This window comes from Planctopirus limnophila DSM 3776, from assembly GCF_000092105.1.
In the GTDB taxonomy this organism is placed as follows: Bacteria; Planctomycetota; Planctomycetia; order Planctomycetales; family Planctomycetaceae; genus Planctopirus; species Planctopirus limnophila.
In genome coordinates this window covers 2,017,672-2,075,342 of record NC_014148.1, presented here as the reverse complement: position 1 = coordinate 2,075,342, position 57,671 = coordinate 2,017,672, and the positions used below count along the sequence as shown (strand labels likewise).

Genomic DNA, 57,671 nt, shown 5'->3' with positions numbered 1-57,671 from the left:
CCAGCACTACTACACCTACGATGCCGACCGCCGCCTCTCCAGCCATGAAACTCTGGATGGTACCTCAGCTTACGACTACGACGCCATTGCCCAACTCACCGCCGCCGATCACCCCACGACCCCCGATGAAGCCTACAGCTACGACCTCACCGGCAACCGCACGAACACCGGCTACATCACCGGCACCAACAACCAGCTTCTGGAAGACGGCACCTACGAATACCTCTACGACGACGAAGGCAACCGCATCCGTAAAACGGAAGTCGCCACCGGCGACTATACGGTCTATTCATGGGATCACCGCAACCGGCTGACCCAAGTCGAACACCGCGACTCACTCGATACGCCCCAGAAACGAGTGGCCTACACCTACGACATCCATAACCAGCGCATTACCCGCAAGCTGGACTCGACTGCCAACAACTCGTGGAACGACATCCGCCACTACACGTTCGACCCCACCACGAAAGGCACCACCAGTGACTGCGTGTTCATCCACGATGACAGCGGCGACCTGCTCACCCGATTCCTCCACGGCCCCGGCATCGACATGCCATTAGCCGAAGAAGACGACATTGGCAACATCAAGTGGCTCCTCGCCGACCACCTGGGCACCATCCGCGACGTGGCCGAACACAACGCGGGTACCACCACCGTCACCAACCACCTCACCTACAGCACCTTCGGCCAAATCACGGGCAGCACAGCAGGCCAACCCCTCCCGCATTATACCTTCACGGCGAGAGAATACGACGAAGACACGGGCCTCCACTGGTACCGCGCCAGATGGTACGACGCCGAAGTGGGAAGATTCGTAAGCGAAGATCCGATTGAGTTTAGCGGAGGCGACACCTCACTCCTGCGATATACACGAAATACCTCTACCTCGAGAAAAGACCCTAGCGGATTGAAAGAACCATATTTTGACTGGACTATGTACGGAATATGGTGCACAGGGTACGCTGATCATTACACATTAAAGACCGAACCTATTAAACCGCGTGTAAAAGTTCACACACCAACGACACCCCAGTGTGACCTCAACAGAATAATCCGCGTTGACCCAAATGCTCCCGGAAGGCAAACCTGCTTTCAGCTCCATGAATTTATTCGCCTAAACGTAGATCACGGCATGCTTACAAAAGGCATTCCCAACAAACAATACACTGAACTACATTTTCAAGCCCCACTGTTTGGCAATAACACTTGGGGCATTCAAAGCGGAGAAGGAAGACCCCCCCTACATCAACTTTGGTGAGTATGCTTCTGATGAATTGGATGATATGCTTCTCATTAAAGCATGGATGGAAAATCAAAACGCTGTGGAGAATTTCGAATTCCCATACCCATACTACACGGGTATTAACAACTGTATTACAGCCACATCATGGTACGAGCGATATGGACGCAACGGACATTGTGGACAGACTGGATTAGGCGTCCCGACGATGGAAACAGGAAACATGAGCTGGAATATATTTAATTTCTCTAGTTTTGGTCTTAAGAAACATCGACCACCCTGCCCCGAGCTATGGTTTCAATTATACGGTGGCGTTAACATCACTGAATAGACATATTCGCAACCATGCATTAATGAAAGAAGTGAATCTATGCTGCTTATATGGACGATTTGCCAGACGTTTCTCATTGATGCTGCGACAGTAATTACAGCAAATCGTCCATCTCCGTCAACACAATCAGTGCTATACGCACTGCAACTCAAGTTGATCCTCTTACTTCCTCAAGTAGCATATATAATAACATGTTTGTATTACGCACAAACAACCAGCAAATGGTTTCTTAAAACATCAAGTACGCAGATTGTTTTTTGGATTCTGTGGAATATATCAACAACGGTTTGGTTTTGCATGTAATCACTTTGTTGTCTTACTATTTGAGATTGCGTCAATATCCACACAAACATCCACATAGTGGCACAGGTTGTAGTCTACGAGCGACCTGTGTGCCAACAACACATGTGGTTTTAGCTACTCTATCTTGATCGTTCTGCTCTTTGACAATCGACATGAAGTTTACTCCCCCTGCCGGGGATCACTCTCCGGCAGGGGTTTTCGATGCCGCCACCTCAGGAAATGCTGTTAATCAGGTGCAGTTCACGTACAATGATTTTGGGCAGTCGATCCAGACGTTCCAGGAGCATGACGGCACCGTGAATACCGGCACCACACCCAGCGTGCAGCGAGGTTATGCCAACGGCAGCACCAACACAGTGCGCCCATTGAGCCTCACTTACCCCAACGGTCGGGAACTCACCTACGGCTACGGCACCACCAACGAAATCAACGATGCCCTCAGCCGCATCGGCTCCATCATCGACGACGATTTCTCCCTGACCCACCTGGTCGATTACGAATTCCTCGGCCTGGCAGGCGTCATCCAGCAAACCAGCCCCCAACCGAACCTGCGGTACACGCTGGCAGGCGTTTCCAACGATCCCGACACGGGCGACATCTACACCGGCCTGGATCGCTTTGGCCGGGTGAAGGACTCCCGCTGGTACAACACCTCGACCAACGCTGACCTCTCCCGCATCCAGTACGGCTACGACCGAGCCTCGAACCGCATCTGGCGGAAGAACCCCGTCGCCACGGCCAACAGTGCCGAATACGACTGGCTCTACACCTACGACGGCCTCCAACGCCTCAAGACCGCCAACCGTGGCACCCTCAACAACACCCAAACCGCTCTCACCAGCACGGCCTTCAAACAGGACTGGAACCTCGACCCCACCGGCAACTGGGAAGGATTTAAGCAGAGTGACAACGGCTCCACCTGGAGCATGGAACAAGAACGCACGGCTAACCCGGTGAACGAAATCACCGACATCACCAACACGGTGGGCAGTGCCTGGGCCGACCCGGCCTACAACGCCGTCGGCAACATGACCACCATCCCCAAACCCAAGCAGATGGACGAAGCCTACACCGCCACCTACGACGCCTGGAACCGGTTGGTCAAACTGGAGGAAGAAGTCTCCAGCACGCTGGAAACGGTCGCCGAGTACCAGTACGACGCCAGAAACTTCCGAGTGGTTGTCAAAAACTACGACTCCGGAGTGCTGGATGAAACGACTCACGCCTACTTCACGGACGGTTGGCAGAACATCGAAGAACGCACAGATTCCAGTTCCACCCTCAGCCAGCACCACATCTGGGGCCTGAGATACATCGACGACTGCCTCCTCAGAGACCGGACGACCACCACGACACTCGACGAACGTCTCTACGCACTCCAGGACGCCAATTGGAATGTTACCACCATTGTGGATGAAGCGGGCGAGGTACAAGAACGGTTTGAGTATGATCCGTATGGGGAAGTTCAACAACTAGATCTAATTTTCTCATCTTCAGCTAACACAAACAAATGGATCGTCGCATACGGAGGCTCACATTACGATCTGCACACAAAGATTTATGATTCCCGCTACCGATGTTTGCATTTCAAGTTAGGGAAATGGACACGAAGAGATCCATTGAGATACGTCGACGGACTCTCCCTCTATGAGCGTGTCAATCAATTGAACACTATTGACCCTTATGGTCTTGATGTTTTGACAGTTGATCAATGGTGGGACGAATGGTCAGAAAATCTGCTCCCATGGGATACCCTATCTCAATGGCAGAATAAAAACTTTCAACTTGTGAAAACATCAATCCCAAAGGGCCACTTTATAAATACTGCACAAGCCGGCTGCATTGGCGTAACTTTCTGCATGCTCGGCTTCCCCGGATACACACTCAACCCAAGCGGATTCGAGCTCCGAGACGGGTTTTTGCCAGATTTACAACATTGCTACCGTGATCCTGAACAGGCGCGACTGCGAATGAAGGACATGAACGAAACCAAAGAATGTTGCAAAGGATTTGGAACAAACATTTACGGAACAAGAACTGAAGCGAGATTGATAGCCATTGTCTGGAACAACGGCACTCCAGGAGGGGCTCGTGAAATTGCAATTAATGAAAAAAATGGAAAATTCTCGCTGAATGGCAAGAAAACCTGGAACGCTATTCTCTCAAGGCCCCCTGCATCAGCTGGAGACTACTTCAATTTTGACTTTTTCTACTTCAACCCTGATGATGCACTTTGGTATCACGCAAACAATGGATTTGGAAACGTTAACCCAATGGTAGTTCTCAGGAAGAATGACAAAGAGTTTAAGGAGAAGATCAAATCTTACGAAGATAACAAGCGATTCAATGAGATTGCCTACTGTGCAGTTTGCCAAGCCGAATGGGGAGATGCGAATGCAAACAAGAGTAAATAGTTTTTGTAAATATGGCCGATGTCTTTCAATGGCGTTTGCGCTGACAGCGTTCATACAGACAGGATGCGACACGTCAAGCGGCAGACAGACACGAGGAGAAGACCGAGAAATCATTTTCTCCTATCCGCAAGATTTAACAGCTCCCTCAGACATCCCTCCAACTAGTATCGTATCAAATAGCGACAAAGATGGACAGAAGCCACCAATTCTTCGTCTTGGAAAATCTGACTGGTATGAAGGCCACTTCTATGGATGGCAAGCGTCGCTTGAAAACAAGATTGCAGGAAATACCGAACGACTTTTGTTTCATTCGGGTCAATCCAACGGCGTGATGTTTGAGTTTTATGAAAGAGGCTTCAATGATGCTTCCGCGGAAATAGAAAACAGATGGAATTCTGCCAGTCGATCGGGAGTATCGCATGAAACTCTTGTTTCATACGCTCAGCGTGCGATAGCCGAAATTACAACCGAAAGAGAAAGCAGATTCGTTTTGGAAGTTAACAAACACGGCAAAATTGGTGAGAGAGATTAACCGTAGTGCAGGCTACATCCTGCCTTTGTTTCTCAGTTGCCTACCACCACATTTTCCACCCGCTCGGTGGCACAGGTTGTTCGTTATCGAGCGACCTGTGTGCCAGCGGCACGAGAAGTTTTGCCTCCTCCATCCTGATCTCTCTGCTCTTTGACAATTGACGTGAAGTTTTTTCCCACTGCTGGGGCTAATCCTCCAGCAGTGGCTTTTTCCGCCTCGATCGCTTTGGCCGCGTGAAGGACAACCGCTGGCACAAAGCGGGGACCGATCTCGACCGCATCAAGTACGGCTACGACCGCGCCTCGAACCGCATCTGGCGGAAGAACCCTATCGCCACCGCCCACAGTGCCCAATACGACTGGCTCTACACCTACGACGGCCTCCAGCGGTTAAAGACCGCCCACCGCGGCACACTCAACGGCACCCAAACCGCTCTGGCATCCACCGCGTTCAAGCAGGATTGGAACCTCGACCCCACTGGCAACTGGGAAGGGTTTAAGCAAAGCGATAACGGCTCCACCTGGAGTATCGAACAGGAACGCACTGCCAACCCAGTGAATGAAATCACAGACATCACCAACACGGTGGGCAGCGCCTGGGCCGACCCGGCCTACAACGCCGTCGGCAACATGACCACGATTCCCAAACCCAAACAGATGGACGAAGCCTACACGGCCACCTACGACGCCTGGAACCGGTTGGTCAAACTGGAGGAAGAAGTCTCCAGCACGTTAGAAACCGTCGCCGAATACCAATACGACGCGAGAAACTTCCGAGTCGTCGTCAAAAACTACAACTCCGGCGCCCTCGATGAAACCACCCACGCCTACTTCACCGATGCCTGGCAGTGTGTTGAAGAACTAAAAGGTGTACTGGAAGGTACGAATAGTCACTTCGTGTGGGGAGCCAGGTATCTGGACGACCTCATCCTACGCGATCGAAGCATCATTAGTGACGAACCTCCTGCTGTTCGACACTACTCACTTCAAGAAGACAACTGGAATACGAGTGTAGTCGTCGCAGCAGATGGCGTTGTTCATGCAAGATACGAATACGACGCTTACGGAATGGCCACATTCCTAGACGACGCCTTTAGCTTGACGGGAAATATTCTAGAATGGGAGACACTGTATGCAGGCTACCGTTTTGACACAAACACCTCTTTGTATTGTGTGCGATACCGACAGCTTCACGTACTAATCGGCTGGCTGGTTCGTGACCCACATATCCTCGATGAAGGCAACAATCTTTATTCTTACGTTAGCGGGCGCCCACTGGCTTTGATCGATCCTCTTGGATTGGCCGGGTGTAATATGGGAGCAGCCTTCGGGGAGGCGCTTTTCCAAGTGTTGTCAGTAAAAATTGCAGCACTAGTTGGAAAACGTGCGTTAAAAGCTGGAGCGCGATCAGCCATCTTGCTTGCAGCAGATGGCCCACTACCTATTGGGGACATAATCGCCGCTGCCTGGCTGGCATGGGATGTCTATTCAGGGCTCCGAGAAATCCAGGCGTTGAAGAAGATGTGGGAATTCTTGGAATCTCAACTAAAGCCCGAATTGTCAGAGCTCTGGAGTAGCAATAATTTTTCGGATTGCTTGGAGCGAAACGGCCAGTGCTGCAAGATGGCCAAGGATCTGGTCAGGGATTCTGTCAATGACGTCGGTGGTTTCAGCGCGATAGGAAAAAGCGTCTACAAACGCGCTGGGGAAGTTGTTCGAAACATTCGAAGCACGCTACCGAAGATTGCAGCCTGCTGCATTCCCAAAACCCCAAAATCGTTGACTTGTTATCGATCAGGGACGACAGGCTTTAACAAGCCAGATGGCAGCTATTGGACATACAATCGCCCAGATACCATTCCAAATTTTAATGAACGATATGGAATTCCAGCTGGAAACTCGACGCCGGACTGGACTGTTTCTGCGGAAATTCCTCGTAAGAAATTTAGAATCCAGCCCGCTGAGAAAGCGGAAGATAATCCGATTGGACGACCGGGAGGCTGGCCCGAAATATACGTTGAAGACCCATCAGGTCTTGAAATACACCGAGTTGACTGACTGTCAAATCATGGAGATAACAGTTGAAACGATCACGCAAAAAGCCGGATATTCACCAGTATGTTATGGAACTATACGGGGTGAAGCTTGAGTATTACCTATTGCTCAAACGTCGCATTCAATCAGAGCCAAGCATGTCCTCTCTAGCCCAGTCGCTAAGCGAGGTGCAAGGCGTTACCGGTAGTGAAGTTGCCCACAATATCCGTGACTTGCTTCAAGAGTTCCTGGATAGCCAACCCCAAGAGAAGCCAGAGGCGATCATGTGGGAGATTCGAAACTGGGTTAGACTTCATGATGTGGCATTTGCATTTGGTGGTTTTGTGTGGAATTGATCAGACCGACTGGCCCAATCTTGGCTTTGCATGCTGTGTGGCACAGCTTGCTCGTCTTCGAGCGACCTGTATGCCAACTGCACAAGAGGTATTGGTTGGCCAGCGAGTGTCTCTTCTGCGACCTGCTGAAACCCACTGACTCCACCTGAACCCAGTTCAAAACGACTCAGACTTCCTTCCTGACCCATTTCCATCCCCACCCCCTCAACCCCGGCCGTCATCCCTGGCGGCCGGTTTCTTTTCCTCTCCCATTTCCCTTCCGCTCTTCACAACTCCCTCCCCCATCCACCTCGAACCAAACCCATCCCCAACCCCTTCTCTCCCGCTCCTTTCCCCACCCCATTCCCGAAAAGCCTCTCCCATGACCACACGAACTGTCGAAACCCCCAACCCCGCCACACCCTCCGCCAGCTTCCCCCTGGTCCCCCTCCTGAAACCCGCCACCGGCAACCTCACCCTCACCGCCACCGTTTACCGTGATTCCAGCGACGACACCCCCACTCTCGTCATGGTGAAGGATCAATCCGGCGCTACGCTGGGATCAACAACCCTGACCACACCGCCAGGAAACCTGTCCGCGAACATCAGCATCCCCGCAACAGCAATACAAACCTGCCAAGTCAAACCCACGATCGAATGCACGCCTGAGCCACCAATCCTAACTTCGCAGGGTGGTACAGATTGCTCGTGGTCGTCGAGCGACCCGCCTGCCAGCGGCACAAGAGGGTGCGTTGGTGAGTGAACATGGAGAGAGGGGCCCAGAGGCTGTTTAGTCTCACGACAGCCCATGCCGTTGCGTGTCAATCCTCACCGAGGTGCACCATCAGCCGGAGAGCCGGATGACCTGCATCAAACACGGTTCATCGTCGATGGACAATTTTCCCTGATGCCCAAAGGTTACCAGCAAAACATTGCTCTGCTTAATTCGAAGTGTTCGAACATGGCACGCGCAGGGTGTGGCATCTTGTCGCCGGGTGACCCAACCGCGAGACGGTCGGGGTCACCCGCCATCTGGCGAATTATTCGGCACTCATCGTGGCAGGTTTTGTTTCTGCTTTTCCGGCATAGAACGTCACCTGGGCACTCATTTCGGGCTTCAGGTACATGCCCTCTTCATCGGCTGGGACACTGATCGCCACACGAACAGGAATGGCCCCTTTGGCTCTGTCTGCAATGGGCATCAATCGTGAGACCACACCGTCGTAAGCGCGATCGGGAAAAGCTTCCGAACGGACTTTGCATTTCTGGCCCGGGAAAACCTTCGAAATATCCCGTTCCTGAATGGTCAGATCGACTTCGAGCTTCGAAAGATCGGCCAGGTCGCACAAACTGAAAGAGCCATTGAAAGCTACGGGGTTCACAATGTTCCCCTCTTCGGCATTTTTCTTCAGAATCGTGCCGGAGATTGGTGCCGCGATCGTGCAGTTATCCAGGCGCCACTTGGCTCTTTCCAGTTCTGCCATCGCTTTATGCAGGTTCGCTTCACCTTCCAGTTTCCGCTCTTTACGGAAGCCATCTTCGGCCAGCTTGACCATCGCTTCCAGCTTGAGCACGCGCTGGGCCTGGGCCATGAGCAGTGACTCCGAATCTTCAAACTCCTGCTTGTTGAGAATCTTTTGTCCGTAGAGCTCGGCATTGCGGCGGAAGGTTTGTTCCAGCTGTTTTAATGTCGCTTTGGCTTCGCCCAGTTCGGCCTGAGCTTGAGCGATTTCCTCGGGCCGGTTTCCTTCACGCAACTCAGCCAGCCTGGCTTCAGCAGCAGCCACGTTGGCTCTGGCTCCTTCATAATCAGCCCGATATTCCGTGGGTTCCAGTTTCGCGAGGACGAATCCTTTTTCCACGCGAGTTCCTTCCTTGACGTTCAATTCAATAATCCGGCCACTCACCTGCGGGCTGACCAGAATCTGCTGTTCCGGGATGATATAACCCTGTGACAAGAGCACCATCGCTTCCGGATCGACAGCAGCAGCGTCGACGGGACGGGCATCACTGTTTGCAGGAGCTGAGGGATCCTTTTTGGACCCCGCAGTTGTGGTCTTCCCATCACCAGCGACGGTCGTCGAGGCTGGGGCATTGCTGCCGCGAGGGCCACCCACCTGGTAGACAAAGGCGAACAGGAAGATAAACACGAAACCAGAAATCGATAGTGTGGCAATCAGCCAGGCAATCGAGGTGGAAGCGTTGATTCCCGCATTGGCAGGGGGTGGCGGTAGACGCAATCCCTGTACGCGTTCAACCATCGCAGCGGATAACGCATCACGGGCAGTACCTGCAGAGTCCATACCAGCGATAACCTTCCAGGGTCACAAAATGTTGTTGCGACTTTGTCTCAAAGAATCTTCGGAGACTCTCTGCGGGAACTTATTGTTTCCATAGTACCCGGATTCGATAACGAAAAACTTTTATCAATCATCAGTTATAGACATCCCCGCAGCCGTTGGGGAGTCCTCATTCCGTCAAATTTCGGTATTCAATTGTGGAATCATTTGTCATTTCCGAATTGGAGAAGAAGTTTTTGTGTCTTGAAGGAAATCCATCACCCAAGGGAAGAAGAGTTTCCAGTCAGCATTCAAAGCCGGTGCCGGGAGCTACCGACGGGTACCAGTCACCGGAATCAAACACTGATCGTGTGCCATTGTCATGCGGGCGGGTTACACACATTGTCGGTTTTCATCGGCATTTGAGGTGATGAATGGCTGATGATACGACCGTTTGATGCTCAAACGAGGCAGATGTTCGACGGCATACGTTTATTCTCCAATCGCTTTTCTTACGGTTGGGATGGGTGATGTGTGAAATCTTTGCCCCTTGGCGGCGAATTTTCTGGGCAGTCGCGCTAAACTTCACTTGTTCTGGGGATCGATCGGCTTCCGCATCCTGCACTCTTTTGGCCGAGGGATCCTCAAAATCATTTCGCTTCTCGAAATTCTGAACCTGGCAATGCCAGCCATGCCGATTCAGTTGACGCCAGCTAACCCTCTGAGCCATTCATGACCAGATCTGAAATCACGATTCGTGGTGCCCGAGAACATAATCTGCGTGACGTCAGCCTGGTTTTGCCCAAGAACAAACTGATTGTTATGACGGGCGTCAGTGGCTCGGGCAAGAGCTCTCTCGCCTTTGATACGCTCTACGCCGAAGGTCAACGGCGGTACATCGAATCCCTCTCGACGTACGCGAGGCAATTCCTGGGATCGATGCCCAAGCCGGATGTCGATTCGATCACCGGGCTGGCTCCTTCGATCTCGATTCAACAGAAAACGGCTGGTCGAAATCCGCGCAGTACCGTGGGTACGATCACCGAGATATACGATTACCTGCGAGTGCTGTTTGCCCGGGTTGGCCAAGCCGAATGCCACCAATGCCATCGCCCGATCACTTCCCAGTCTCCTGAGAACATCGTCGAGCAGATTCTCATTTTACCTGCCGGAACAAAGTTTCAGATCCTGGCACCACTCATTCAGCGTCAGAAGGGTGAGTTTAAGGATCTTTTCGTTGATCTTCTCAAGCAGGGTTATCTCCGCGCCAGGGTTGATGGCAAATTCATTTCGCTGAGCGAAAGTCTGCAGCTTGATAAGCAGATGAAGCACACGATTGATGTGGTGATTGACCGCCTGGTGGCCGGGAAATCGACTCGCCAGCGTGTGGCCGAAGCTGTAGAAAATGCGCTCAAACTGGCGAATGGGCAACTCATTGTTTTGCAGGATTCTCCCGAAGAATTCCTCTCTGCCGCTATTCAGAGTGAAGACGATTCGCCGTCTCAGGAGAATCCGAGCGAACAGTTTTTTGCCACGGCTTATGCCTGCACCCATTGCGGTATCAGTTACGATCCTCCCTCGCCGCAACTTTTCAGTTTCAACAGCCCTCAAGGGATGTGTGCCGACTGCAACGGTCTCGGGATGCGGCACGATTTTTTACTTGATCGGCTCATTCCCGATGAATCCCTTTCTATCCAGAAGGGAGCACTCGCACTTTCAGGTAAACTTTCCAAGCTGGGCCGTTGGCGCAGGCATCTCATTGATGGCGTGGCTGCGGCGATTGAAAAAACACTGAGCCTCAAGCCCGGTGAGTTCCTGAAAACCCCGTGGAATGAACTGCCCCAGGGGGCGCGCGATCTCTTCCTGGATGGGCTGGGCAATCAGCATGTGACGTACAGTTTCAAGCACTCGGGCGGAGTGTGGAAGCATGGTGGGAAGTACACAGGCTATGTCCGCGAACTGCTCGAAGAGTACCGTAAAGCCAAAAACCCGATGCGCCGCAGGCAGCTTGAAAAGTATATGGAAGTCGTGGGGTGCAGCACTTGCCACGGTTCGCGACTCAACGCTCAGGCCTGCAACTATTTTATCTCCAGCCAAGCATTGGAGATGACTACGCCGGCGATAGCACGCAGCGGTTCCTCATCGGCGGCTTCCCAGGCGAAAAAACAGCGTCTGTCACTTCCTGGGGTTTGCCATCTCAGTGTGGGTGAAGCTTTCGAGTTTTTTGAACAGCTCGATCTGGATCCGACTTCGCAATATATCGCTGAAGAAGTTCTTAAAGAGATTCGTGGCCGCCTGGGTTTTCTTTTGCGCTGCGGTCTCGATTACCTCGCGCTGGATCGGACGGCACCGACGCTCAGTGGTGGAGAAAGTCAGCGGATTCGTCTGGCTGGGCAGATTGGCTGTGGCCTTGTGGGTGTGGTTTATATTCTCGATGAACCATCGATTGGCCTGCACCCTCGCGATAACGAAATGCTGCTGGGGAGCCTGCAGGATCTTCGCGATCAGGGTAATACCGTGATCGTGGTGGAGCATGACGATGAAACGATGAAGGCTGCCGATCACATTATCGACTTTGGCCCCGGCCCCGGTGTTCGTGGTGGAAAAGTTGTTCATGAAGGGAGTCTTGAGGCACTTCTGGCGAATGAAGAAAGTGAAACGGGAGCTTATCTCTCCGGCCGCAAGCAGATCGAAATCCGCGAAACACGTCGCTCAGGAATAGGAACATCCATCTCGATACAAGGTTGCACGCATCACAACCTGCAAAATGTCGATGTCGAGTTTCCACTGGGGAAGTTCATCTGCGTGACCGGTGTTTCCGGTTCAGGGAAGAGCTCGCTGATTAACGATATTCTGTGGCCGCTGCTCAATCGCGAAGTCAATCTTGGTGAAGGTGCTCCCGGTGCTCATCAGAGTTTTGACAATCTCGCATTGGTCGATAAGGCCATCGATATTGATCAGTCACCGATTGGTCGTACACCCCGGTCGAACCCTACCACCTATGTCAAACTCTTCGACCTGATTCGTGATCTTTACACACAACTTCCCGATTCTAAAACCCGCGGGTTTAAGCCGGGACGCTTCAGTTTTAACGTCCCTGGCGGTCGTTGCGAGGCCTGCGAAGGGCATGGTTCGAACAAGCTTGAAATGGACTTTCTTGCCGATATCTGGGTGACCTGCCCGGTCTGCCAGGGACGCCGATTTAATAAAGAGACGCTGGAGGTGCGTTTCAAGGGTAAGAACATTGCTGAAGTCCTCGATATGGATGTTCAGACGGCACTTGAACATTTTGAAAACCTCCCCAAGATCAAAAATCTGCTGCAGACTTTGCACGATGTGGGCCTCGACTACATCAAGCTGGGGCAGCCCTCTCCTACCCTCTCTGGTGGTGAAGCTCAGCGGATTAAACTCGCGAAAGAACTTGGCAAACGCAGCACTGGCAAAACCGTCTACATTCTCGACGAACCGACAACTGGCCTGCACTTCGTTGATATCGCCCACCTGCTGCGGGTGTTGCATGGCTTTGTGGATGCCGGGAATACCGTCATTGTCGTGGAGCATAATCTTGATGTCATCAAGACGGCCGACTGGGTGATCGATCTGGGGCCCGAAGGTGGCAAAGGTGGTGGCAGGATTATCGCACAGGGGACACCAGAAATGGTGGCCCAATGTGAGGCCTCATACACGGGTCGCTTTCTGGCCAGAGTCCTTGAGGCGAGCGGTCGATCAATATCTCAGCCCGTTTCACTGGGGTCCGCAGCCACCTCCACTGGCAAGGGGCAGGGAACGAAGAAAAGACGCAAAAGCACGGCAGATCACGTGGTTGAGATGCCACAAAAAAGTGTGGCTCGAACTTTTCCTCCTGAGACAAAAGTCGCTTCACCTTCCCGCTGGCAAGCAGCTTTGCCACTCAAGCAGCAAGACCGTGAAGCACAGACCAACATCGTCATTCGCGGGGCCTCCCAGCACAACCTGCAGAAAATCAGTCTCGATATCCCTCGCGATCAGATGAGTGTCTTCTGTGGCCCCAGTGGTTCCGGCAAAACGTCACTCGCCATGGATACGCTCTACGCGGAAGGCCAGCGGCGATACGTCGAGTCCCTTTCGTCGTATGCCCGGCAGTTTCTTGGTCAGATGCCCAAGCCCAAAGTCGAGCATATTCACGGTCTTCAGCCTTCGATTGCGATTGAGCAGAAGACGGTCGGCCACACGCCGCGCTCGACGGTCGGCACCACGACGGAAATTTACGATTATCTGCGTGTCCTCTATGCCCGCCTGGGAACGCAACATTGCCCCGACTGTCGCATCGCGGTGGAATCGCAAACCACCGACGATGTGATCGATCTCCTCATGGCCAAGCCGGAAGGCACCAGACTGCTGGTTCTGGCACCGCAGGAAGTTCCCGTTGGCCAGCAGTACGCCAAAGTGTGGGAACGGCTGAAAGAACAGGGCTTCAGCCGGGTACGTGTGGACGGCACCACCTATCGACTGGAAGAAGTTCCCGAAATCGACCGCCGGCGAAAGCATGTCGTCGAAATTGTCATTGATCGCGTCACGATTGCCTCGGGCAGCCGCCGCCGTCTGGCTGATTCTGTCGAGGCAGCCTTTGATCAGGGCAAAGGCGTGATTCGTGTCGCCTTCGTCGATGACGACAAGCCGGAGAACTCGTGGAAAGTTCAGCCCTTCAGTCTGTTTCGTGCCTGCTCGCAATGCGGCAGAAGTTTTGAGACATTGGCACCACACAACTTCTCGTTCAACAGTCCCTTGGGATGGTGCGAAAGCTGTGAAGGTCTGGGCACTCAGCAGGGCACGAACCTTGCGGCTCTCATTGGTGATCCCACACGAACTTTACGCGAAGGAGCCATTTCGGCCTGGCCAGACCCTCGGCAATCTCCCGCAATGTTCGAACTGTTGGACGCCCTGAGCCGGGGAGTCGGCCTTTCGCTCGACACGCCATTTAATCAGCTCGAACCGGCTGAGCAGCGACTGGTTCTCTTCGGGGCTGGCGAGCAGTGGTTCACGGTTTACCAGGTGGCTCAGCCCGCAGCGGCCAAAAAGTCGAGCACCAAAGCAGCAGCGAAATCGAAGAAATCATCCACGGCCGATCAAGCCGTCAAATACCGCTTCCAGTTCAAAGGGCTGTACCCGGCTCTCGAAGAAGCCTCACGCGTTTCGTACTCATTCCGCCAATCGCTGTTCGATTTGATTGGTGAAGTTCCCTGCTCTTCATGCAGTGGCAGCCGCTTGAGAGAAGATGCCTCTGCCGTGCGCCTGCAAGGGAAGACTTTGCAGCAGTTGTGCGAATTGCCACTCAATAAAGCTCAAGAGTTTCTGCATGGACTTACACTCAACAAAACCCAACAGAAGATCGCGGGAGACCTGCTGGAAGAAGGGGCTGGTCGCCTTGATTTTCTGGTTGATGTCGGTCTGCATTACCTCACCTTGAGCCGCACACTTCCGACGCTATCCGGCGGAGAAAGCCAGCGGATTCGATTAGCGGGTCAGTTGGGCCGGGCGTTGACAGGTGTGCTGTATGTTCTCGATGAACCGACCATCGGGCTGCATCCCAGCGATAACGGGCGTCTGCTGCAGGCACTGAAGAAGCTGCGCGATCTTGGCAACACTGTGGTGCTCGTCGAGCATGATCGCGAAGTTCTCGCAGCCGCCGATCGATTGTACGATTTCGGCCCCGGTTCTGGCAGGTTGGGTGGCCTTGTCACAGCGGAAGGAACACCACACGAGATCGAACACTGCGACGACTCGCTCACGGGCAGATTTCTCTCTCTTAAGGAAGATATTCTCGTTCCGACCGAACGCCGTGTCCCTGCGAGGTTTGGCAGAAGCCAGGCACCAGTTGATCGGGCGAAATCAGGTGCTGCGACGAAAGGGAAGGCCAAGGCTCAGGTGGCAGCCACAACCAAGGCTTCTGCAAGCAAGCCTCTCTTCTGGCTGGAGTTGATTGGGGCCCGCCAGAACAATCTTCGCAATGTTGATTTGCGGATTCCTCTGGGGGCACTGACAGCCATCACGGGTGTGTCCGGAAGTGGCAAAAGCTCCTTGATCGCCGACACTCTCGGCAAAGCCATTGCCCGCAAACTGCATCGTTCGAGCGAACAGCCCGGGCCATACGATGAACTTCTCGGGCTGGATTACCTCAGCAAGTTGATTGTTGTCGATCAGCAGCCACTCGGAAACACCCCTGCCTCCAACCCCGCGACTTATACAGGCGTCTTCGAACACATTCGTGAGCTGTTTGCTCATCTTCCTGAATCAAAGGTGCGCGGATATCGACCCGCCCGCTTCAGCTTCAACCGGGCTGGTGGTCGCTGCGAGACCTGCGAAGGGAATGGCCAGAAACTCATTGAAATGCACTTCCTCCCCGATCTCTGGGTCGAGTGCGATACCTGCCACGGACGCCGCTACAATCCTGAAACTCTGGCGGTCAAGTTCCAGGGGAAGAACATTGCCGATGTGCTTGAGATGCCCATTTCCGAAGCCGTCAAGTTGTTTGAGAGCTTCCCCAAAATTCGCGGGCCGCTGGCAGTTCTTGATGCGATTGGTCTCGGTTATCTGACCCTCGGCCAGCCTGCGCCGACCCTTTCCGGCGGCGAGGCCCAGCGCGTCAAGCTCGCGGCTGAACTCGCCCGTCCCAGTACTGGCAGCACCCTTTACCTGCTGGATGAGCCAACGACAGGCCTCCATTTTGATGATATCCGCAAGCTGCTCAAGATCCTGCAAAGCCTGGTCGATGCGGGGAATACCGTCGTCGTCATTGAACACAACCTCGATGTGATCAAAACCTGCGACTGGATTGTTGATCTCGGCCCCGCTGCCGGCAGCGAAGGGGGCTACATCGTGGCGACGGGAACTCCTGAAGATCTCGTCCGCATCGCTCAAGGGGAAGTTCCAGATGATGACCCATCGAAGAAAAATCCTCAGCAGCATGTCTCGTTGACTGCTCAATGTCTCGCCCCGGTTCTGGAAGCGAGCCGCAAGGGAGCCCGCGAAGTCTTTGATGCGAAGGCCGCCCTCGCGCGCCGACGGGATGATCTTGATCTCAAGTCGCTCGGCAAGAGTGCCAAAATGCCCTGGGAGGTCGATGGCCGCAAGTGGCATCTGGTCGATCACCTGGCCAATTCGGGTCGTCCTGCGAAATGGCCTGTCTCGCTTCTGGAAACGATCTTTGAACCGTTAGAGGAGGATTCAGGCGTCACTGTTGTCTGGAATGATCGCAGTGTGATTGAAGCTAAATCGAAAGGGATTCCCAGCTGGTTTATTCATGCACTGACGGGCGATGAATGGCTGCTGCAGGCCAAGTTCCGCGTGGCGAAGGGGACGTTCGACCAGACGGAACTCGCTGAATCTCTCGATCTTCTCGATATCGACGATCTCGATGAACTCCCCATTTACAACCGGGCCGAGCGAGTCCGGGTGAAGGCTATGGCGGGGGGCTTGCAGGAGGTCACGATCTCTCTGGCGAAGGCTGATGATGTCGCCACACCTGCCTTCGCCAGCTTCTTCAAAGAGGCACTGGCCAGCTATCTTTCGCTGGGCGAAAAAGCCGAGGCGTCGAATCCCGAAGACCTGATGCCCTGGAAGAAACTGGGTCGCAAATGGCACGTCATGCGGAAAGGTTTTTTGAAGGGGAAAGTGCTCTGGGAACCGGCCGTTGCCGAGGCTCTGTTTGAATTGATGGAGACCACCTTCCCGGCGGCGGAAGTTGACTGGACGCAGAAGATGCTGGTGAAGTACCGCGTGGTTCCTGCCAAGGCAGACGCCAAAGCCGGTGCGAAGCCCCGCGTCCTGGCGAACATCATTACGAAACGCACTGGCAGCCTCGATCTTGAACTCTTCGCCCCTGCAGGAACCGCCGGCAGCAAACCCATCACCCTGGGAGAAATCCGCGACCTGGGTGAAGACCCCGCGATTGAAACCAACTCGGATGGCGAACAAGTCATCAAACTCAGCTTCGTGACAGCCGATCAGGTGAAGAAACCGACGCTATTGAAGCTGTTGAAGAAGCTGGGTGGAATTTAATTGTTGGGTGGCAACGTCACAAGAGGTTAGCGAGATTGAATTGGGCTTGATGGAGATCTCAACACCTTTTCCACAAGTCGAGCTACGACGCAAGGTGGCCTCGGTTGAAATTCCGATTTCTACCGGGATGGCAAAGCCACAAGAGGTTTCATTCCCTGTCAACGACCATTCAGGCCACTCTGATTTCATACCGGGAGCGAGACTGGCTCGCTGCCTGGTGCCGTCAGCCTCTTCTGCCTGCGGCACACAGGTAGGTCGCCGCCGACCAACCTGTGCCACCCTTCTGAATTGCCAGCGAGGTGAAAGATTGCTTTCGACTTCTAATTGCATGGTTCCCATCGGCCCAATTGGAAGCCTTCAAACTCATAAATACTCTCTCTTGTCGATTCGAGTCGTCGCGTGGCAGGATCTCGCCGAATAGAGCTAGGTAGTTTTTCTGAAACAGAGAAACGGAATAATCGGTGTGATCCGCAGAAGTTGCCATATGTGCGAATTCAAGGATATGGCCGGAAATTGTCGTCTTGTAAGTGATGGAGAATGCTGTATAGCGTGAAATGATGTCCATCAAGTAGAGCTGGACTTGTCAGCTTGAACTCATTTCATGCAGGTGTGCTATGGCGACTACTCATGCCCCGGTTTCAGTCGTTCGGCCTGAACTGTTTCGGAAATTCAACCACGTCCCAGCATACGAAATCGTGCCTGTCTCGCGGAGCTGGCTGGAGCGGATCGGAGATTGGCTGCATCGCCGCGTGGTACGTCGTTTTGTGCGGTGGAACTCAGAAAGTATGGCATTTCTGGTCTCCCAACTGCCGATCATGTTTGGAGCAGTTGCCGCCATGGTGCGACTAGGAGGGTTTGAAGCTCTGCTCAAACGCCCGCAATCACTGGAGGAACTCGCAGAGACTCTGCAGGTTGATGCGCACTCCTTAGTACATATCTTGCGACCACTCCTGGCCATGCATTTCATTGATCGTGACGTTCACGACATCTATTCCATTGGCCCACTAGGCCGTGAATATACAAGCCAGGGGAGGCAACCTTTTGCTGCCTGGGTCGAACTGGTCGACCGTATTCAGGTTCCCGTCATGTCTCAATTACCAGATGCTATCCGGGCTGGAGAACCACTGACGCGGTTCGTCTATCATAAGACCTGCTGGGAAGTGATGGCCGAACATCCCGGGACTTGTGAACTCCATGATGTCGCCTGCGGACGCTGGACGGAACTTTGTGTCGATGAAGTGGCGAAATGCTGCGACTTCTCGAATGTAAAGACACTCATCGACATTGGTGGCGGGCGCGGTGCCTTTTTAGCGGCCATGTTGCGTGCAGCCCCGCATGTTTCTGGAGCGGTTTATGATCGCCAGGAAACTCATGCGGCTGCTGGCGAGATGTTTTGCGGAAAAGGTGTGGCAGATCGAGCCGAACATCTCGTGGGGAACTTTTTTGAGGAAGTACCCGCAGGCAGAGATCTCTATACGATCAAGCATGTCCTGCACGACTGGGATGACGAGAGTGTCCGCAAGATTCTATCGAATATCCGACGGGCGATGTCGGCACACTCGAAACTGCTGATTGTCGAAGGTTCGGTGGATCATAACGTCGCACCGGGTGAGATTGTCCGCAGTCTTTTCGATCTGCATCAGTATGCCGCCACCTGGGGTTGTTCGCGCACTTTTGATGAGTTCGCACGGCTGTGTGCGGATTCCGGTCTCCACCTGCAGCGCGTGATCCCGACACGCCTCATCGACCCCCAGATTATGGAATGCGTCCCTGCATAGCCTGAGGTGAATTTGCCGGTTCGTTTGAAAGTGGTACCGCTCACGATCTGGCGGAATGGAATGTCACCTTCTCGAATCCCATGAGCCTGATCAATCAGGCACTGGCTCCGTACAATTATTACAACCTGCCGTTCATCCCTCAAGCTTTCACCAACGCGATGGGAGGCTATGAACCCTCGTATCTGGGTGACTGGCACCTGTCGAGTGAAGGCTGGGCCAGTGATACACAGTATTACAAATACTACGAGAACGACCGCACGGGGGATTGGCGGATCGATTACTGGGATCACAAGCCTGCCGAAAACGAAACACCGCAGCGCAGCGAATACGGCGGCCCCAGCTATGATTCGATCCAGCAGCAAGCCTACGCCGCCCAGCAACAGGCCCAAAGCCAGGCCAACCAGACACCTCCCGATGAAGCCCCCGCTGCCAAGAGTGCCGATCAGAACCGACTGGAAGAAGAGCAGTCCGCCAGTGGTTCAGAAGGTGGCTCCTACACACCCTCGAATCCAGTGGCTCCCGGCAATGAAGTGGGTCAAGCCAGCCGGAATGCCATGGATCGGGCGTACGAGAGATTGGCCGAACAGCAAAGCAATCCCCACATCCGCGATCTCCTCAATCGCAACGAACACGACCTGGGCACACTGATTGACCGCGCCCCGTACAGACCGTCTGTCGATGTCCCCGTGCTGCAAGAAGTCGGTGAAGTCAAAAAGCCGACATCCGTGGGCGAAAAAACTGCCAATGGGGTCGATATCGAGACGTTGCCGTCGGATCTGAAGAACGGATTACGAGGGATTGCCAAATTCTTCCAGGTGACTCAAACGGGTGGAAGTATCTATCAGATTTATGACAAGAAAGGGGAGTACATTGCCACATATGTCGAAGGGCGTGGGTTGTCACGGACGGTGGGTGGCAAAGTTTACCGGATGAACGCTCTGCAGTTGCCGCAGATTCTTCAAGAGCGAAATGACTGGTATGGATTCTCACTGCTCACGGCATATGACTATATTTTCAGCCAGAATGGCACACCACCGCTTAACAATAATCCTAACGAGCCTCCCAGTGCATTGGAGGTTTCTGGAGCGTATTTTGATGGATTTATGCAAGGGTTCTGGGTCGATAGCGTAGGAGGAGCGCTGAATGGCCTTGCCGAAGCAGCACCCGATGCTCTCTATTACGGCTCGCTATTTGTTATTCATCCGGCAATCGGCTACACGGTTCTGGCCCATGACACTGTCTCTTCGACAACAGCCACTGTTCAGCATTATGGCAGCCTGTATTACGAATATACGGGTCTTGATGAAGACACCCAGAAGAAACTTTGGGATGGAAAGTTCGACGAGCTAACTGGGATTTTAAGCCAAGAACTGATTGACGTCGCCAGGGAAGCTAAAAAAATTGCCGACTCGATCATGCAGGGGTTTGAGCAGTACAACAATGACCCTGTCACCCGAGCATATGTGCACGGGCGGGTTCTGGGGATCGTGTTCTTCTCGCTGCTCACTGCCGGAGCAGACAAAGTTGCAGCCGGGTTGAAAGCCGAAGCAACTCTGGCAAAAATCAAGACAGTTGTTCCTTCAGGGCCCAAGACTAAGGCAGCAGGTGAGAAGCTGAAAAGCTTCTTTCAGCGTGCGGAAAATCAACGAAGAACACCTGATCCTGAGAAAACCATAGACTTCCAGCTTATTGGAGACGGGCGTCTTGAATGGAAGTCGTCTGATGGACTGTATACTTTTAGTTCACGAGAAGAATATAAAACATATGAACTAAATAAGCGTCGGAAGAAGTTGACACAAATACCGGAAAATAGCACCTCAAATAGGCCAGTGTTTATTGGAACTGAGTATCCAAAGCTGACAGGCGCTCACCCGAACTCTATTCATATAAGACTGTCAAGGGACGGTCGGGCTGTACAAACTACAATTTTCAATGAAAGAGGAGAGGCGATTGCCCATATTGACTGGAAGGATAGGGAGGGCCGTTTGTTTACAATTCCTGGAAGTCCTAGATCAGGTCATGGACCAGGCGCACCTCACCTAAAGCTGACTGACCCTCTGATACCGCCTGACTGGCAGATGTTGCCACAGGGTGTAATTCCAGTTCCACAGAGAAACTGATCGGGTTGATTAATATGTGTATCGAATTATTAAAGTCGAATATTGATGATGTCATGGATACATACCATGGGTTTCATGACGCGGAGATCATATCTGTGTCAATTGTAAGCAAGGACTATTCACTGCCCGGTCAGCTTGTGGAGATTTTCATGTTATGTGAAAATCATCGTAACAAGAATTTCGAGAGAATTAAGCTTTCTCTGCACGAGACGACAGAGATTAAGTATAAATATAATGCAGATTATGATTATGCGAATATTCGCGACGAAGTCTTTTTTTTGTTTCACGATGAAAAAGTATTTATTGATTTTGGATCTGCATGTGATGCTCGAAATGTACCCGCCGATTTCAGGTCTCTTGATAATTATTTCGTTTGTAAGTCAGTTGATATGTCCATAGGATGATTATTATAGAGAGTGTAGACATTCGATCTTGAGGTGGTACCGCAGGGTGGCCCCGGTTGAAATTCTGATTTCTACCGGGGTGGCTTCACCACAGGGGGTTTTTGGGTACCACCCATCAAGTGGCGTCCAACGTGGGCTCAGGGACATCCCAGGCTGACGATCTCCATACCGAGATGACGTTTGGTCTGGCGTCCTCTGGTTTTGGTCTGCACTACGAGATCACCCAGAGTCAGGGCGATCCCGGACCAAAGCCGGTTCTCTCACGGAAGAAGTGGTCATCGGTGACCGCAGCCGGTCACAGGATTCCACCACCAATCTGTGGGGCGACCTCGCAGGCTACGGCAACTGGATAGAAACCAACACTTCCGGCCGGAGTGAATCAGTCTCGCAGGGTGTCGAAGATGGCGATTCTGAGTGCGACCATAGAAATCAAAGGTGGCAGGATTTGTTATATGTATGGCTGCTGGTTGTATGCCAGCGGCAATGCCAAGTTCACCACGCGCGGAGGAAGCGGGTAAGGTGAATCAAATACTCAACCCGATCATGCTATGTGTTGATGTGAATTTCTTGTGACAAATGTCACCCAGACGTTCAAAGCCACGTCTGGGCCACCCTGCCATAGTTTCCGGCGCAACATCTCTGGTTAGGGTAGAAGGACATCGCTGGCGCGCCTTGCGGGTGGAATGTGTGATTCCAGTTGCAATCCGGATGATGTCTTTCGATCTGCGGCTGATTTGGAGCCGGAACGCTGGAGGGGGTTGAACGACGCCCTCCGGTTTGAGAGCCATCTTGCGCTCTCAACTCGAATTCGAGAGACCGACACTGTTCTCTGGTTTGTTTTCTCTGGTTCGTTTTTTCTGGCCTGCTGAATGACACAAAGTTCACTTTGGATCATGCGGCTCACTTGAGAGACAGACGCGCCTGAATGTGTTAACTGGGTGTAATCTCAGAATCCCCAGTGACAGTTCAGGTTCTCAGAGGTTGGTGAGCGATTGTCATTCAAGACCACAGATGGATCCCTCGAAGGTGACTTCGATGGATGACCCTCAAGTTGCGCTCTGATGATGCCGTAGATCTGTTTATTGTAAATATACTTTAATGAGCCCGGCGGTGACTGGTGACAGTGGCTGCCGGGTTTTTGTATTGATAGTAGAAAGTTGGTGCAATCCGTCGGAACTTCTTGCACCCTACAAAGAGATGACGGATATCAGTCGATAGTTTTTGGCGTGCGGCGGTAGTCGCCGCGCATGAAGGGGACCCATTCTCCGCTTTCCAGCTTCATTTGTGACCTGAGAACGAAGTAATCCTGGTCAATGAACTGAATAATATCCTGATAGTCGACAATCCTGGAAGGATCACCAAAACCCGGGCCTGGGGCATCGAGAGTCATCGTGTTGCTATCAAAATCGATCTTGCCATTATAGGTCCAGAAGTAGGTCATCACGGAGCAGACGAAAGAGCCGACAACTCGCTCTTTCTGGGGATCAAAGCCCAATGTCCACACACTGTGAACTGTCTCGCCGCTCTGTGGGGCCTTGGACTCTGATTCCATCACGACCCAGACATCACCCAGCATGCGGGCAGACATCGGACCGGATGATTTCTCGGGTGTGAGATCCGGCCCCATGGAGCATTCCAACTCATAAGTCCAGTTCCCAGCGATGTTCTGCAACCACTTGTGCTCTGCCCGGGGAATGACTTTTTCCATGCTGCTACCCTCATTCGAGAAAGGATTCTCAGTTCTGCCCGCATCGTCGCACAGAGCTTATCATAAGGGTTGCGTCTGTACACTATAAAGCGGACTGCTGCCTCATCGATTATGGAAAAATGTGTCGATTCGATGGCCAGATCCTGGCGGGCTGGGCTGGCATACTTCCCGAGGAAATCACCCCAGAGAAAGTGCCTCTCGAGAGCCGTCATGCTGTGGGAGTGCTGATACGGTCCCCGGGAAACAACAGCGCGTTGTTGGCTGGGAAAACATGCTTGCCCAGAGCTGCAAGCATGGCACACAGCACATGGCACGCAGAGCGATCTCAATTCATGGAAGGCGTAACATTTCCGGACTTGCAGAAGTGAACCTTAATCGACGCTGCGATCTCATCAGGTGCCGTCAGGTCATCTGACAAACCATTTCCGGTTTGGTAGAACTCTGTGATCGGGTCTACTGGAAACGCTGCGTTCAACTTCCGCCGAAAGATTGATTTCATGACGACACCATTGCCTGCCGGATTTCAGACTGCTGCTGTGGAAGCTGGTGTGAAGCCGGGAACCAGCCGGCTGGACTTGGCGCTCTTTATTTCCGAGGCACCGTGTGCGGCTGCTGGCGTATTCACGACAAATCTGGTGTGCGGAGCCCCAGTCAAGGTTTCCCGTGAGCGTTTGCCTCGGGGAACGGCGAGGGGTGTGGTGATCAATGCGGGGAATGCCAACGCCTGCACCGGCGAGCAGGGGATTCGTGATGCCGAGGCAATGGCGACAGCGGTGGGCCAGGCCATTGGTTGCCCGGGCGAGGATATCCTCGTTTGTTCCACCGGCGTGATTGGGCGGCTGCTGCCTATTGAGAAAATTGTCACGGCTATTGGAGTCGCGGGCCAGCAGCTTTCCCCAACGACCGAATCATTCGACAAAGCTGCCCGCTCGATCATGACGACAGACACCTTTCCCAAACAGGTCACGCGCGAGCTGCACCTGGCGGGAGGAAGCGTCCGCATTACGGGCGTGTGCAAAGGGGCCGCAATGATCGCCCCCAACATGGCCACCATGCTCGGCGTTATTATGACCGATGCCAAGTCTTCGCCGGAAGTTCTGCAGGAAGCACTTTCTGCGGCAGTGGCCGACAGCTTTAACTGCATCAGCGTCGATGGTCACGAAAGCACCAGCGATTCGGTCATTCTGCTGGCAAATGGGCTTTCTCAAGTTGACTGCACCGGCGGCGAGGCGAAAGTTCTGTTCTCCAAGGCGGTCGCTGATGTGGCCATGGAACTGGCTCAACTGATCATCAAGGACGCCGAAGGGGCCTCTCATTTTGTGACCATCGATGTGACGGGCTGCCGATCACGAGAAGAAGCGTTCAGAATCGCCAAGACCGTGGCAGACAGTGCCTTGGTGAAGACGGCGATCTGCGGGGCCGATCCGAACTGGGGCCGCATTGTATCCGCTGCCGGTTATGCGGGCGTGCCCCTCAAGGAAGAAGATGTTTCGTTGTGGGTCAATGGCATTGCCTTGTACGAAGCTGGTGTCCCGCTGGCTTTTGACGCCGCTTTTGCTTCGAAATCGATGCGAGAAAATCGCGACATCCACATCGATCTGCGACTGACTCACGGGAACGGAAGCATTCGCTTCTGGACCAGCGACCTCACTAAAGAATACGTCGCCCTCAACGCCGACTACACAACGTAAGCTCTCTCGGTGCCCTTTCGGGCTTTGTGGCGGCGTATGAAGCCAATTGTATTGCGATGAATGGGGCTTACGCCGCCAGGATGCGTTTTACTTGCCGTAATTGAACCCAGAGGGGCACAGAAAGGGCGAGGCGGTTGATTTCGTTCCGTCACGACTGCCCGACACAGGCAAATACGCTAAGTCCAGCATTCGGAAAGGGTTAGGACAAATGCCCCCGGCGCGATTCGAACGCGCGACCTACGGTTTAGGAAACCGTCGCTCTATCCAGCTGAGCTACGGGGACATGGAACGCTTCGGAGAACAATGATGTTATGCGGCAGATCGCCTGTTTCGCAAATGAGGGGCGAGTTTAATGGTGTGCTGAATCGGGATTCGGGAATCTGATGCCTGAATCTTGATACCATCAGCGACGTTCACGATAAGCCCGGGAAGCTTTTGTGAGTATCTCACGCTCTTTGGGTGTGAGAGAAGCTTCTCCCTGCTCGTGAATTTTCGCGAGAATTCGATCCACATCTTCTTCCAGAGGTGAACTGGGTTCGGGGGAAAAGACTTTGAGTCGCTTGCGGGCACGGTAGATTTTCCAGCGTTCCTGCAGGCTTTCGAAGATGTTCAGCAGGCCGGAAATCTTCCAGTTGAAGTGAAAATAGGCCCAACCAAACGCCACACCCAACAGGTGAGCGGGATGGGCCACTCCTGTCCCTCCCATGCGTCCGCCCCATTGAGCCAGTGCATAGAAGCCGTCGAGGAATACGAGAAAGGCCATGAGGACACGCATTTCCACTGTCAGCAGACCAAAAAAGAGGCCAATCGGCTGCTTGGGAAAGTGCATCGTATAGAGCATGGTCGTGGCGAGAACGGCTCCGGAAGCTCCCACAATCTTGCTGGAATCCTGCATGCTGAGATCCCACGCTACTCCACCCAGTGCGGCTGCCACAGCAGCCGAGAGATAGAAAGCAATGAATTCCCGCGTGCCGTACATGCGTTCGAGTGTGGGGCCGAACCACCACAGGAAGAGCATGTTGAAAATGAAGTGCCAGGGGCTCAGGCCGTGCAGGAAAGCATACGTGACGAGTCGCCAGATCTGACCGGAAAGTACAGCCGACGTATCCATCTCGAGCCAGCGGTCGAGCAAAGATTCCCGATCGAGCCCGCCGGGTACCGGAACTGTCCAGACGAGTTGAAGAATCAGCGCGACCAGCGTGGTGATGATAATGCCGCGTACCCCAGGGGCATCGGAATTCCATTCCAGATCGTTATCGCCATCGCGAAAGTAATCGCGTGAACCCAGGCCCATATTGTCTTCCGTCCTGCTTCCCGGCACGCCGATTCAAGATGCATTCCACATGCAGAAATCAATGTGCCTCATCGAACTTGGATCACTCAAACCAATTTGAATTCTACAGGAAGTTATAGTGCCTTGGTGAAAAATGCGCAAGAGGATTCCTCCGAGAGCTTCTTTGAATCGCGGACCAGCGGAGAAGACGCTGCTGAATTTGGGTTGGATCAACAGAGGATGTTCGAGACCAAAGGACCGTGAAATAGAAAAAGCCCACTACCAGTTGGGTTGGTAGCGGGCTTTTGAAGATCATCAAGGATCCCGCAAAGGATCAGATTCATTCAGAGAGATGTCGTGAATGAGATTGTTTGCAGAAAAGATCAGGTTTGAAACTGCCGAGTGAAACATGGCGTTTTCAAAGTTGATTTGATGAAGCGATTGGGTGTCCAAGTGCGGGTTTAGTAGCGACCGCCACCACCACCGCCGTAGCCACCGCCGCCACCACCATAACCACCACCTCCACCACCGCCGCCGTAGCCGCCGCCACCGCCGCCATAACCACCACCGCCGCCACTACGGGGACGACCGCCGCCGCCGCCACCGTAACCACCTCCACCACCGCCGCCATAACCACCACCGCCACCACCACCCCGCTCTTCGCGTGGACGGGCTTCATTCACAGTCAGGGTGCGGCCCTGGAATTCTGCACCATTCATGGCTTCTACGGCGCGCTCAGCACCATCGCTCATTTCCACAAAACCAAATCCACGTGAACGACCAGTTTCGCGATCCGATACCACCTGCGCTCGCGTTACCGTGCCATGCTCGGAAAATGCTTCTCGCAGATCGTCTGCAGTCGTGCCGTAAGGCAGGTTTCCAACATACAAATTCTTGGCCATAGTCTTCCTTTGCGAACCCCTGGGGGGTTCCCGAACAGATACTCAAAACTCAACAGACAGTTCATTGACCTCACCGCGAAGTTGCGGGGAGATGTGGAAGATTCAGATTGACTGCAAACCAGATCGCCGACTCGTTCGCTTGGAAACTGTCTTTTCTCGACCCAACCGAGCAAAAACTGAGGCCTCGCATCGATACGCGTTCAAAGCTTGCGGAGAGAGCACTTGTTGATTATTGCTGGCCTTTCAGCCCATCAAACCAACTCATGAACCAGCCGCTTCGTTCATCGTCTTCCCGTTGCAGAAGACCGTACTTCCACAACCTCAGGTTTTATCGCACTTTCTCCAGAAATATTAAAGCCCTTTCGGCGAAATTTTGGTGTACCTCTGTTTTCTCACTTCAAAAGTGTTTTTTGCGAACAGTGTTGACTCGGGGAAGCCACCTGATCGAGCCTCGATTGGCCAGTACTTCTGAGCCATCTGATTTCTGAATTCGCAGTTCGCCACATGATGTTATCCCCTGGCAAATGCCAGTAAGAACTACAGGGTCGCTCTCCTGCTCAAAAGTCTGCCATTCCACCAGTTGGCCCGTGAGCAAACAGTATTCGCCCCAACGATCGGCAATCGTTTTCTCTGCGGAAAAGGTGGTCAGTTCCTGAAGGACTCGTTTGGAAAGCTCGGTGGTAAACGTGATTAACGCGACGGCTTCAAACGGAAAGAGTTGTTGTAAACTGACAGCGTCTCGATCCAGCGACTTTCGGGCGACATCTGAGATGTCGTTATTCACATTCACGCCGATCCCGATCACCACGCGCTGAGCATGTTGATTTGCCAGAAGTTGCGTCTGGCTGGGAGTTTCGACAAGGACCCCTGCAATTTTCTGATCACCCACGAAAACATCGTTGGGCCATTTCACTCCAATCGCACCTGTCGGGCAAAAAGAGCGAATGGTATCGCAAACGGCCATGCCGCTCTTGAGTGCCAGATAGAACCAGTCACGACGTGCCAATAAGCGTGTGTCAATTTCCACAATCAGCGATAAGGTCAGCGAACCTGTGCTGCTGAGCCAGGTTTTCCCCGCCCTGCCCCGCCCGGCTGTCTGCTCCAGGGCCCACACCAGTGCCGGTGTTTTCAAGTCAGGATCGCGAGCAATTTCGAGTGATCTGGTATTTGTCGAAGACAAAGATTCCCAGATCTCCACTTCTTTCAGCGGGGTCTCACTCAAAAGTTTTTCTCGCCACTCTGGGGCCTCCGTTCGAAAATCCAACATGACTCCTTAGCTCACTGAATCTCAAGATTCCTTCCCGTTGCCCATCGAAACAGTCTGTTATTCGAGATGTTCGAAATGCATGACCAGGCTGCAGGATAGGCGTTGGTACGACATCGCAGATAACTGACTGTAACAAATTTTATCATGGAATCAGTTTCTCAGGTGGGAAGACAATCTCTTCAGGATCAAGCCAGGCAATCTTGGGTTAATGGCGTGAGTGGCTGATTCCGCCGAATAGATGCAGAGAGCCGCAAAGGCAATCCTTGCAACATCGATAGCAGAAGAAATCGCTCTCAGGAGGCATACTCAAGGCGTGTCGCGAGTTCGACAAAGATCACTTCTTTGCGGTGATATGGTTGTTTGAAGCCACCGAAAATCGATTTGGCTGACATTCCATCAGAATTTCAATTGGAGATTGACGGCATGGGTATTCGATTTCTACAGTAAAAGAAGTGTTGAACTTCCGGGAGTTTATCTGGTCGTGAGAGCCATCTGCCATCACCGATCATCAGCAGTGACCTTGCTGAAGGTTTACCTGGTCCTCGGGGCACTTTTGTCCCAGGCGGGATGGGGGCATTCTCACGATCATGGAGTGGCTGGAGCCGCTGAGCATATCGCCCGGTATCACAGTGGCGATGCTCATGCGGGACAGCTCGGTTTTCATTGGCACTTCGGTTTCCCTCTGGAAGCTGAGGGTGAGACTCCGGTGCCTCATCCATCAATCCAACAACTCCTGCCCTGCGTTGTGACGGAACGAATCTCAGACTCGGCAGGATTAATCCTCGCCCTGCCCATCTGGCCAAGTCATTTACAGAAGCATGACCTGAACGGTGATCTGGCCTCATTTTCGCCGAATTGGTGCTATCAAGAATTGACCGCCCTTCGGGATGTCGGCCATTCTTCGGTACAAGTCGCCATCGTCGCACGCTTGAACTGCTGATGATCTCGACATCCCCTGATGTCCACAGCGACTCTCCATTTTTTAATGGTTCATCAGTTCGCGACTTGGCAGGTTGAACAGCGTGCTGCCCTTCAGCATGTCTTTCTCGTTCAGCCGGACAGCCCAGGTAGTGCGTGCAATCACGCATTGGCTTGGCAACTGTTGACCGCGATTCTTTTCGACCGCTTCAAAGATCTGGCCTTGAGTGCCCGATGGAGTGCTTCGCACAGCACCTCGTGAGCTTCGCCTTGAATGATCTGTCAGACGGATCTGATTCGACATTCCAGGCGAACGGCCCGTCCGGATTTGATGGATCGACGAACACATGACTTCGTCTGGTGAATTTTTATTGGGGAATGTTTTCCATGACTACGCCTGTCTGGCTCAAACAAAAAACAGCGGCGATAACGGCAGTCCTCATCGTTGCTCTGGGAATTGCTGCGTTCGTTCTATCTCCTGAGTTACGAAACCGGGTCTTACAAAAGCCTGAGACTCATGCGAAAACCGATCTGCCTGCCCACAAATCGAACACTGAGCCTGCTGGAGAAGCTCCAGAAATCTCACAGGTCGATTTCCCCCAGGAGATGTGGAAGGCGGCTGGCATTGCGATTGGATCTGTGCAGAAAGGCCCGCTTGATGAAGCCATCACTCTCACGGGGAAAATCTCACTGAACGAAGACAAACTGGCCCATGTCTTTCCACTCGTCGAAGGGCGAGTCGATGATGTGCGAGTGCGATTTGGCCAGAAAGTTCGTCAGGGAGATCTTCTCGTAGTGGTCCAAAGTAAAGAAGTCGGCCAAGGAAAACTGCAGCTCTTTCAAGATCGCCTAAAACTCGAATTTGCCATGGCTCGGGATCGCTGGGCCCAGGAAATCAGCCAGAATACCTTGTCGCTCATTGAAATGATTCGTTCCGAAGCCGCCATTGAAAATATTGAAACGGCTCTCAAAGAACGAACCATGGGAGAGCATCGGCAAACCCTCATGAATGCTTATCTGGCAGCGATCAGGGCTCAATCTCAAACCCAAAGGCTGGCGCCACTTTCCGGTACAGGTGCTGTCCCCGCCAAGCAACTTCTCGATGCCGAAACCGACGTGAAAGCCACAAAGGCCATCCTACAGGCACTGCTCGAACAGACGTCGCAGGATGTCATCCAGGCATCCCGGCTGTCGACACAATCCGTCAAAGAGTTGCAGACGACGATCGCTGTGGCCGAGACGAATTTAAAAATCCTGGGCTTTACCGACCATGATCTGAAAGAGATTGATCCCTCCGAAATGGGTGAGAATCTGGCTCACTACCCGGTCGTGGCCCCCTTTGATGGAACGGTGATTTCCAAAGATGTCGTGCTCATGGAGCGCGTGGGGCCCGAACGGCAAATTCTCACGATCGCCGATCTTTCGACGGTGTGGGTCTCGGCAGATATCTACGAATCACACCTCCCGATGCTCTCCCAACTGAAGGATCAAAAGATTCGGCTTCGCAGTGAAGCGTGGCCAGGCCGATTGTTCGAAGCCACCATCTTCTACACGGGTGATGTCGTGCAGGAAAGCACCAGGACTCTTTCAATGCGGGCCATGGCCGATAACGCTGAAGGACTTCTCAAGCCCGGCATGTTCGTGAGTATCGAACTGCCCAATCTCAGCTCTTCTGAAGTCCTGCAAGTCCCTTTAGCTGCTCTGCAGGATTACGAAGGCAAGACTTTCGTTTTCGTTCATGCTGATGCTGATCAGTTTGATCGTCGCGTTGTGGTAACGGGCCGTCGAAATACTACTTCGGTTGAAATTCTCTCCGGCCTGGGTGAAGGCGACAAAGTGGTGACTGATGGTGGCTTTGCTCTGAAGTCACGGATGCTGGCTGATCTATTGGGCGAATAGTTTTTTCGACGAATCTGAAAGTATGCGCAACAAGCCAAAAGTCGGGCTTCAGTCTTCGGGGATCTTTCGATGGTCAACCATGTCATTTCCTGGGCGATGGAAAATCGCTTCATCGTCATGCTCCTGGCAATTATTTTGTTCGGAGCAGGTGTTGTCTCCGCATCAAGACTACCACTTGATGCCGTCCCTGATCTGACCAATGTCCAGGTACAGATTCTGACAGTCTCACCGGCTTTAGGGCCCGTCGAGGTCGAGCAGTTCATTACGTTTCCTGTGGAAAACGCCATGAGCGGCCTGCCCCGCATTCAGGAAATTCGCTCGATCAGCCGCATTGGTCTTTCGGCAGTCACCGTTGCATTTCAGGATGGCACGGATATCTACTGGGCTCGCAATCTGGTCAATGAAAGGTTGCTCCAGGCCCGGCAGAACATACCACCAGGAATGGGTGACCCGCAGATGGGGCCCATTGCCACCGGCATGAGTGAAATCTATCAGTTCGAAGTTCGCTCCAAACCGGGCTTCAATCACAGCCTGATGGATCTTCGCACCATTCTGGACTGGCAAATTGCCTTTCAGCTTCGAAGCATTCCCGGCGTGATCGAAGTCAATACTTTTGGCGGTGAACTGAAAACTTACGAGATTCAGGTCGATCCCCACAAACTTCTGAATTATGGCATCAGTCTGAGTCGCGTTTTCCAGGCTCTGGAAGAAAACAACGCCAATGCTGGTGGTGGCTACATTGCTCATGGCAGCGAACAGCGCCTGATCCGCGGCGAAGGACTTGTCACCTCACTGGATGATATTCGCCGGATTGTCTTAGAAGCCCGCAGCGATGGAACGGCAATTCGCATTTCCGATATTGCCAATGTTCAATTCGCCCCCATGCTCAGACAAGGCGCAGTCACTCGTGATGGAAACCGTGAGGCGGTGACGGGCATGGTCATGATGATCATGGGGGGCAACTCCAGGCAGGTTGTCGAAGATGTCAAAGAAAAGATTCATGCTATCGAAAAAACATTGCCGGAAGGTGTCTACATCGACACGTTCTACGACCGGACGGAGCTGGTCGAAAAGACGATCCATACGATTGCTGAGAACATCGGCGTGGGCGTGCTGCTGGTGGTGATCATGCTCTTTCTGCTCCTGGGCGATGTCCGCGCCGGCCTGATTGTGGCCTCGGCAATTCCCCTCTCCGCCATGTTTGCACTGATCGCTATGTCGCTCGCCGGTGTCTCGGCCAACCTGATGAGCCTGGGTGCCGTTGACTTCGGTGTGATTGTCGATGGTGCCGTGGTGATGATCGAGAATGCTGTCCGCACAGCAAGCCGATACCAGCAGACCACGGGGAGCAAACGCGTTCCCAAAGAAGTCTTCGTCGCATCGGCAAAGGAGGTGGGAACTCCGATTCTGTTTGCGGGAATTATTGTGATCATTGTCTTCCTGCCCATCCTGAGTCTGGAAGGTGTCGAGGGGAAGATGTTCCGACCCATGGCGTTTACCTTCATGTCAGCACTCACCGGCGCATTGATCCTGGCTGTGACTGTGATGCCTGTGATGGCTTCACTATTTCTGGCTCGAAACATCAGTTCGAAAGAAACATTTCTTGTCCGGTGGTTAAAAGCTGCTTATGAGCCGATGCTCCATTTTTCGATGGCCCGGCCCGTGCTCATGCTCAGTGGAGCAGTTCTCTTGTTTGTGGCCAGCGTGCTGGTTTCGCTGGGCTTTGGCGTCGAATTTGTCCCCAAGCTGGATGAAGGCGATATCGCCATTCAAGCCACACGGCTTCCGAGCGTCTCTTTAGAAGCTTCAATCGAAATGACCAAAGCCATGGAGCGCACGTTGCTCCAGTTCCCGCAGGTGGAATCGGTTATCTCGAAAACCGGCCGTCCGGAAATTGCCAACGACCCCATGGGTGTGCATCAGACCGATGTTTTCGTGCGCATGAAACCCGTTCATGAGTGGCCTGAAGCGATTGAGAAAAACACGTTGATTGAACAGATGCAGGAGGCTCTGGAAAAATCGGTCCCCAGCAACTCGTTCAGCTTTACTCAACCGATTGAACTGCGAGTTCAGGAACTGGTGGCTGGTGTGCGATCCGATATCGGTCTCAGTCTGTTTGGAGACGATCTGAACACACTTAAACTCGAAGGAGACAAAATTGTCCGGGTTCTCAGTCAGGTTCCCGGCGCGGCCGATGTTCAGGCTCAACAGGTTGCTGGATTGCCGTATCTGCGAGTCATCATTCGGCGTGATGCCATTTCCCGTTACGGCATTAACTCCAGCGATGTGCTGGCTGCAATCAGTTCCGTGGGGGGCGTCCCTGTCGGAGAAGTGTTTGAGGGCCAGAAGCGATTCCCGATGCAGGTGCGACTGGCCCCTCAATGGCGGGTGGATATTGATCAACTGAAAGAACTCAAAATTTCTGATCCTCAGGGTCGGCAGATTCCTGTCTCACAACTGGCTGATATCCGGTTGGAAGACGGGCCCTCAGAGATCAGTCGAGATTCGATTCGTCGCCGATTACTCATTCAATGCAATGTACGCGGCCGAGATCTGGGTGGCTTTGTGGCCGAAGCTCAGAAGATTGTCGATCAGCAGATCAAACTGCCACCCGGATATGCACTCGAATGGGGTGGGCAGTTCGAGAATCTGCAGCAGGCTTCTGCGCGTCTGGCAGTTGCCGTACCGGTGGCGCTCTTTCTGATTTTCTCGCTGCTCTATGTGACCTTTGGATCTGTGCGACTGACTCTGCTGATCTACCTGAATGTGCCTATCGCTGCGACTGGAGGGATCTTTGCCCTCTGGTTGCGGGGGATGCCATTTTCGATCTCGGCAGGCGTGGGCTTCATCGCCTTGTTTGGCATTGCCGTGATGAACGGTGTCGTGCTGATCGAACATATCCGGCATCTGTATCTGCATGGCCTGGATTCCAGAACCGCAGTGGTGACCGGGGCGATGGATCGATTGAGACCTGTATTCATGACCGCGATTTGCGGGGCACTCGGCTTTGTACCCATGGCGGTCTCTGGGAGCGCTGGAGCTGAAGTTCAAAGGCCTTTAGCCACTGTCGTGATCGGTGGTTTAGTCACGTGTACGGCACTGACATTGTTGGTGTTGCCAGCGATTTACCGGTGGTTCGAAATCCCACAGGTCACCTCGGAAGAACAGGCTTTACCCACGATGAGTAATCACAATCCAGTTGCTGAGATGCATTCCTGAATCGATTGTGGCGGATGTGCCGTCATGAACGCCTGAAATGAATTGCGCGAACCTGACGGATCGATATCTCCTTTGAGATTTTGGCAGGGAGGCCAGAAATGCTGAATGTTTTCACGAAAAAGCTGTCGTTACGACGGTGCGGCCTGGCTCAGGTTCGCCTCCAAAGATGTGTCGTACTGACATCGCTGATTCTTCTGCAGTTTTTGCCGCTGATCGCAGTGGCGTCAGAGCCAGCTCCTAAGGGGAAGCTGTGGCGCTGGCTCAAACCAGTGCGAGCCACCTCTGAAGCTGCTCAAAAGCAGCCTGCTGAAAATCAGGATCACAAAGTCGCGTCTCAAGATGTCTCAGAGGAAGCTCATCAGCCGCTGGAGCAGGTTTCTCTGGAAATGCCTGCAGGCACATCTCGTGTTCCTCCGGTTCCGCCAGCTCCTGATGAAGCGGCTTCCTACAAAGACGTGACCTCTTATGAGATTTCTCCGGGGACTGCCGAAATTGCAATCCTTCCTCAGCAGAATGTCTACTCTCTGGAAGATTTGTCGACTTTCGCTGAGATGTATCACCCAAGGCTCACGACGGCTTTCCGCAAGATTCAATCGGCACAGGGAGCCACTGTGCAAGCGGGGTTGTATCCCAATCCTCGCATTTCCGCCTCATCACCTCAAATTGATGGCAATGAGAGTCAGTACAACGGTTTCATCTCTCAGGAAATCGTGACGGCACGAAAGCTAAAGATCAGTGCCGCTGCTGCTCAAACGGCTGTCACGCAGGCACAGTACGAATGGCAACAGGAACGATTTATCGTCCTGACGGAATTGCGTCAAAAGTATTACGCGGTACTGGCCGCACAGAAGCGGACTCGAATCCTCGAAGAACTCGTCAGCATTGCCGCACGATCACTCGATATTTCGGAAAGATTGTTCAAGGCAGGTGAAGGTGCCAAGTCAGACATTCTGCTGCTTGATATTGAACGCCGCCGTTCAGAAGTCGCCTTGCAGAATGCACAAACCATTTACAACGTGGGCAAAAGGCAACTGGCTTTGCTGGTCGCCTGCCCCGCTTTAAGTATTCAATCAGTCAGCGGCGACTTGAATGCCGAAGCAAGAAGTTATCAACTCGACGAAATCCAGGTCGCGGCAGCCAATTTTCATCCTCAGGCGAGCATCGCCCGGCTCGAAATCGAACGCATGTCCCGCCTGCTGCAGCGTGCTCGCGTAGAACCTGTTCCCAACTTTGACGTCATGGGTGGATACCAGCGGCAGATTGGTGTTCCGGCTGAAAATCAGGGCTTGTTCCAGGTCACTATGAGTGTGCCCCTCTGGAATCAGAATCAGGGAAATATCTCTTCTGCAGAGGCGAGTCTTTCCGGAGCCAGAGCCGATCTTCAGAAGACGGAACTCGAACTTTCCAACCTCGCTGCACAAGCCTATGCCACCTACGAAACATCCCGGCAACTGGTGGAAAAGTATCACATCGAAATCCTGCCTCAGGCCCGTGAAACTCTGGCAATCAGTCAGACACTCTACGCGCAAGGGCAGATCGATTTTCTCAGATTGCTGCAATCTCAAAGAACACTACTCGAAACCGAGCTGGCATCAATTGAAGCTCAGGAGCAGTATTGGGTCTCAGCCGCCGGGATTGCTGGTTTGTTGCAGGAAAACCAGTTTCCTTAAGCGTCGACGAGTTTTCTCAGGTGGATCACTCCAGAAAAAATGATCAAAACTGAGTGATGAGGGGGTTTTTCTGACGTCACAATTGTGGTAACACATCGCTACTGATTGATCTATGCCAGAGAGCCTGATGGAGACGATGTTCTTCGAACTCACTCCTGGCGACGACTGATCAGTAACGGTCTTTAACTGCAAGATGTAGTCTGCCAGGAAGCCGCCCGCTGTGAATCCCACCTTGATTTCGCTTGTTCAATGGACGTATTGGATGTCCCGCTGCAGTCTCATGCTGTGGTGCTTCTCGACGATTGCCACCCTGCCGGCAACAAGTTGGGCCATCGAGAGTGCTGCGAAAACAGATCGCTCACCGCGTGTTGCCGGTTATGAACGCTACCATGGCCAGACTCTGGGCGATGCCGCCGATGAGGAAGAAGATCGTCAACCCGTTGATGAGTTAGCACTCGGCCGCCTGCTGGTGGGAGAACTTAATTGTGTGGCCTGCCATGCCACCAGCCATGAGTTGAATCAGGTTTTGCTTTCCAAGCAGGCACCCCGGCTGACGAACGTTTCACAAAGAGTTCAGCCCGAGTGGATTCTTGAGTATCTGGCAGATCCGCATCAGGCCAAGCCAGGCACTACGATGCCTCACATTCTGGGTGCTCTCCCGGAGAATGAGCGAGCCCCGGCTGCTTTAGCACTTACTCATTTTCTAGCTTCCGATAAAGCTCTGAGAAACTCGTTTGTGGATCGCGGGCTGGCGAATAAAGGGGCCAATACGTTTCAGCGAGTTGGCTGTGCAGCCTGCCACAATCTTCCCAAGGATGGGGCTGACGATTGGAAGACCTCTGTCAGTCTCTCACATGTCAGCCAGAAGTACACCGTCGAAAGTCTGACTCGGTTTCTGAAAGAACCTCACGAAGCCCGTCCTGCTGCACGCATGCCGAGCCTCAATCTCAAAGATGAAGAGATCCGCGAAATCGTCGCCTGGTTTTTCCGCGATCTCACATTCCCACCCAATCTGACCTATGCCTACTACGAAGGGAGCTGGGAGAATCTCCCTGACTTTGCCGAACTCAAAGCGGTTTCCAATGGTGAAACATCAGGTTTTGATGTCGAGATTGCCCCTAAAACATCAAACTATGGTCTCGTCTTCACAGGCACAATCGATGTTCCCGCAGCCGGTGACTACCAGTTCTGGATTACTTCTGACGATGGGAGCGAACTGAAAATCGATGGTGCTTCTGTCGCCAAGATGGATGGTATTCATCCCGCTCAAACCAAAGCCGGTAAGACCAGGCTCGAAGCTGGCAAGCATCCTGTCGTAGTAGAGTTTTTCCAGCAAGGTGGTGGAGCCGAATTGAAGGTCGAGGTTCAAGGGCCAAAGCTCAGCCGACGTCCTCTCGAATCACTGCTAGTCGCGCTTCCTTCAAAAGCATCTGCCGGTCAAGAACTGGCCAGACGTCCCTTCGAATTCGATCCCAATCTGGCGGCTCAAGGCAAGGAACTCTTTACCTCTTTGAATTGTGCTGCCTGTCATGAATACAAGCAGGGGAACGACACCCTGAAGCCACAACATCAGGCCACTGAACTGGCAAAGATCGATCTTGCGAAAGGTTGCCTCGCAGAATCGGTTTCTGGTAAATCGGCCAATTACCGCCTGTCCGAGGCTCAGAGATCCTCAGTTCAGCAGGCACTCAAGGCATTGAAGGATATTGCTGGCCAACCAGAAGCACTGGCCGCGTTAACTTCTGGCCCGGCGAAAATTCACCAGACGTTTCTTGCTTTCAACTGCTATGCCTGCCATCAGCGTGGTCTCTACGGCGGTGCTGAAAAGATTCGTGACAGCGTCTTCGAGACGACAATGAAGGAAATGGGTGATGAAGGACGACTACCGCCTTCACTCAACGGTGTAGGCGATAAACTACGAGATGACTGGCTGGCCAAACTTTTGAATGAAGGTGCCAACAACCGCCAGAATTACATGCTCACCCACATGCCTCGCTACGGGTCGGGAGCGATTGGTCATCTGAAAGACCTGCTGATCGCCACTGATCGTAAACCTGAGCCGGCACCCGAGTCGATTGCGAAGTTCAACGAACCGGATTATCGCATCAAGGCCGCTGGCCGACACATGGTGGGGGGCAACTCGCTTTCCTGCATCAAATGCCATGATTTTGGCCAATATCCTTCCATCGGGATTCGGGCCATCAATCTGGCTTCGATGACCAGCCGCCTTCGCGAAGACTGGTTTGTTCGCTATCTGGCTAATCCGCAGGAGTATCGACCGGGAACACGCATGCCGGCGGCCTGGCCCTTTGGAACGACCAGTTTGCCAGATCTTTTAGAAGGCAAACCTGACCTCCAGATTCGAGCTGTCTGGATGTATTTAAGCGACGGTGAGAAGGCCGCGATTCCGGCGGGTTTGATCCGGGAACCGATTGAACTTGTGGCCACAGATACTCCACTGGTCTACCGCAACTTCATTGAAGGGGCCGGCTTTCGCGGCGTTGGCATCGCTTTCCCTGAGAAGGTGAACCTCGCGTGGGATGCAAACAACATGCGTCTAGCCATGATCTGGCACGGAGCTTTCATTGATGCTTCAAGGCATTGGACAGGTCGCGGCCAAGGTTTCACCGGGCCATCAGGTGACGAAATACTATCGATGCCCGATGGTCGCCCGGTCGCGTATCTGACAACTCCCGATCAGGCATGGCCGGAAGGTCTGGCTCGCGAAAACGGCTATCGCTTCCAGGGTTACTCGCTTCCCGTGGTTGCCAAGGATCAACCGGCGCTGACGGCTTTCCAGTTCACGGATGGTCGTCTGGATGTCATCGATCAATTCTCCGCATGGAAGTCCAGTCCCAACGACACCACGACAGATTTGCAGCGGACAATCCTCACTCGTCCATCCAAAGGATCTACCATCAGTTCGACGGACGGCACGCCGCAATTCCGTGTTCTGAAAGCCTCACGCATCGAGCAGGAAGAATCGCTCTTAGGAAGTTCATCCTCTGGCACAACATGGTTGATTGACGGGGTCTGGTGGCTCACCATTGAACCACAGGCAGGTACACAAGGGCTGCGTCCACAATTGCGAACGATGGGCAATTCCAAAGAAATTCTCTTGCCGCTTCATCCCGACAAAGCCACCGGCTGGGTGCTGAAATACAACTGGTAGTCTGATCGCTCGATTTTCCTTGTTTTGATCTCCATTCAGAGAGTTTCGCATATGCCTCGCACGATCTTCAACTCGCCTGCACGAACATGGTTGGCGGGCAAAATGGCTCTGCTTCTCCTGTTGTGCAGCTTCTTCGTACCTTCGAGCCTTTATGCAGCCGAAGAGTCCGAATACTACCAGTTGGAAGCGATTCCTCTTCCCAAAGACGTAACGCTGGAAATTGGCGCGCTGGAATTTCTGCCGAATGGCAAGATTGCCGTCTCGACACGCCGGGGAGAAATCTGGTTTGCGGATGGCGTCGAAGGTGCCGACGTCTCCAAGACCACCTGGAAGCGATTTGCCGAAGGGCTTCACGAAGTACTGGGACTGGCCTGGAAAGACGATGCTCTTTATGCCACGCAGCGGGGTGAACTCAGTCGCTTGCGTGATACCAACAATGATGGAGTCGCCGATCAATTCGAGACTGTCAACGATTCATGGCATATCAACGGCGACTATCACGAGTATGCCTTCGGTTCCAAGTTCGACAAAGAAGGAAATATCTGGGTCGTGCTCTGCTTGACGGGTTCTTTCAGCAGCGAAGTCAAGTTTCGCGGCTGGTGCCTGCGGATCGGCCCCGATGGTGTCGCCATTCCCACATGCTCAGGAATTCGTTCTCCCGGCGGGATTGGTTTTAACGCTCAAGGAGATGTCTTCTACACCGATAACCAGGGGCCATGGAATGGAACCTGTGCGCTCAAGCATCTTCCTCCGGGCAAGTTTGTTGGTCATCCCGGTGGAAACAAATGGTACGAACAGGCCCCCAACATGGGTGCCAAGCCGCAAGAACCACAATCGGGAAGTCGCTTCATGACAGAAGCTGCCAAAATCCCTGAATACGAGCCCGCTGCGATTCTGTTTCCTTACCAAAAAATGGGGCAGTCAGCGTCCGGCATTGCCTGCGATACGACTCAAGGGAAGTTTGGCCCCTTTAATGAGCAGTTGTTTGTGGGTGATCAGACGCATTCCACTGTGATGCGCTGCTTCCTGGAAAAAATCGACGGCCACTATCAGGGAGCCTGCTTCCCGTTCCGCGCGGGGACAGGATCTGGTTCATTGGCCTTACAGTTTGCGCCGCAGGGTGATCTGTTCGTTGGTGGAACCAATCGTGGCTGGGGCTCACGCGGACCGAAGCCTTTTGCGCTGGATCGAATCCACTGGACAGGCAAGACACCTTTTGAAATTCTCAAAATGGAGGCACAGCCTGATGGTTTCCTGCTGACTTTCACTGGGCCGGTCGATGCCAGTTCTTCCAGCAATCCCGAAAGCTATAAGATGACCAGCTACACCTACATTTATCAGGCATCATATGGCAGCCCCGAAGTTGACCATGCCCAGCAGAAGATCGTGCGAGCGGAATTGAATGCTGATCGTACCAAGGTCAAGCTCACCATCGAGAATTTACAGCCGGGATCAGTTCATGAACTGCATGCAGACGGTGTGAAATCCGAATCGGGAGAAAGTCTGCTTCACAAAGAAGCTTATTACACCTTGAATCGTCTACCAGGTCAGTCGGCTGAAGCCGGCAAGTAATATGGATTTTGATGAACAACTGCGTGGCGGGTGGCTGGGGTTGAGCGTCTTCGCGAACCCCCAGATCGTGCCGAAGATCGCTGGGGGTTCGAAGACTCAACCCCAGCCACCCCATACCAGGGATCGCAGTTGATTTTTGGAATCCAAATCAGTTATTGAGCTTAAGTATGTTGATGGCCCCGACTCCATTGTCGTTTCAGTAACTCAACAGATCGCTCTCTATGCTGCATCGCTGGCGGAATTGGCTGGGTAGAAAACTGCCGGCGATTGGATCTCGTTTCTTCGATTCTATCCTGTGGGAGTTTCCAGCCCGGTCAAAAGACGGTGGTCTTTCAAGCGGTGATCGACCAGCAGCACTCACCTTTGATGACGGGCCACATCCAGAGAGCACGCCTCAGATACTGAAGCTTCTCGCCAGGAAGAATCTCTTCGCAACGTTTTTTGTTTGCGGTGAACGCGCTCAGGCGCACCCTGTATTGATCCGTGCCATCATCGATCATGGCCATCATCTTGGCAACCATTCCTATGGTCATCCCGATGCCTGGAAGCGTTCTTCCAGCCACATCATTGCAGACCTTGATCGATCGGCAGTCGTCATTGAGCAGATCAGTGGTCAGCCACTTTTGTGGTATCGCCCGCCATACGGCCATTTTACGATGGCCACCATTCGCTGGGCCAGAAGATCCCAGCAACGGATCGTGATGTGGAACCATCTCCCTCCGGATTACGACAGCCGCCTGCCTCATGCCGAAATCATTCAACTGGGACGAAGTGCGCTTCCTCAAAATCCATTGATTTGCCTGCACGATAATGCAGCGACAGCTGCGACGGGACGCTGCGATGCAGTCCTTGCTCCGCTGATCGATTATTGGCAGGAGGCAGGGCTTCAATTCTGTCTGTTGCCCCAGGAGGCAGCGTTTCGCCAATCCATAACTTCATCGGAAGTGACACTTCAATCAGGTGGCCAGACCACGTGATCCGCAAAAGTTATCGAAAGCAGCCGACAAGTGTCGGATCATTCCGCATGGTGCTTAGCAGTTTCTCCTGATTTCCGGGAGTATTGAGCAATGAAAAGTAGTGGGGTTTGATCGACGGCGCTTTCTGAATGGCGGCACGCCATTCTTCCCCGTCGAACGGATCTTCTCGCACCAGATCAAGAAATCCGGTTTCAGTCAACAACTTTCGAATTTCCTCTGTGTGTTGGCCAATGATGGTCGACATCAGATAGGTCGCCATCCCCACCTGCACGCCATGCAACCTGGGCCTCGAAGAAATTTCGTCGAGTGCATGCGAAATGAGATGTTCACTCCCACTGGCAGGTCTGGATGTGCCGCTGATTTCCATTGAGATTCCGCCGAGCATCAGGGCCGTCGCCAGCAGACGGATACCTTCCAGATCGTGGGTGGGTCTGGAAAGAAATTGCCGTACAGTCGCATCCGAGAGGAGCGCAGCCAGATCGTTGACAGATTCACCCCGGGCATGAAACGCAGCCTTCCACTCGTAAACGGCAGTGAACTTGGCAATCAGGTCTCCAATCCCGGAAAGCCACAAAGAGCGTGGAGCTTCCAGACAGACCTGCGTATCGACAACGACTCCAAATGGCAGGCGGGCTCCTATGGATTTTCGATGCCCGTCAAGCGTCAGGCTGGCCTGAGGGCTGCAGAAACCATCGTTCGACAACGATGTCGGGACAGCGATGTAGGGTCGATTCGCCAGATGAGCCACGAATTTCGCCACATCCAGGGCTTTGCCACCGCCAACACCAACAACCGCTTGGACGTCAGCCGGAAGTCGCCCCAGAAGTCGCAACGCATTCTCGATGGTCGAATCCGCGACCTCTTCGCGATCACGAATGGCAACGCCCTTAGTATCTAACGATCTTGTGACTTCATCGAGAATCGGGGCTTGCATTCCCGTGCTGCTGAAGAGAGCGATCTCCCGGAATTCTTCTCTTGTCAGATAGATTCCCAGCCGGCTCATTGCACCGGGCTTAATTCGCAGTAATGCAGGAAGTGAAATTGTGGGGACCAGCATAATCTAACTCTGGCTATCTGATGAATGAGATCACGGAGTGAATGATCGTTAGAAATCAGCAGAGTTTTGCTCAGGAGGCCCCAGAAAGCGGCCTCCATCGACTCGCAGAGTTTCACCGGTGACAAAATCGGTCCCCTCCAGCAGATAGAGTACCGCATGGTTGACATCGGCCGGAGAACCAATTTGTTCAAGAGCTCCACTTCTCCGGATGGCATCGAGACTTTCTTCCGAGAGTCCTGGCGGTGGCAAGACTGTCCCCGGAGCAATCGCATTGACTGTAATCGAGGGAGCCAGTTCGACGGCTAGAGCCTTGGTGAACGCAGCCAGGCCACCTTTGGCTGCCAGATAGGGCAGGTAATCCCGGTAAGGTCGATCCAGTGCCCAATCCGTAAAATGAATAATCTTCCCGCGTAGCGAATAACCCGACGCTGACTCGATCAATGGTTGCGACAACATCTGCTTCGCCACTTCCGTCGCGGTGTAGTACGGAGCTCGCAGGTTCGAATCGAGCATGTCATCAAAATCGGATGGTTCCAGACTGGCAAACGGTGTACGCGTGTAAATGCTTGTCAGATTCACCAGGATGTCGATGCGCCCGAATTGCTCCACAACTTGGGCGACAACCCGCTGGTTATCCTGCAATTGGCGGAGATCAGCCTGAATTGAACACGTCTTAACACCGGCTATTTCACAGGCTGCGAGAGCTTCACGGACCGCCTGTTCATTCTGATACCAGGTCATCGCGATCTGCGAACCACGTCCGGCTAGCAGTTTTGCCAGATGTGCTCCCAGCCTGCGGCCACCCGTAATTAACACAACTCGATTTTGCAGATTCATAGTTCACTTTCCAATCGCCACCAGCAGCAGGTTCTGCCGAAGTGAGTCGTTCAATTGCAATTGCCCCAAAACCCACTTTTCGAGATAACGCCATACCCCAGTATTCTTATCCCTTCGTCTACCTCCTGTCTCATCTGCCAGCTATTCCCGCCAATTCGTGGTTACCGATCTGGCCTTAGCCCATCAACAGGTGCACCCCTCATGTCTGCCTCCTCTTCAATGGCAAGAATGCTGTTTGGACTTCGATTTGTGCATCAAACACTGGGTGTTTTGATTTTCACTCTCGTCACTCAGCTTCCCGCCCAGGAGTTGCGAGTCTATACAACCGTTCGCGATATTCGACTTGATTCTTCGGACAAGGCGCCCGTTGTGGCCCGCAGTTTAACGCTCTTTCATGCTGGCAAATCGTACGATTTCATCGAAGGGGCTCAGGAAGTCACCATCTATGAGCCCGCGAAGAAACATTTCGTTATCCTTGCGTTGTCGCGAAATCTCATGACGGAAGTCTCTCAGGACGAGATCCGGCACTTTCTCTCACTCGCTGAGACAGAGGCACAGAAAGTCATTCAGTCCCTGGAAAAGCAGGAGTCGCCCACATCCCGAGCAGCGGCTGAATGCCTGACCTTTCAATTGAACCCTGATTTCGCCACGGAATTTGATGAAGCTTCGCAGACTCTCAAGCTCAGTTCAAAGGGAGTGCAGTACCGTGTGAAGACCAGTTCTCAGGCTGCTCCGGAACTGATGGAAACCTATTTGAAGTTCGCCGATTCCACAGCCCAGTTGAATTCGGTCCTCTATCCGCGAGCATTACTTCCTGCTCCCAGGCTGCTCGTAAACGAGCAGTTAAGAAGTCGATCGCTAATGCCCATGGTCGTCGAGCTTGAAATTACCGACGGTCAGCCCATTCATTGGCGTGCCGAACATGAAATTTCCTCTCGATTCGCTCGCCTGGATCGGGAGTACATCCATCACTGGGAATCAAAGATCAAAAATGGCTCGCTGCGCAATGTTCCCTTCCGCCAATTTCAGCAGGAACACCTCGCGCCAATCTCCACTTCGAAGCGCTAAGTGAGCCAGGTGAGAGATACATCCAATGGGAATCTCTCACGACCAACGTGGATGAATGACGTGATCATCCAAGACTCTCTCAAAAAGAGACAAGTTCTTCATGACCGATGATTGTCTGCTTGATGACGCACATTTTGCGGTTCTAGGTGCAAATCCTCATATAAAATGAGAGTTGGGCTAGATTCTTCATCACAATCGCTATCTTTGTCAGCTTACGCACAAATGGGTCTTGCCAGCACCTCTCTGAGACACGATCCCACCTTTCTCGCTTGATGAATAAACCTCTGTGGGGCATTCATTTACGCCGTTTTGTCATCGACGCAACCACCCGTGGCGATGTACCGCAACATCTCGACATGTGTTTTCGCACGTTCACTCAGTCTTTACGAACAACATTTTGACCAAGAGTCAATGGGTCGGAATTAGGGTAATCTTCAGGCAAAGGCGGCACGACGTAGGACATGAACTAACTTTTCGGTGATGACTTATTGGCATCGCCTCATCGGAAAGCTTGGATTCTATGGCTACGATCTCTATCGAACACTCAAATCCACTGGCAACACAGAAAGATCTTGCCTGGGGTATCGAGTCGATCAACCGCACCTCGCCGGAAAGCGATCAAGCCGTTACCTCTCTACTTGAGGAAATGGCAGCGGCCACTGGTTTGCCGTCATTCGTCTGGATACCCTGCCGCCGCTACTGGAAAAGTGAGACATCAATCCCTTCCTGGTTAACTCTCTCGCCAGCATTGGTTGACCGTTTTCTGTATGCCAACGGTTCGACGCTGGTTGATCTGGGGCCATCCATCCGGTTCATTGGATTTCCAGTGACTCTACCGACAGGAGAGGTGGCCATACTCGGCTCCGTCGCGCGGGAAGGTGCAGCCAATGCTCCAGCAGAATGGATAATGGCTGCGACAGATGCTGGTTGGTCACAAGCCGAGCTGACTCAATTTGTCGATTCATTGCTTTGCATCCCACGCCCTACACTGGAGCGTCTCTGTGCTCTGGCAGGTCGCCATTTTTCTTCGATGCGGACCGTTGATCGTCTCGACGATGAATTGCAGCAACTCACTTCACAGATTGAGTACACATTCGAAGAAATCAGCCTGCTGCATAGCCTGACACAACGCTTACAACTCTCTCGCTCACCTTTAGAACTGGCAAATCATTGCCTGGCACGCCTGCATTCTTTGATTCCCGCGGCAGGGAACGCCATCTGGATGCAGGTCGATCACGACAGACATCATTTCTCGGTTGAGGGACACCTACCACTCGATGAGTTCCAGCTCGCCAGGCTGACATCCCGTTTTGAAGAGCATGACTGGTCGCGGCCACTGGTCAAAAACAATCTCGCAAAAACTTTGCTGGGTGCCGACTTTCCAGGTCTGCAAAACTTCATTCTTGTCCCGATTGGAGAAGCTCCTTTCCGCCGAGGCTGGATCGTCAGTTGCAACCTTTCTGACGACAAAGAATACGGCTCTGTCGAAGCGAGTCTGCTGGGTTCGATTGGTACCATTCTCGGGACGCACCTCCGCAATATTGAACTTTATCGCGAGCATCAGTCTCTGGTGATCAGCTTTGTCCGTTCTCTGGTGCAAACTCTCGACGCTAAAGACCCTTACACTCGTGGCCACAGTGAGCGTGTCGCACTGATTGCCAGACGGCTCGGTCAGGAACTCAGGCTGCCCGCTGATGATCTCGAAGACATTTACATGTCCAGCATGCTGCATGACATCGGCAAGATTGGTGTCGATGACCGGATCCTCCGTAAACCCGATCAGTTGACCCCGGAAGAGTTCCGGGCAATTCAACAGCACCCGATGATTGGCTATCGCATTCTCAAACAACTCAAGAATCTGCAGCATATACTTCCAGGAGTGCGCAGCCATCATGAAGCCTTCAATGGCAAAGGCTATCCGGACTGTCTTAAGGGAGAAGAAATTCCTTTGATGGCCCGCATTATTGCTGTTGCCGACAGCTACGATGCGATGTGCAGTGACCGCCCTTATCGCAAAGGGATGCCCTTGGAACGTTTGGAAGAAATCTTCCGCAGAGGCTCAGGTCTCCAGTGGGATCCCAATGTGATTGATGCGTACTTTGCCGCCCGGGAAGACATTTCAGAAATTTGTCGAGCCTACTCGCCCACAGGTGCAGATCTACTGGCCGAGTTGCCGATCGAGACGATGGCACGCCGGTTTCTTTAATGAGGCAAACTCAGGAAGCCAGCCAGCGTCCACAGGCAATCATCATGGCCACTCACTAACCCATTTGATTTCTGGCAGAGACAGTGCCATCCTTCCATGAGAAAGCTTGTGGTTCTGCAGCGGTATTGTGCTGCCAGATACCCTCGTTGTGGCTTTGCTCGATGGTGTGGATGCCTGTATGGCTGACTCAGTTCTTGTGAACGATCTCTCCGGTGTTGAACTGGCGAACATCCGCATCATGACGGGCTTGACGGCCGCATGGTTTGTGGCTTTGGGTGCCTCACTGGGGAGTTTCCTGAACGTTGTCGTCTATCGCCTCCCGCTGGGAAAATCACTCTGGCGTTCCCCTTCGGCATGTCCTCACTGCGGGACTCGGATTCGTTCAAGTGATAACATCCCCGTCCTGGGCTGGATCAAATTATTCGGTAAATGCCGATCTTGCCAATGGCCGATTCCCATCCGATATCCACTGGTGGAATTGGTCGTAGGCCTGCAGTTTCTTGTTGTGCTTTTCGCGACTGTCATCTCGGGTGGAAAGACTCTTCCCAATCGACCACCAGATCATTACGCGGGCGTCGTCTGGACAGTCTGGTATGCGAAGTACCCAGATCTACTCCAGATTTTCGGGTTTCATTGCCTGGGGTTGTACCTCCTTCTGGCCATCTGCCTCATGGGATGGGATGGGCGACGAATACCACAAAAATTTGTCTCCTTTTGCCTGGCGACAATGGGACTGTACGCCTTCATTTTCCCGGCTGTTTGTCCCCAGGCCAATCTCATTTTGACATTCTCGGGTTTCAGTTGGGATGACCGCTTCTGGGCGCTAGGAACAGCTCTGGGTGGTTGGCTCGTGGGAGGTGCTCTTGGTGCGATTCAGGTCTCGGGGAGAATTTCCCAGTCGATCCCTTGCCTGCATTCCGGCTGGATATTCGCCATGGGGCTGGCTGGAGCGATCTTTGGCTGGAAGGCGGCTCTCGCTCTCTCAATCGTGCTGATTCCCTGTTGGTTACTGCTGGCTCTCTGGAGCCATCTGGCGAATGCCAATCAAATCCACTGGATCTGGCTGACGTTGCCCGCCTTCTCAACCCTGTTGGCGGTCAATTGGAAAGCGATTAACCAATGGACTTCAATGCTCGTGGCGGAGCATCTCTGGTGGGTTCAATTGTCCGTGCTTCTCATCAGCGGCATGATTGCCAGAATCCCTGTCCCCTCCCGAATTCAGCCATCTGTCACCAATGAACCTCCGCCTGTCGATACACCTGCGGATGCTCCCGCAGAGTCGCAGACTCCTTCTCTCGAATGAAGTTCACATCCGATGTTTTCACAATTGGCCAGGTATCAGACCTGGCGCACATTTTTGATCATCACTTTAGCAGCCGTGGCCACACTCGTGCTGATGATTGCGATTGCGACCAGTCTGCCGAAACAGTGGAGACTGCTCGGGCTCTATTGGCCAATCGTTGGTGGCACCAGTGTCCTCTTATGCCGATGGTTTGAAATTGCGCTCGAACGTGCCTGGAGTTCCACGTCAACAGCCACCGAGATCGATCCAGCCTCCACCAAAAACTCTCCCTCAAAAACACTTCTCATCCGTCAGTTGTTGAGGCCGGCATTACTCAGCATGCTGACAGTTATCTTCGGGCTACTGGTGGATACTTATAAACAACCCGAGGATCGACAGAACCTCAACCCTTTCCGCGGGGCTCGACTGACTCAAGAGCAGCGAGCAGCACTGCCCGATGATATGCTCGACCTCTTCGAAGATCCCGGCTGGCAACGACGCACCCAAAGATTTTTTTTGCACTCTTTTCCTGAATATCTGATGATACGAGCAGGACTAAAGAGCCAACTGTCGGCCAATCTTTTGCTTCTCTGGGAGATCATTGCTGCCGGTGTTCTAGGAGCTTTTGTCGCCAGATTCCATGAACAGCAATTGGCATTCGAAGCCAGGCTCCGTCGAGAGGAAACTCAAACGCAAGATTGAAATTTATTGCTTTCAAATCTTCGCACCGGGAAATTGTCGAAATTCATGTAATGCCCTGTCTTGTCATTTCCAGCAATTCAATTGTTCACATAGCAGATCGAGACCACGCGTGATTGTCGGAATGGGAACAAGCCTGTGTGAGACGATTCGCATTGGCCGCCTGATTGAGCGGCACGGAGAGCGTTTTCTTAATCGCATTTACACCCCAGCCGAGATCATTGCCTGCCGTGAGCGAACCGAGTATCTGCAGCAATTCACCATGTACTGGGCAATCAAAGATGCGACTGTCCGGGCCATTGGGCCTTATGCGGGGCCCGGTTTGAGTTGGCGGGAAGTACTGGTTCAGGAAGATGGCAATTATCGATTCGAAATCGTTCTTCGCGGTGAATTGGCTCTGGTGGCTGACCGCATGAAGATCGGCAAAATCATGGTTTCAGCCGCTCATTGCCGCACCATGGCCACCGCGAACGTCATTGCTCTTCATGAGTCTTTGCCAGCTCTATAACGAACTGACGAAACTGCTCACCTCGATCACGGAAATTGACAAACCAGTCGTAACTGGCACAACCTGGCGAAAGCAGCATGACCTCTCCCGGCTGCGAGTTTTCCCAGGCTTTGGTAAACGCATCATGCGGGCTGCTCGCGAAGATAACTTCCGGCCCGCCTCCTGACGGCCTGTATTGTTCAATCTGTTCATGAATGGCTGGGGCTGTTTGCCCCATCAGAACCACCACCCGGCAAGCTTTTGAAATCACTTTTGACATCGATGAAAGATCGACACCTTTGTCATAACCTCCCGCGAGCAGGATCACTGGCTGAGAAAATGCCTTTAGACCGAGAATCGCCGATTCCGGAGTCGTCGCCAGCGAGTCGTTATAGAATTCACGCCCTGCGCATGCTCCAACAAACTCCAGTCGATGAGGAAGTGCCTGATAACTGCGAAGTGCTGTTTCGATGACTTCCATGGGGATATCCATCACCGATGCCGCCGCAATCGCGGCCATGGCATTCTGCAGATTATGTTCGCCCTTGACTCGTAGCCAGCTCGAGGCAGCCAAGCGGATCTCTGCATCAGGCAAACGCAGAATCTGTGAAGGCAAACAACCTTCCTTTTCTGATTCTGAGAAAACACCATATTTCGTCGTGACATCAGAGCAGTTTGAACCTGTCTGAAACCCCAGTCGCAGGGCTGGGCCGGGCCATTGACAGACATCCGGATCATCAAGATTGATCACCGCAACATCGCTTTCATTCTGCCAGCGAAACATCGTCTGCTTGGCAGATCGGTAATCATCGAGACCGTCATGCCAGTCAAGATGATTGGCTGAAAAGTTGGTCACGATGGCGATACTCGGACTCCATTCGATCTGATTCAGCCAGTACAGCTGAAAGCTGCTCAACTCCATCACCACGAGATCATCGCTGGTTATTGCGGGGAGTTGATCGAGCAGGCTGACGCCGATGTTCCCACCCAGCCACGCTCGTCGAAGGCCCGGCGATCCACTGGCCATTTCGCAGATACGATGCAGCATGGCCGTGGTGGTCGACTTTCCATTACTTCCAGTCACCGCCGCGACGGGTGCCGGGCACCGTTCGAGAAAGAGTTGCACCTCTGTGGTAATCGGAATGCCACCATCTCGTGCCAGTTTCAACAATCGATGATCTGGTCGAACGGCAGGGTTGGCGACAATTAAGTCAGCCTTGCGAAAGTCATCGTCATCATGCCCACCGAGCACAAACCGATGAATCGGTATCTGGGCGAGTTCGGCCAGGCTGGCAGCCAGCTTGCTGGCGGGCTTCTCATCAGTGACAGTAACGATGGCCCCTTGTGCTGCCAGAAACTTGACAGCTTCGACAGCCCCGCCCAGAGTCCCTAAACCCAGGACAGTCACATGACGACCTGCGAGCGAAATGGCAGCGCGTCTGGTGAAAGCTCGCTTCTGAAATTGAGGCAGATTCTTTGACATGCCGGAAGTGTCGAAAGAAACCACGACAGTTTCAACACTTCGCGAGTTTGAGTCTTAGTGCTATCTCAGGATCAGCGGGTGAGTACACGCGTTCAAGAGGAGTTACGAGAGCCGATGTGCCTCGACTTAAGAGCCTCTCTCTTTGTGCACTCACAAAGTCTGAAATGTCGATAACGTCGATCAGTTCTTGCTGTCCAAAAGCTTTGAGGACATCCCCTCTCAGCCCGAGCTGAATGGCCCTTCTTTCGAGTTTTGCACCTGTGGGATGATGATCCGGATCCCACTGCAGGCGCACTGAAGACTTGCTCACCGCTTGTGACCATTCGTCTTCAGTGACAAATTCTGTTGGATCCCAGGATGACGGGACAGCTTCAGCCAGCAGAGCATCAAAAAACTCCCTGCGGATTCTTAAGGCCAGTGTGATCTCCTGATTCGCTTTTGTTCCCCAACCTGAGCGATACATCATCCACAAGAAGTTCGGCTTGATCCAACTCATTCGGGAATAACTGAAACCACCACCAAAAGTTCGATGCATGGCTGTGTAATGACCAATCGCTGGCTGGTAAGCCTGGTAAACAATGATCGTGTCCTGATCAAACTGTGCCAGAATATGACGTCCCTCGTGAGGCCACTGTTCTGCCTGCTCCGCATAAAGCTCCGTCTTCAGCCCCATACAACTTCCCGTCTTTGATCAAGACACATCATCGATGGATATTCCAATCAATCGACTGGTCACTCACCAGTTCCTGTTCCTTCCACAATATTCCTGGCGTAGTTTTCATACACACCCCAGAACTGTTTTGCCATTTTGTCAGGGAAGAGATGGAACTGACCCTGCGCCAGTGCTTGAACGATCCCTTCAGAAACGACCGCGGGAGGATCAGCGACTTCCAATAACCCGACGGCTGCTGCCATATCGGTCGCAATCGGCCCCGGATGGACGCTGACCACTAATGTCCCTTGTTCTCTAAGCCCATCGCGAATGGCCTGAGTGACCGAGTAGGCAGCGGCTTTGGAAGCACTATAGGTGGCAAAGTCTCCAAAAGACTTGATCGACACCACCGAATTGAGTTGCACGAACGCTCCCCCACCATTCGCTTTTAGAACTGGTGCAAAAGCCCTGGCCATGGCAATGACGCCATACAGGTTGACTTTCAATTCTTCATCCAGCGATCCATACACCTGCTCACTGAAAAGGGATGTTGTTCGGGCAATCCCGGCGTTATTCACAACCAACTCGACATCCTGGGCATCAGCTGCTGCCTGGTCGATCGTGGTTCGGTTTGCCAGATCGATGATGATGGGTATCACCTTACCCTGACCCAGCTCAACCAGGTCTTTGGCTTTGGATAACTCCCGCACACCGGCATAGACCTTTTTCGCCCCATGGGCCAGAAGTGTTTCGACAATCGATTTTCCAATTCCGCGATTGGCACCAGTGACCAGCACAACTCGATCTGCAATTTGAAAAGACATCTTCATCGCACCTGATTTAAAACATGTGGAAACAGACATGACCTGCCGCTGTGTACCAACAAGATTCCAGCGATCTTACAGATGAGGGGATCAATCTTTGGTGAATCTTGAGCACGGAGAGAAAACACATGCACTGTTATTGATGCTTTTTCGCTAAACTGCCACAAATCTTTAACTGCGGTTTATCAAGAGGTTTTGTGCATGCGATGGGCGAGATTCGTGTGGTTGAGACGATGGCATGGGCTGATGGGCTTCGGAATATCGTCATACGTGATGCTGCTGGCCTGCTGTGTGGTGCTGATCAGTCCCACCTCGTCAGAGGCTCAACAATCCGCCAGGCCACAGCCTCCCAACATCGTGGTGCTGCTCGCGGATGATGCGGGTTGGGGTGATTACTCAGTCAGTGGAAATCCCTATGTAAAGACTCCGCATATCGACTCCATCGCTCAACAGGGAGTCTCGCTGACAAATTTTTATGTCTGCCCGGTCTGCTCACCAACTCGTGCCGAATTTCTTACCGGTCGATATGCCCTCCGCACGGGTGTTCGCGGAGTCTCCCTGGGTGAGGAGCGACTCAACCTCGATGAGCAGTCGATTGCGGAGCACTTCCGAAAAGCGGGTTATCGAACCGGGATCTTTGGCAAATGGCACAATGGGTCACAAGGCCCCTATCACCCATTGGCTCGGGGATTCGATGTCCAGTTGGGTTACACCGCCGGCCATTGGAGCGAATACATCGATGCTCCACTCGAGTCGCAAGGCCGCCCTGTCACTTCCGAGGGTTACATTGTCGATACCTGCATGAATGCGGCTATCGATTTTATCTCCAGCAGCCAGCCACCATTCTTCTGCTATGTTCCTCTCACGACACCTCATTCCCCCTGGTGCGTCCCTCAAACGTATTGGAATCGCTGGAAAGATCGCGATGTCGGTTTGACTGGCAAAGAGGCCGACGCGGTCCGATGTGTCTATGCCATGATGGAACAGCAGGATGATGCCGTCGGCCGGTTACTCGCACGCCTCGATTCGCTCCACCTTTCCTCCAACACGATTGTCCTCTATTTCTCTGATAACGGGCCCAACACAGTCCGCTGGAATGGCGACATGCGCGGCCGCAAAGGGACTGTTGATGAAGGTGGAGTTCGTTCCGTCGGATTTCTGCGGTGGCCGGGGCATATCCCTCCAGGTTCCACACAAACCGGACTCATCGGAGCAATTGATCTGCTCCCCACATTGGCGGGTCTGGCGAATATCCCGCTCGATTCCGCCAAGCCACTCGATGGTCTTGATGTCTCGACGGCACTCCTGAAAAATGTCCCCTTTGAGCGTCAACAACCTCTACTCTCACATTGGGCAGGCAAGTTCAGCTTGCGTTCCCCCACTCATCGGCTCGATTTCCAGAGTCGCTTGTATGACATGCAGCATGACCGCAGTCAGAAAGTCGACCTCAGCACCACTCATCCTGAAATTGCCAGCGTCATGAGGCAGCAACTTGAACGCCTGAAAACTGAGTTGTTGCAGCCTCCCGCAACCAGCCAACAGTCCGCGCAACTCGATACGGCGGACATACTCAAATCCCCCTGGTTGCTGCCTGCGCACAAAGAGTTTCTCGCCCATCCAGCGCAAGATTCCCGACTCTATCCTGTAGGATATGTTTCTCTGCCATACACCTGGCTCCCCGCACGCGATGGCCAACCTCTCGGCAAGATTCAGAGAAGTTCGAATGCTCCCAACAGTTCTTATTTTACGAACTGGAATGATGACCAAAGTGCGGTCGTCTGGCCGGTGGATATCCTCACGAGTGGGGCATATCGCATTGAACTGGAATCGACATCACCGGCAACCGCAATAGGCTCTGAATTGGAAATCAGTTTTCAGGACAGCAAACTCTCCGTGCTGATTTCCATCTCTCACGATCCACCCACGGACACCCGGCAGGACACGATTCCCCGCCCCAAAGCCGAGACACTCTCGAAGCCATTTCGACGCTGGCAGGCCGGGTCGATTCAACTTCCTGCAGGCCCGGGCTTACTGACGATTCGTGCGACTCAGCTCCAGGGTTCCTCCATCATCGATCTGAAATCCATCAACCTGATTCTGGAGGAGCAGCGACCGTGAACAACAATGTTTCTCTCTCAAGTTTCACACGATGGATTCATAACCAATCGGCATGGGCCCTGCTGCTGGCAGTCAGTTTGATCCATTCGACGATGGTGGTGGCTCACGAGAATTCTCCTCAATCTCCACCCAAGCGCCCCAATGTCCTGATGATTGCCATTGATGACCAGAATGACTGGATCGAACCTCTGGGTGGGCATCCACTGGTCAAAACGCCGCAACTTAAATCACTTGCTGAGCGAGGTACGGTCTTTTTGAATGCTCATTGCCAGGCCCCTTTATGCAATCCTTCGCGAACGAGTCTTCTCTTAGGCTTGCGGAGCACGACAACGGGCATCTATGGATTGTCTCCCTGGTTTCGAGATGTCCCGGCGCTCTCGGGACGACTGACGTTGCCGCAGGCCTTTGGCAAGGCAGGCTATACCACTCTCAGTACAGGAAAGATCTTTCATGGAGGTGGCGGTAAGCCCAAAGATCGCCTGAAAGAGTTCGACGAATGGGGCCCAGCGGGAGGTGTCGGAAAACGTCCTGAAAAGCGGCTTATCCAGCCTCCGCCTCACTCCAATCCACTGGTCGATTGGGGTGCCTTTCCTCATCTCGACAGTGAGAAAGGCGATACTCAGATCACCGATTGGGCCATTGAAAAACTCAAACAGCGGCAAGTCCAACAGTCGTCATCAACAGGTGAATCCAAACCTTTTCTGATGTGTGTGGGGTACTTCCTGCCACATGTTCCCTGCTACGTCACGCCCGAATGGCTGGCCATGTATCCTGATGACGATTCGATTTTGCCGTTCATCGAAAAAGATGATCGAAAGGATACCCCCCGCTTCTCCTGGTATCTGCATTGGCGGCTTCCCGAACCACGACTCAAATGGCTGCAGCAGCATGAGCACTGGAGATCTCTGGTGCGTTCCTACCTGGCGTCGACTTCGTATGTCGATGCCCAGATCGGGCGACTGTTGGCCGCGCTGGAAGCGACAGGCGAGGCAAACAATACGTTGATCGTCCTCTGGTCGGACCATGGCTGGCATCTGGGTGAGAAAGGGATCACGGGTAAGAACACGCTCTGGGAACGCTCCACCCGTGTGCCTCTCCTCTTCGCCGGCCCGGGAGTTCTCGCAGGTGGAAAATGTGTAGAACCCGTCGAACTGCTCGATATCTACCCCACTCTGGCACAGCTTTGCCAGCTTGAGGCCCCGACTGATCTGGAAGGGGTCTCACTGGTTCCGCAATTGACAAACCCACTCGCTGTTCGCCAGCGACCGGCAATCACTTCCCACAATCAAGGCAACCATGCGATCCGTACGCGAGATCATCGCTACATTCGCTATGCCGATGGATCGGAAGAGTTGTACGATCACCTCGTCGATCCTCATGAACTCAAGAATCTTGCCGATGATCCTGCACATTCAGGCCTCAAGAAACAGCTCAATTCATGGCTCCCATCGATCGATCAACCACCTGTGACGGGAAGTAAAGACCGCGTTCTCACCTTTGACCGGCAGACGAACCGCGCGATCTGGGAAGGCGAGATCATTGAGCGTTCGTCACCCATCCCGGAGTAGTTTGCCTTCTGATCCTGTTGATTCAACATTCGCGAAGCCGCTTCACCTGAGAATTTCCCCATGAGATACTTTTTTTTCGTTCTTGCGTTACTCGTTGTTGATTGCCTGGCTGGCAGGTCGGCCATGGCTCAGCAGGAATCGACCAGGCTTCCGAATATCTTGTGGCTGACAAGTGAAGACCACGGGCCACATATGGGTTGTTATGGTGATTCGCTCGCACGCACTCCTCATGTCGATCAGTTAGCCAAAAAAGGGATGCGGTTTCGCATGGCATGGTCGGTGGTGCCTGTCTGTGCACCCGCTCGAACAGCCATTATCACCGGCGTCTACCCATCAGCCAGTGGTGGGCTTCACATGCGATCGATGGTTCCCTGGCCAGAAGAGCAACTTCTCTTCCCGGCTTATTTGCGCAAAGCCGGCTATTACACGACAAACAACTCGAAAGAAGACTACAACGTCCCCAAAGCGGTTCCCCCATGGGATAAATCAGGTGCGAATGCTCACTGGAAGAATCGCAAACCTGGACAGCCTTTCTTTGCAGTCTTCAATTCGACGAAAAGTCATGAAAGCCAGATTCGCAAACGGCCTCATCAGGCCTTGACCAGCCCTGCTGATGTCCGCATTCCTAAGTACCATCCGGAGACTCCCGAGGTTCGCCAGGATTGGGCACAGTATTACGACCAGGTGAGAGCTGCCGATGCCGACGCCGGTATTCACCTTCTCGAACTGGCAGAGGCCGGCCTCGCGGAGGACACAATTGTCTTTTATTACGCAGATCACGGCAGTGGCATGCCCAGAAACAAACGCTGGGCTGGCAACACCGGGTTGCAGGTGCCTTTTGTCGTTTACTTCCCCGAAAAGTATCGCCACCTGGCTCCGGCTGATTATCGTGCCGGGGGTGTTTCTGACCGATTGATCAGTTTTGTCGACCTGGCTCCCACAATCCTGAGTCTGGCAAGCATCCAGCCACCCGCCTACATGCAAGGTCATGCTTTTGCCGGTCCTTATACCGCTCCAGCCCCCCAGTACCTGTTTGGTGTTCGCGGACGCATGGATGAGCGGCCCGATCATGTTCGCAGTGTGACAGATGGTCGATATGTCTATCTGCGGAATTACCTGCTGCATCTTCCCCATGGCCAGTATCTGGAGTACCAGTTTCAGACACCGACGACTGTGGCCTGGAAAACCTTATTCGATCAAGGGAAGCTCAATCCGGCACAGTCCGCCATGTGGGTCACGCCTCGTGAACCCGAAGAACTTTACGATCTCACCAGCGATCCGGATGAAGTTGTCAATCTGGCACTTGATCCTGCGCA

Annotated in this window: 36 protein-coding genes and 1 tRNA gene (2 of these 37 only partly in view); 25 read left to right on the top strand and 12 right to left on the bottom strand. The window is 53.1% G+C overall.

What is annotated here, in order from left to right:
- From PLIM_RS08335 to PLIM_RS24110, 6 genes are all read left to right on the top strand, one after another.
- On the top strand, positions 1–1,258 hold the final stretch of the coding sequence (locus PLIM_RS08335) for an RHS repeat domain-containing protein (RefSeq protein ID WP_041401417.1). Its footprint begins 1,415 nt before the window's first position; the window shows 1,258 of its 2,673 coding nt (coding positions 1,416–2,673); its start codon lies beyond the left edge, outside the window; it ends in the stop codon at positions 1,256–1,258.
- 768 nt (positions 1,259–2,026) lie between these two features.
- Positions 2,027–4,288 carry an RHS repeat domain-containing protein gene (locus PLIM_RS08330; protein ID WP_013109866.1) on the top strand — a complete coding sequence of 754 codons (2,262 nt, stop codon included), beginning with the start codon at positions 2,027–2,029 and terminating at the stop codon, positions 4,286–4,288.
- On the top strand, positions 4,269–4,820 hold the full coding sequence (locus tag PLIM_RS08325) for a hypothetical protein (protein WP_013109865.1): 552 nt from the start codon (positions 4,269–4,271) through the stop codon (positions 4,818–4,820). The genes PLIM_RS08330 and PLIM_RS08325 overlap by 20 nt, the downstream gene beginning before the upstream one ends.
- 233 nt (positions 4,821–5,053) lie before the next feature.
- On the top strand, positions 5,054–6,877 hold the full coding sequence (locus tag PLIM_RS08320) for an RHS repeat domain-containing protein (protein ID WP_013109864.1): 1,824 nt from the start codon (positions 5,054–5,056) through the stop codon (positions 6,875–6,877).
- Between the two features lie 23 nt (positions 6,878–6,900).
- Positions 6,901–7,209, top strand: coding sequence for a hypothetical protein (locus PLIM_RS24115; protein ID WP_013109863.1), 309 nt, complete (start codon positions 6,901–6,903; stop codon positions 7,207–7,209).
- A gap of 361 nt (positions 7,210–7,570) precedes the next feature.
- Entirely contained in the window at positions 7,571–7,951 is a 381-nt protein-coding gene (locus PLIM_RS24110) for a hypothetical protein (protein ID WP_148227036.1), read from the top strand.
- A gap of 277 nt (positions 7,952–8,228) precedes the next feature.
- Here the strand turns inward: PLIM_RS24110 and PLIM_RS08305 are convergent, their stop codons facing one another.
- On the bottom strand, positions 8,229–9,491 hold the full coding sequence (locus PLIM_RS08305; protein ID WP_013109860.1) for an HlyD family secretion protein: 1,263 nt from the start codon (positions 9,489–9,491) through the stop codon (positions 8,229–8,231).
- A gap of 708 nt (positions 9,492–10,199) precedes the next feature.
- Between PLIM_RS08305 and uvrA the strand changes: the two genes are divergently transcribed.
- The 3 genes from uvrA (at position 10,200) to PLIM_RS08280 (ending at position 21,402) form a co-directional block, all read left to right on the top strand.
- Complete coding sequence (gene uvrA / locus PLIM_RS08295) at positions 10,200–17,504, top strand: excinuclease ABC subunit UvrA (protein WP_013109859.1); 7,305 nt, start codon at positions 10,200–10,202, stop codon at positions 17,502–17,504.
- A gap of 695 nt (positions 17,505–18,199) precedes the next feature.
- The gene (locus PLIM_RS08285; protein WP_196349549.1) at positions 18,200–19,282 is read left to right on the top strand and encodes a methyltransferase; all 1,083 of its coding nucleotides are present in this window, start codon (positions 18,200–18,202) and stop codon (positions 19,280–19,282) included.
- An 80-nt stretch (positions 19,283–19,362) separates the two neighbouring features.
- On the top strand, positions 19,363–21,402 hold the full coding sequence (locus PLIM_RS08280; RefSeq protein ID WP_013109857.1) for a hypothetical protein: 2,040 nt from the start codon (positions 19,363–19,365) through the stop codon (positions 21,400–21,402).
- Positions 21,403–23,013: 1,611 nt separating this feature from the next.
- Here PLIM_RS08280 and PLIM_RS08265 read toward each other — a convergent pair.
- Complete coding sequence (locus tag PLIM_RS08265; RefSeq protein ID WP_013109854.1) at positions 23,014–23,514, bottom strand: DUF1579 domain-containing protein; 501 nt, start codon at positions 23,512–23,514, stop codon at positions 23,014–23,016.
- Positions 23,515–24,011: 497 nt separating this feature from the next.
- Here PLIM_RS08265 and argJ point away from each other — a divergent pair, with 497 nt between their 5' ends.
- Positions 24,012–25,205, top strand: coding sequence for a bifunctional glutamate N-acetyltransferase/amino-acid acetyltransferase ArgJ (argJ, locus tag PLIM_RS08255; RefSeq protein WP_013109853.1), 1,194 nt, complete (start codon positions 24,012–24,014; stop codon positions 25,203–25,205).
- 209 nt (positions 25,206–25,414) lie between these two features.
- On the opposite strand, the gene PLIM_RS08250 is transcribed toward argJ, so the two are convergent.
- From PLIM_RS08250 to PLIM_RS22690, 4 genes are all read right to left on the bottom strand, one after another.
- Positions 25,415–25,488, bottom strand: a tRNA-Arg gene (locus PLIM_RS08250).
- A 120-nt stretch (positions 25,489–25,608) separates the two neighbouring features.
- Positions 25,609–26,499: a rhomboid family protein gene (locus tag PLIM_RS08245; RefSeq protein ID WP_013109852.1), complete on the bottom strand. Its 891-nt coding sequence runs from the start codon at positions 26,497–26,499 to the stop codon at positions 25,609–25,611.
- 440 nt (positions 26,500–26,939) lie between these two features.
- Positions 26,940–27,380 carry an RNA recognition motif domain-containing protein gene (locus PLIM_RS08235; protein WP_013109851.1) on the bottom strand — a complete coding sequence of 147 codons (441 nt, stop codon included), beginning with the start codon at positions 27,378–27,380 and terminating at the stop codon, positions 26,940–26,942.
- Positions 27,381–27,777: 397 nt separating this feature from the next.
- The gene (locus tag PLIM_RS22690; protein ID WP_196349548.1) at positions 27,778–28,602 is read right to left on the bottom strand and encodes a biotin--[acetyl-CoA-carboxylase] ligase; all 825 of its coding nucleotides are present in this window, start codon (positions 28,600–28,602) and stop codon (positions 27,778–27,780) included.
- Positions 28,603–29,128: 526 nt separating this feature from the next.
- On the opposite strand from PLIM_RS22690, the gene PLIM_RS08225 reads away from it, so the two are divergent.
- Positions 29,129–29,587: a hypothetical protein gene (locus PLIM_RS08225; RefSeq protein WP_148227035.1), complete on the top strand. Its 459-nt coding sequence runs from the start codon at positions 29,129–29,131 to the stop codon at positions 29,585–29,587.
- Positions 29,588–29,629: 42 nt separating this feature from the next.
- Here the strand turns inward: PLIM_RS08225 and PLIM_RS08220 are convergent, their stop codons facing one another.
- Positions 29,630–29,815 (bottom strand): hypothetical protein, encoded by a 186-nt coding sequence (locus tag PLIM_RS08220; RefSeq protein WP_196349547.1) that lies wholly within the window; start codon positions 29,813–29,815, stop codon positions 29,630–29,632.
- Between the two features lie 137 nt (positions 29,816–29,952).
- On the opposite strand from PLIM_RS08220, the gene PLIM_RS08215 reads away from it, so the two are divergent.
- The 6 genes from PLIM_RS08215 (at position 29,953) to PLIM_RS22685 (ending at position 42,074) form a co-directional block, all read left to right on the top strand.
- On the top strand, positions 29,953–31,464 hold the full coding sequence (locus tag PLIM_RS08215; protein WP_013109848.1) for an efflux RND transporter periplasmic adaptor subunit: 1,512 nt from the start codon (positions 29,953–29,955) through the stop codon (positions 31,462–31,464).
- Between the two features lie 69 nt (positions 31,465–31,533).
- A complete protein-coding gene (locus PLIM_RS08210) occupies positions 31,534–34,683 on the top strand; it encodes an efflux RND transporter permease subunit (RefSeq protein ID WP_013109847.1) in 3,150 nt (1,049 codons plus the stop codon).
- 98 nt (positions 34,684–34,781) lie between these two features.
- The gene (locus PLIM_RS08205; protein ID WP_013109846.1) at positions 34,782–36,353 is read left to right on the top strand and encodes a TolC family protein; all 1,572 of its coding nucleotides are present in this window, start codon (positions 34,782–34,784) and stop codon (positions 36,351–36,353) included.
- A gap of 262 nt (positions 36,354–36,615) precedes the next feature.
- Positions 36,616–39,525, top strand: coding sequence for a PA14 domain-containing protein (locus tag PLIM_RS08200; RefSeq protein ID WP_013109845.1), 2,910 nt, complete (start codon positions 36,616–36,618; stop codon positions 39,523–39,525).
- Positions 39,526–39,576: 51 nt separating this feature from the next.
- Positions 39,577–41,097 carry a DUF7133 domain-containing protein gene (locus PLIM_RS08195; protein WP_013109844.1) on the top strand — a complete coding sequence of 507 codons (1,521 nt, stop codon included), beginning with the start codon at positions 39,577–39,579 and terminating at the stop codon, positions 41,095–41,097.
- A 221-nt stretch (positions 41,098–41,318) separates the two neighbouring features.
- Positions 41,319–42,074, top strand: coding sequence for a polysaccharide deacetylase family protein (locus tag PLIM_RS22685; protein WP_013109843.1), 756 nt, complete (start codon positions 41,319–41,321; stop codon positions 42,072–42,074).
- 10 nt (positions 42,075–42,084) lie between these two features.
- On the opposite strand, the gene PLIM_RS08185 is transcribed toward PLIM_RS22685, so the two are convergent.
- Positions 42,085–43,131: an iron-containing alcohol dehydrogenase family protein gene (locus PLIM_RS08185; protein WP_013109842.1), complete on the bottom strand. Its 1,047-nt coding sequence runs from the start codon at positions 43,129–43,131 to the stop codon at positions 42,085–42,087.
- Positions 43,132–43,179: 48 nt separating this feature from the next.
- The gene (locus PLIM_RS08180; RefSeq protein WP_013109841.1) at positions 43,180–43,968 is read right to left on the bottom strand and encodes an SDR family NAD(P)-dependent oxidoreductase; all 789 of its coding nucleotides are present in this window, start codon (positions 43,966–43,968) and stop codon (positions 43,180–43,182) included.
- Between the two features lie 201 nt (positions 43,969–44,169).
- Between PLIM_RS08180 and PLIM_RS08175 the strand changes: the two genes are divergently transcribed.
- The 5 genes from PLIM_RS08175 to PLIM_RS08155 all read left to right on the top strand — a co-directional run bounded on the left by PLIM_RS08175 (position 44,170) and on the right by PLIM_RS08155 (position 49,731).
- Positions 44,170–45,036 (top strand): hypothetical protein, encoded by an 867-nt coding sequence (locus tag PLIM_RS08175; protein WP_013109840.1) that lies wholly within the window; start codon positions 44,170–44,172, stop codon positions 45,034–45,036.
- Positions 45,037–45,556: 520 nt separating this feature from the next.
- Entirely contained in the window at positions 45,557–47,242 is a 1,686-nt protein-coding gene (locus PLIM_RS22680) for an HD-GYP domain-containing protein (protein WP_013109839.1), read from the top strand.
- Positions 47,243–47,369: 127 nt separating this feature from the next.
- The gene (locus tag PLIM_RS22675; protein ID WP_052301529.1) at positions 47,370–48,545 is read left to right on the top strand and encodes an A24 family peptidase; all 1,176 of its coding nucleotides are present in this window, start codon (positions 47,370–47,372) and stop codon (positions 48,543–48,545) included.
- 12 nt (positions 48,546–48,557) lie between these two features.
- Positions 48,558–49,226, top strand: a complete 669-nt coding sequence (locus PLIM_RS08160) for a hypothetical protein (protein ID WP_013109837.1) — start codon at positions 48,558–48,560, stop codon at positions 49,224–49,226.
- A gap of 109 nt (positions 49,227–49,335) precedes the next feature.
- Positions 49,336–49,731 (top strand): holo-ACP synthase, encoded by a 396-nt coding sequence (locus PLIM_RS08155; protein WP_013109836.1) that lies wholly within the window; start codon positions 49,336–49,338, stop codon positions 49,729–49,731.
- On the opposite strand, the gene murD is transcribed toward PLIM_RS08155, so the two are convergent.
- From murD to PLIM_RS08140, 3 genes are read right to left on the bottom strand one after another with little or no spacing between them, the layout of a single operon-like run.
- Entirely contained in the window at positions 49,697–51,193 is a 1,497-nt protein-coding gene (gene murD / locus PLIM_RS08150; protein ID WP_013109835.1) for a UDP-N-acetylmuramoyl-L-alanine--D-glutamate ligase, read from the bottom strand. The genes PLIM_RS08155 and murD overlap by 35 nt on opposite strands.
- Positions 51,194–51,224: 31 nt before the next feature.
- Entirely contained in the window at positions 51,225–51,866 is a 642-nt protein-coding gene (locus PLIM_RS08145; RefSeq protein ID WP_013109834.1) for a DUF4291 domain-containing protein, read from the bottom strand.
- 59 nt (positions 51,867–51,925) lie between these two features.
- Entirely contained in the window at positions 51,926–52,669 is a 744-nt protein-coding gene (locus PLIM_RS08140) for an SDR family oxidoreductase (RefSeq protein WP_013109833.1), read from the bottom strand.
- Positions 52,670–52,915: 246 nt separating this feature from the next.
- On the opposite strand from PLIM_RS08140, the gene PLIM_RS08135 reads away from it, so the two are divergent.
- The 3 genes from PLIM_RS08135 to PLIM_RS08125 all read left to right on the top strand — a co-directional run.
- Positions 52,916–54,787 carry an arylsulfatase gene (locus PLIM_RS08135; protein WP_196349546.1) on the top strand — a complete coding sequence of 624 codons (1,872 nt, stop codon included), beginning with the start codon at positions 52,916–52,918 and terminating at the stop codon, positions 54,785–54,787.
- A gap of 92 nt (positions 54,788–54,879) precedes the next feature.
- The gene (locus PLIM_RS08130; RefSeq protein WP_052301676.1) at positions 54,880–56,355 is read left to right on the top strand and encodes a sulfatase; all 1,476 of its coding nucleotides are present in this window, start codon (positions 54,880–54,882) and stop codon (positions 56,353–56,355) included.
- A 60-nt stretch (positions 56,356–56,415) separates the two neighbouring features.
- Positions 56,416–57,671, top strand: the 5' portion of a protein-coding gene (locus PLIM_RS08125; RefSeq protein WP_013109830.1) for a sulfatase family protein. It continues 637 nt past the right edge of the window; 1,256 of the gene's 1,893 nt are visible here — the first part of the coding sequence; it begins with the start codon at positions 56,416–56,418; the stop codon falls past the right edge of the window.

Bases quoted from the DNA above. Each gene is read 5' to 3' on its own strand.
- PLIM_RS08330 (WP_013109866.1), top strand. From the start codon at position 2,027: ATGAAGTTTACTCCCCCTGCCGGGGATCACTCTCCGGCAGGGGTTTTC.
- PLIM_RS08325 (WP_013109865.1), top strand. From the start codon at position 4,269: ATGCAAACAAGAGTAAATAGTTTTTGTAAATATGGCCGATGTCTTTCA.
- PLIM_RS24110 (WP_148227036.1), top strand. From the start codon at position 7,571: ATGACCACACGAACTGTCGAAACCCCCAACCCCGCCACACCCTCCGCC.
- PLIM_RS08305 (WP_013109860.1), bottom strand. From the start codon at position 9,491: ATGGACTCTGCAGGTACTGCCCGTGATGCGTTATCCGCTGCGATGGTT.
- uvrA (WP_013109859.1), top strand. From the start codon at position 10,200: ATGACCAGATCTGAAATCACGATTCGTGGTGCCCGAGAACATAATCTG.
- PLIM_RS08280 (WP_013109857.1), top strand. From the start codon at position 19,363: ATGAGCCTGATCAATCAGGCACTGGCTCCGTACAATTATTACAACCTG.
- PLIM_RS08265 (WP_013109854.1), bottom strand. From the start codon at position 23,514: ATGGAAAAAGTCATTCCCCGGGCAGAGCACAAGTGGTTGCAGAACATC.
- argJ (WP_013109853.1), top strand. From the start codon at position 24,012: ATGACGACACCATTGCCTGCCGGATTTCAGACTGCTGCTGTGGAAGCT.
- PLIM_RS08245 (WP_013109852.1), bottom strand. From the start codon at position 26,499: ATGGGCCTGGGTTCACGCGATTACTTTCGCGATGGCGATAACGATCTG.
- PLIM_RS08235 (WP_013109851.1), bottom strand. From the start codon at position 27,380: ATGGCCAAGAATTTGTATGTTGGAAACCTGCCTTACGGCACGACTGCA.
- PLIM_RS08215 (WP_013109848.1), top strand. From the start codon at position 29,953: ATGACTACGCCTGTCTGGCTCAAACAAAAAACAGCGGCGATAACGGCA.
- PLIM_RS08210 (WP_013109847.1), top strand. From the start codon at position 31,534: ATGGTCAACCATGTCATTTCCTGGGCGATGGAAAATCGCTTCATCGTC.
- PLIM_RS08205 (WP_013109846.1), top strand. From the start codon at position 34,782: ATGCTGAATGTTTTCACGAAAAAGCTGTCGTTACGACGGTGCGGCCTG.
- PLIM_RS08200 (WP_013109845.1), top strand. From the start codon at position 36,616: ATGTCCCGCTGCAGTCTCATGCTGTGGTGCTTCTCGACGATTGCCACC.
- PLIM_RS08195 (WP_013109844.1), top strand. From the start codon at position 39,577: ATGCCTCGCACGATCTTCAACTCGCCTGCACGAACATGGTTGGCGGGC.
- PLIM_RS22685 (WP_013109843.1), top strand. From the start codon at position 41,319: ATGCTGCATCGCTGGCGGAATTGGCTGGGTAGAAAACTGCCGGCGATT.
- PLIM_RS08185 (WP_013109842.1), bottom strand. From the start codon at position 43,131: ATGCTGGTCCCCACAATTTCACTTCCTGCATTACTGCGAATTAAGCCC.
- PLIM_RS08180 (WP_013109841.1), bottom strand. From the start codon at position 43,968: ATGAATCTGCAAAATCGAGTTGTGTTAATTACGGGTGGCCGCAGGCTG.
- PLIM_RS08175 (WP_013109840.1), top strand. From the start codon at position 44,170: ATGTCTGCCTCCTCTTCAATGGCAAGAATGCTGTTTGGACTTCGATTT.
- PLIM_RS22680 (WP_013109839.1), top strand. From the start codon at position 45,557: ATGGCTACGATCTCTATCGAACACTCAAATCCACTGGCAACACAGAAA.
- PLIM_RS08160 (WP_013109837.1), top strand. From the start codon at position 48,558: ATGTTTTCACAATTGGCCAGGTATCAGACCTGGCGCACATTTTTGATC.
- murD (WP_013109835.1), bottom strand. From the start codon at position 51,193: ATGTCAAAGAATCTGCCTCAATTTCAGAAGCGAGCTTTCACCAGACGC.
- PLIM_RS08145 (WP_013109834.1), bottom strand. From the start codon at position 51,866: ATGGGGCTGAAGACGGAGCTTTATGCGGAGCAGGCAGAACAGTGGCCT.
- PLIM_RS08140 (WP_013109833.1), bottom strand. From the start codon at position 52,669: ATGTCTTTTCAAATTGCAGATCGAGTTGTGCTGGTCACTGGTGCCAAT.
- PLIM_RS08135 (WP_196349546.1), top strand. From the start codon at position 52,916: ATGGGCTTCGGAATATCGTCATACGTGATGCTGCTGGCCTGCTGTGTG.
- PLIM_RS08130 (WP_052301676.1), top strand. From the start codon at position 54,880: ATGGTGGTGGCTCACGAGAATTCTCCTCAATCTCCACCCAAGCGCCCC.